The sequence below is a fragment of the Enterococcus sp. C74 genome (genome assembly GCF_040887125.1).
Classification (GTDB): Bacteria; Bacillota; Bacilli; order Lactobacillales; family Enterococcaceae; genus Enterococcus_B; species Enterococcus_B hirae.
Genome location: NZ_JBFOFA010000002.1, coordinates 288,356 through 346,026 on the forward strand (window position 1 = coordinate 288,356; position 57,671 = coordinate 346,026).

Consider the following 57,671-nt stretch of genomic DNA (forward strand, 5'->3'; position numbering starts at 1 on the left):
TTTTTCAAAATAAGCAACTGCGATCACGCCTAATGCGTTTAATATATTATGTTTGCCAAAAGCAGGAACAGTGAAATGTCCCACAAATTCATCTTTGTGGTAAACATCGAAAGCTGACCCCGTCGTTGTGCGTTCGATATTCCGAGCTTGGATATCATCGTCTTCAGAAACACCATAATAATAGATCGGAACATCTGCTTCTAATTTTCTTAAGTAAGCATCATCTCCATAGGCAAAGATCGCTTTTTTCACTTGATTTGCCATTGATTGAAATGCGGTAAACACATCATCAATACTTGTATAATAATCTGGATGATCAAAATCAATATTTGTCATGATAACATAATCAGGCGAATATGCTAAGAAATGGCGACGATATTCACAAGCTTCAAATGCAAAAAATTCTGCTTCGGGATCGCCATGTCCTGTGCCATCACCAATTAAATAACTTGTTGGACGAATGCCAGTCAACATATGTGAAAGTAATCCTGTCGTACTCGTTTTACCATGTGAACCAGTCACTGCAATACTCGTGTAGTTTTGGATAAAGTCGCCGATAAAGTCATGATAACGAACAACTTCTAATCCCAACTCTTTCGCTCTTTGAATCTCCTCATGCGTATCTGGGAAAGCATTACCAGCAATGATCGTCATTCCAGGTTGAACATTCTCTGCATCAAAAGGCAAAATTTTGATATTTGCTTTTTCTAAATCCCTTTGTGTAAAGAAATATTTTTCGATATCTGATCCTTGTACTGGTAACCCTTGCTCGTGTAAGACAAGTGCCAATGAGCTCATTCCTGATCCTTTAATACCAACAAAATGGTATAATTTATTTTGATTTTCCATTTGAATCCTCTTCTCTTAAATATCATCCATTATTTTGTTTTCTATTACAACACGTTCCTCATTATCATATAAACCTAAAAAAATTTCAACCAAATATATTTGAAGAGGTTACTTACTTGAAAAATCGTTCAAATTTAAAAACTGGCTAACGCTCTCGTTTGGTCTACTAGGGATGATTTTCTCATGAACGCAAGAAAGTTCCTGAAACAGAAGAACGGATCCGTTGATAGGCTGACCAAACTTTTTGTGGGATGTCCACATGATTCATATAATTTTTCCCATTTGGTCCATAGCCCTGTTCATCATCCTTCAAACGAACCATTTCTCCTAAAACTAACGCATAGAAATAATCTTTCGACCATTGATCGTTCAACTCTGGCTGAGAAAAATGTAACTCTTCCGCTAGTTCAATTAATTGGGGAACAAATGGGACATAGTTACACCATTCTACTCCTGTGCCTTTCCAGACCTTCTCAAAAGTTGCTCTGGTACGTCGCTGTAATGTTGGATCATTCATAAGAAAAATCCGTTCAGGTAGAGCGCCCTTTTTTTGAAGGATCGTCAAGGCATGTTGTGCATTTTCCCCAGAGTTCGTCGAGGTTGTTTCTAAAATGAATCTTTCAGTTGGAATGCGGTATTTTTCTGTTAAGTAACGAAAACACATCTCACTTTCACTGAGTCCATCCTCAAATAAAACCCCTTGCTTTGCAAAATTTTGGCGAAGCACCTTAGTAGCATGTCCGATTCCTCCGACTAGAAAAATTTGCTGCACTTGTCCTTGCAAATACAGTTCAGCTGCCTTATCAGCAAGAATCGGTAAGCCATTGCCTGCTAGAATCACTATTGGTGCCGAATCATTTGTTCTTTGATCACTTGCATCAGCCAAAAAGGATAGCAAACAATTCCAATCTTTCAATTGTTCCCCTTGATTCGTCATGAGCTTTTTTCTCCTTTTTAAGATTTTTTACTTACTGGAAAGCTGTTCATTTGGCACTTTATCCAGTGTTTCCTTCCAAATCAAATGCCCTCGACATTTCCCGCAAACATAGCGTTTTGTATCGATTTTTCGCTTGCGGTAAATATCGGTTGTACAACTAGCACACTGATACCATTCAATTTTAGTCGTTTTCTTAGCAGAAAGAGCAGGAGCGTATCTTAAACCACCCGTTTTTTTTAGTAAAGCCTTAAAATCAGCATCTCGATGACGATAACCTTTATTAGCTAAATGCAAATGATAATGACATAATTCATGTTTAATGATTGCAACTTTTGTCGCTTCATCCACTTCTTGAAACATCTTCCAATTAAAATCTAAATGATGGTCGTTTAAGTGATAACGTCCCCCTGTAGATCGCAAACGAGAATTGAATTTTGCTTGATGCTTAAAGGGCAATGAAAAACTATCTAGCGAGATTCTTTCAACGAGTTGCTGCAATTCGATTTCTGTCACTTTATTTCGCCTCATAAGGGGAAAGCATCGTTAAACTGATTCTTCCTTTATTGACATCAACAGCTTCAATCCAAACTGTTACAACATCGCCTACAGAAACGACATCAGTAGGATGTTTAACAAATTTTTTACTTAATTTAGAAAGATGAACTAATCCGTCTTGCTTTACACCGATATCAACAAACGCGCCAAAGTCGATTACATTCCGTACAGTCCCTTTCAACTCCATCCCTGGTTTCAAATCTTCCATACTTAAAACATCTGAACGCAAGAGTGGGGCTGGCATTTCATCCCGCATATCTCTACCAGGTCGGGTTAACCCTTCAAGAATATCAGCTAACGTTGCTTCTCCTACAGATAATGTTTTGGATAAATGAGTGGAAGAAAGTTGAGATAGGGTTTCGATTGCTTCTTTTTTACCTAATGCTTTCTCTGATAACCCGTTGCTTTTTAGAATTTCTTTTGCAATTGGATAGCTTTCTGGGTGAATGCCTGTATTATCAAGAATGTTTTTCCCACCTGGTACACGGATAAACCCGATCGCTTGCTCATAAGCCTTTGGTCCTAAGCGAGGAACTTTTTTCAATTGCGCTCGCGTATCAAACGCACCATTTTCTTCTCGATAAGTCACAATATTTTGAGCAGTTGTTTTATTCAAACCAGAGATGTGTTGCAATAATTGAGGGCTTGCAGTATTAACATCCACACCCACTTGATTGACCACAGTTTCTACTACAAAATCTAATTGTTCCGCTAAACGTTTTTGAGAAACATCATGTTGGTATTGTCCAACTCCTACAGCTTTAGGGTCAATCTTCACTAATTCAGCTAATGGATCTTGCAAACGTCGAGCGATCGACACTGCACTTCGCTCTTCCACTTGGAGGTCAGGAAATTCTTTGCGGGCAATATCACTTGCAGAATAAACAGAAGCTCCCGCCTCATTCACGATCGCATAGTACGCTTTATGATCAGCTGATTTTAATTGTTCAGCAACAAATTGTTCTGATTCACGGCTAGCAGTACCATTTCCTATTGCGACCATATCTACTTGGTATTGGTTGATCAATTGAACAAAAGCAGGTCCTGCAGCTTCACGTTTCGCTTGAGAAGCAGGTTTATGCGGATAGATGACTTCAATTGCCAAAACTTTACCTGTCGCATCTACTACAGCTAACTTACATCCTGTACGATAGGCTGGATCGAATCCTAAAACGACTTTTCCTTTTAAAGGAGGTTGTAACAAGAGATTACGGAGGTTTTCTCCAAAGATCGCAATTGCTTGCTCATCAGCTTTTTCAGTTAATTCATTGCGCACTTCCCGCTCAATCGCAGGTTGAATAAATCGTTTGTAACTATCTTGATAAGCATTCCTAACAAACATAGTTGCGGGAGAAGCTGGGTTATTGATCAATTGCCGCTCCAAATAAGACAAAATAGGTTCCTCTTCCACTTGGAGTCCGACTTTCAAAATGCCTTCTTTTTCACCACGATTCGTCGCTAAAATGCGATGAGAGACGATTTTATGAATGGGTTCGGCATAATCATAATACATTTCATATACCGCTTTTTCATCTAACTCCTTCTTTTTAACGACACTGACATAAGAACCTTTATTGTAGGTATAGGAGCGTACCCACGTTCTGTAAGTTGCATTATCACTGACTTCTTCAGCAATGATTTCGTGAGCGCCTTGCAATACTTCCTCGACCGTATGAACTTCTTTTTCATCATTGAGGTATTTTTTTGCTTCTGCATAGACATCTTCATTGGGCAATTGACGAAGCCACTGGGCAAAAGGCTCTAATCCTTTTTCTTTTGCGATCGTCGCTTTCGTTCTGCGTTTTTGTTTATAAGGACGATACAAGTCTTCTACTTGTTGCATTTTAACTGCTAAAGTAATGTCTTTTTTCAATTCTGGCGTTAGCTTACCTTGTTCATCGATTAAACGAATCACTTCTTGTTTTCGTTTCTCTAAGTTTTCTAAATAAGCATAGCGCTCTTCAATTTCTCGAATTTGTACCTCATCTAAGCTACCGGTCATTTCTTTTCGGTAACGTGCAATAAATGGGACAGTATTTCCTTCGTTCAATAAATTCAATACGGTGGTAAGTTGTTTTGAATGATACATCGTTAGTTCTTTTTGAACTAACTGGACAATTGTTTGATTTAAATTCTCTGCCATCAATATACTCCCTTTTTAAGTTAAAGCCATTTTCATTATTCCCTGTTTCTAAATAAAAATGGTGGATTTTCTCACATACTTATTTATTTTATCATATTTGATAACAGTACTTATAGCAGCTCTCAGCAAAACAAATCAATCACACTAAAAATCCCCTATAATAGTTGAGGAATTTGAGTTTCCTCAATACTTTTATAAGGAATCATGTACTGTTATCCTGATCCATTAATTTCCTTGCCACGGTCCTTCAGTGTTTTGATACTCAATGTCTTGAACGATACCAGTTTCATCAAAAACCACACCATGCATCGATCCACCAAAGACTGCTCCACCGTCAATTCCGATTTTCTTATCGTGAATCCATAAATCTGTCGTTTCCATATCTCCGTGTAGCATAGGGGTAATGGTATGACCAAAAACGATTGTTTTTCCTGTATTATTTTTACCTTCATGGAAAGGTTCGCGGATCCAGATGAAGTCATGAGGGTTTGTATCATGCCAATCTTTTTTAGTTAAGTCAACCCCTGCATGGACAAAGAGATAGTTATGCCATTCATAATAGAGCGGCCGTTCACATAAAAGATCAATCAGTTCGCCATATCGTGAGCGAATCATCAACGCAATCTCTGTGGGCGAATACTCTTCAGTTGACCCAGGGTGTAAAAGACTGTCAAATGTTTCTTTGCCACCATTCCGTAAATAGGGCTCATACCAGTCTTCAGGACTTTGGAGGAACTGCAAAAAGTACTCTTCGTGGTTTCCTCGAAGATAAATCGCGTTATTTTCTTTGACTAGTTGCATACCTAGTAAAAAACATTCTTTCGTATTAGGGCCTCTATCATTCAAATCGCCCATCAATACTAATTGATGATTTAATGGATCAAATTCGTTGACCAATTTTTTAAAGAGATCGTATTTTCCATGAACATCGCCAATCGCATACACCCACTTTTTCATGATGAAACTCTCCCTTTCTATTGTAGTATAACGTATCTTTCGAATAGATTTACACTTATCAAAAAGGTTTTTCCCTTTCCTATACTGATTTTCTCAATAAAAAGAAAAAAAGACAAGCCAAAAATAAAGATAGCAAAGGAATTCCCTTATTCACTCAGGGCTCAACTAGAGCTAGGTGATTGGAGAACAGCTTCTCCCGCTATGTTTATTTTTCAGCTTGTCACTAAATGCTAGTTAAAAAAAGCAGCTAATTTTTCTTCTACTTCTTTTTCAGACAGTTGATGCTCTTTGATGTAGCGGTTTTGTGGATGTTTTGCGCATTCGATCGAACAAGAACCTAAATGTTTTTCTTCATTTTCAACAGAAGTCAACATCTGACGATTGCATTCAGGATTGCCACAATTGATGTAGCGTTCGCAAGGCGTACCGTCGAACCAATCTTTGCCTACGATTCGTTTATCCACTTGATTGATATCAACTGCAATACGTTCATCAAACACATACATCTTACCGTCCCACAATTCTCCTTGAACTTCAGGGTCTTTTCCATAAGTTGCGATCCCGCCGTGTAGTTGACCAACATCTTTGAAGCCTTCACGGACTAACCAACCAGAAAATTTTTCGCAACGAATCCCACCAGTACAATAAGTAACCACTCGTTTTTCCATAAATTCTTCTTTATGATCACGGATCCATTTAGGGAGTTCCCTAAAGCTTCTAATATCAGGACGAACAGCCCCACGAAAATGTCCTAGATCATACTCATAATCATTTCTGGCATCAATAACAACAGTATCTTCATCTAAAATTGCCTCTTTGAATTCTTTTGGTGAGAGATAATCTCCTGTCAATTCGTGAGGATCGATATCGTCTTCTAATTTCAAAGAAACAAGTTCTGGTCGTGCACGAACAAACATTTTCTTAAATGCGTGGCCTTCACTTGGATCAATTTTAAAAAATGTATCAGCAAAACGCTCGTCTTGATGCATCATCGCCATATATTTTTCAGTTTCTTCGATCGTTCCAGACAATGTGCCGTTGATTCCCTCTTTGGCAACTAAGATTCTTCCTTTTAAATTCAACGATTTACAAAAGGCTAAATGTTCCTTCGCAAATTGCTCTGGGTCTTCAATGGTTGTGTAGTTGTAATAAAGTAATACTTGGTAATCCATGTTTTCTTTCCTTCCTTCTCTTCTCTCCAGAATAGTATAAAAAAAGTAAGGTTCGTTTGACGATATTTATGCTTGTGTATTTATGTTCAAACTCTTCAGTTAACATAATATAATTATCGTTTTTTAATTTAGGCAAACTTTACTACATAAAAGATGGAATAAGATGACCTCAACGATGGAATGACCATTTACAGAAACTAGGTTCTACCAAGTGAAAAACACCCACTCTACTAGTCGCTAAACATTACCTGTTTAACTACTAGTAGAATGAGTGTCTGAAGACTACCTTCAAATCATTTCTTTATTTCCCTGTTACTGCAAAATAATTACCATCAGGATCGGCAAAATTAAATACGTATTCTTCACCTAACTGGACTAATTCGCCTAATACCGTACCTTGTGCTTGCATTTTCTTATATAAATCAAAAATATCATCGCTATAAAACATCAAGGATGGGGAACTTCCAGCAACTTCTGGGGAATGTTGTTCAATGAATTCCCGATCGTATAAGACAAGTGAAGTAGTTGCTTTCTCTGATTGGGCGATTTCTACAACCAGTGTGCCATCCATTTCTTGACGATCTAATTCTTTGAATCCAACCGCAGTCCAAAAATCAACGTTTTTTTTCACATCATCAACATATAACATGATTTTCATTTCATTGGTAAACATGTAAATCCTCCTACATTTCTTCGTTTTAGAAGTCATAAGCTTAACTATTTTAGCATACGGAGATCGGAAAAGCTATCTTCACTCCATCTTTATACTCTTATACTTGCCCTTATTGTCATAGTTTTTGGAGTGGATGGAATCTCGTTTTCACTTTTCGGAATAAAATAGATTCTCTGTATCAATCGCTTATAAAAAAAAACAGATCCCGTCTCAAAGACGAAATCTGTTTTTGGCTTATAACTAAGCATTGACATCAATGACTTTTGAATCATCTTTGATTGCTTCACGATCCAAGTCCTTAATTCTAGCACTTGTGACAATCCCGGCAACCATACTGCCACTGACGTTCGTTGCTGTTCGAGCCATATCAATCAATGGTTCTACTGAGATAACTAAGCCAACGATGGCAACTGGCAAATTCATCGCCCCTAAGACGATCAATGAAGCAAACGTTGCGCCACCACCAACACCGGCTACACCAAATGAGCTGATCGTGACGATTGCAACTAACATCAAGATAAAGCCAATACTAAAAACATCAATTCCAGCAGCTGGAGCAACGATCGTGGCTAGCATCGCTGGATACACACCTGCACAGCCGTTTTGCCCAATTGATAAACCAAAGCTGGCTGAAAAATTCGCTGTTGCTTCATCCACACCTAACGCTTTGGTCTGTGTTTCGATATTCAATGGCAATGCCCCTGCACTTGAACGTGAAGTAAAAGCAAAGCTCAATACTGGAAAAGCTTTTTTAAAGTAGTCAAACGGATTGACTTTCACTGAAAGCAAAATCAATGAATGAACAATCAAGACTGCTAGTAAAGCAACATACGAAGCAAGTACGAATTTTCCTAAATTGATAATGGCAACAAAATCACTAGTAGCCATCACATTCGTCATCAACGCAAAGACGCCATATGGAGTCAAACGTAAAACTAAGGTAACGATACGCATAACGATTTTATATAAACTATCAATCAAATTGGCAAAAAATTCTGCTTCTTTCGGTGCTTTTCTTTTGACTCCTAGATAAGCAATCCCGACAAATGCAGCAAAAATCACAACACCGATCGTACTTGTTGCACGTGTACCAGCTAGATCAGCAAAAACATTTTTAGGGATGAATGATAATATTTGTTGCGGAATCGTTAATCCTTGGATACTCTCTTGGCGAGTGGCTAATTCCGAGATTCGAGCTGTTTCTGCTGCGCCCTCGGTAAACTTTGCTCCTTGAAGACCAAATAATATGGTAGTACCGATTCCAATCAATGCAGCAATTGCTGTTGTTGCAAGCAGTGAGGTTAATACTGTTGCACTGATTTTACCTAATTTTTCAGAAACTTTCATTTTTGTAAATGCGCCAACGATCGAGACGAATACTAATGGCATAATCAGCATTTGTAAGAAGCCGACATAGCCTTCACCTACGATATTGATCCATTCCATTGATTGACTGATGACTTGGTTATCTACTCCAAAAATCAATTGTAATAAGCCACCAAATACGATTCCGATAGCTAGAGCTGTATAAACCCTTGTTGAAAATTTTGCATGGCGCTTTTGCATGCGATAGAAAACATATAATAATACCGCAAAAACTAGAACCACTAAAACTGTGATGAGTGTTGTCATTTTACTCCTCCTCTAATTTTTAATGACAAGTCCATCTAAGGAAGTAAAGGTTCCCGAAAATGATTCTTCAATCATTTTCCTGAAAATATTTTTTTCAGCGACTCGTTCATTCTAGACTATTTATGTAAAAAATACATTCGTTTTGCTTACAATTAGTAATAGAAAAAAACCAGTAGTGATAGCCTTTGACTATCACTACTGGTTTTAAGCACGTTTTATGCTTCATTTTCTTCTTTTTCAGATTGAAAATTTAGTTTCACGCCTGGTTGATCCAATGCAATCTCAGTTATTTCATAGGCCATTCGTTTGACGATATCAAATAATGGCGCAACTAGCTCATCCACTTCTTCTTGTGTGACATCATTTTGTCCTTCAATCTTTCGATTAAGGATATGGTTAATTTGACTCACGCTTCCTGATAAAACATATGTATCAAAGACTAAGCGAAATTCTAAACGTGCCCCTACGATACTGTGTTCTTTCGGATAGTTCTCAATCGTCTCTTTCAGAGGAGAAAATCCTACTTTTAAATCTGTTTCAACTTCTTGATCAGGCCTTTTAAAATCATAGTGAAATGCCTCTACTACTTCTTTTTGTCTTTTGATTTCCATTTGATCACTCCTTATTCAAATTATAACATACCTCACTTTGAAAGAGGATACTATTTTATTGCTTTCTCCTTGATATCAAGGATTTTTAAGAGTTCATCTACAACATAATCGGCAGGAATATCTTGTAAAAAATGATCAATATCATACAAACAAGTCAAGACTCCTGCATTCTTACCAGCTTCTATATCTAAACGACGATCACCAATCATGATCGTTTCCGACTTTTTCAATTGATGTCTTTGGATCAAATGATTTAATGAGTCGGGCGCTGGCTTACGAGGAAAATTCCGATCAATCCCAATGACATCTTCAATTAAATCAGTTAGATCAAACTGTTCAAGTAATCCCCAAGTTGAGGATGAGAGTCGATGGGTCAAAATAAAATGCTTTGCACCTTGGCTTTTCAATGATCGTAACACTTCTTGGGTGCCTGCAAAAGGCTTGGAAATTTTCTGACTCGCTGCTTCATAACGATGAAACAAGGGTGTAAATTGTTCTTCTGGTAATTGGTATTCTTTGATTAGTTGACGGGTAGAAAATTTCTTCATAATCGGATAAATCGTTTCTTGATCCGCTAAGATACCTAACGCAGCCATTGCTTGAAGCGCTCCATCGACCATGGCTGGATAAGTATCAAATAATGTTCCATCAAAATCCCAAACATAATTTTTTATCATCGTAACTTCTTTCCTTTAAATCTATTCATATTCCCACAAAACATGTCCCTCTTATAACAATTCTTTTCCGAGGATTTCTAACTCTTTATTTAAAGTGTATTGAATCGGTTGCGCATTCGGGATATCAATCGTATCCAACTGATTTTCTGGTACATCTTCTAAGTATTTAGTTAACGCACGTAAGCTATTCCCATGTCCAACCACTAAGACATTTTTACCAGCTAATAAGTGTGGTGCAAGTTCATCTTGCCATAAAGGAACCACGCGCTCAACTGTCATCTCTAAGCTTTCACCATGGGAGAGCAAACGTGGATCTAAAGAATCATAGCGTCGATCAAAATGGTTTTCTGATACGAGTGGCGGAACTTCTCGATAGCCACGACGCCATTTTTTGACTTGTTCTTCGCCATATTCTTTTTTCATCTCCGTTTTATTTTTACCAACTAATGCCCCATAATGTCGTTCATTTAACCGCCAAGTTTTTTGGACGGGAAGATACAATTGATTCATTTCTTCTAAAGCTAACTGTGACGTTTTGATTGCTCTTTTTAGTACAGATGTATAAACGATATCAAAAACCAGTCCTTGCTCATTCATTTTTCGTCCAGCTTCCGTTGCTTGTTGCATCCCCTTTTCAGTTAGCGCAACATCTAACCAGCCAGTCCAATAATTTTGAAAATTGGCTTCACTTTCACCATGTCGTAATAAGACTAACTTCATCCTCTTCACCTAGACTTTCGTTTCAAATTGGGTACCGCATTTTTGACAAGTCACTCGAATTCGTCCTTTACCTCGTGGCGCTCTTTGCTTTTGGTGACAAGTAGGACAAGAAAAAAACGTGTACTCCATCACTTTCTTTGAATTTTTTGGCTTTCTCAACTGAGAAAACCATAATTTTATTTGATTCGATTTTTCGATGAATTTACGATTTTCATTTATTCTTACATAGATTTTCTTCGATAACAATCGAAATACGATCAGACCGAGTAATCCCCAAAATAAGAAATAACCGATTGAAAAAGGAAGTAAAAATTGAAACAGACGAAAGAATAGTGCCAGAATCAACAATACTCGGTTCAACGAATCAAATGTTGCATAACGTCCTTGCATCACTTGGTTGTATTTTCTTTTGTATTCAATCAAGCGTCTTAACCAAATTTGTGCCATCGTAACTCCTCCTGTTGCTCTTATTATGGCAAAAAAAAGCAAAAAGAAAAAGCTTTAATTCGCTTTTTCCATTGTTAATTGATGAAGTGCATTCCGATTCTTCATAAAGTCAATCACGATGACTTTCTTTTCCTGCGCTCTTTGGACGACACGAAATGTATCCGCTAACGGTAACGTGAGCTTTCTAGAAGGCACTTCCTTCAAGCGAACAAATCGGCGAATCAGCGTTAAGAATTGTGTTAATTGAATCGATGTATGAACTAAATCAGGATATTTTTTTAATAATTGAGTTGTCTTTAATAAATGGCGTTTTTTACCAATTTCACTTAAAAAACTTTTTAAGATTTTTTGTTGCCGTTGAAAAATTGAAAACGAATCTTTCTCATCAATTTTATAACGCATTTGTCTTTGAAGTTCACTGACCGTTAACTGTATCAACTGGCCGTTCTCCTTGATTATCAAGCCATTTGGAAATAGCTCTGTTACTGCCTGATCCCAACTTGTCAATGAAAGCTCAAGGTAATCTTTCACAGGTAAATCAAGTTCTCTATTAAAAAAGAGCAAAAGTGCAGTTAACCCTTCTGATTGATAGATTTCTCCTAGTGTTTGACCTTCTAAATGAAACTCTGGCGAAAAATGCAACAAAGTTTTCCCCTTGTTTAACTGAACATAAAGAAAGGTCGAACGGTTGATGACTTGATCCTTTAGCACCACTAAAAAATTCATTTTTCTCCCCCTTTATCATTTTTAACATAGCATATTTTTAAAAAGTTGTCTGGTAAAAGAGGAGGGTTTCATAAAAATTTAGTAATTCATCAAATTCTCCTTAAAACAATGAAACCACCTGAGCGATTGCAGATTCACTCCTCTTTTTCCATCAATTCTTTCATCTCGATCACTTCCCGATATTGGTGGATTTTAGTGATCCCAATGACTTTATCGACATCAATACTAAAACAGATACCATTTCCTGGAACATCAATGTTGATTCCCTGACCAATCGTCTCCATGACTTGATTGGTTAAACTATCAGGTACGAGGGTTAACACAATATCTTTTTCAGGTGAGATTTCCAGACCTAAAAAATTACTAGAATCATGAATCCCTGATCCACGCCCATGGAGTATCGTACCTCCAGCTGCTCCGGCGGTTTTTGAAAACTTAATCACTTCGTACCCCATTCCCCCATCAACAATCGTGACGATCATATTCAGATTCAACGCTACAGGATCTTTCATTTTTTTCCCTCCAACTGTTGTAATTTGTGTTTGGCTTGTTTATCTTTTTCATCTTTCCTTTTGTAGATATAGCCTAGAACCAATGTCGATAATATGGGCGTCAATGCAATCATAGCCACTACTCCAAATCCATCAATAATCGGATCTCTTCCTTCAATTTGCGTGGCGATTGCCACACACATCGATAAAATGAACGTGGAACACATGGGGCCAGTCGCTACCCCTCCATTATCAAATGCCATAGCAAGAAAAATTTTATCAACCTTGCGCCCTAAAATGAAAGCTAAGCCATATCCTGGAATCAAAAAATAGTAGAGAGAAAACCCAACTAATAAACGCCACATAGATAACCCAACTGCTAAGCCAATCCCAATAGAGATGACTGCTAACATGATTTTTGCTTTGATTCTTCCCTCACTCAATTCTTCCACTTGTTTAACCATGACATGGATCGCTGGTTCTGCGAAACCAACTAAAAACCCCATCAAGAACCCTAAAGGTATCAAAAGCTGATTATGTTCTAAACTAGCAAGTACACTACCTAGATGTTGTCCAACAGGAACGTAAGCCAGATCGACACCATGCAGGAATAAGATCAATCCGACAGTAGTGATCAAAAAGCCCTTGATAATAGCCCAGAAACGTTCTTTACTCATCTGAAAGCTCAGGAAGTTCATGACTAAGAATAATAGTATGATCGGCGATATGGCGATTAACACCTCATAGGAAATGATTTCTATTCCCGAAAATAATTCTTGGACTATCTTCATTGAAAAATCACCCCTAAAATCATTACTGCCAGAATTGGACCTAAAGATGCAATCCCAACCATCCCAAAGCTATCATTGGCACTTGTTTCTTGACGAATCATACTAGTCAGTCCGCCAGCTAATGCTAGAATAAAAGGAACAGTAATCGGTCCAGTCGTAACGCCTCCAGAATCAAAAGCAATCGGCATAAATTCATTACTTGTAAAAAATGAAGCGACTAATACACCAACATAACCAATCGCCATCAATTGATAATAAGATAATTTGAAGACAACCCGTAACAGAGCAAACGCTAAAAAGACACCTGTGCCAACGCTTACAATTCCAATTAACAAAACTCGGCCAATCTTTCCTTCAGAAATCTGATTGACTTGTTGTCCCAACACTTGAACGGAAGGTTCTGCGATCGTGATTACAATTCCAATCATAAATCCTAAAGCAATGAGGATTGTGAGACTTTTCTTTTTGATCATATATTTTCCCACTAATCGCCCGACTTCCATCATCGAATAATCGGCGCCAAATAAAAATAGTGTCATGCCAATCATCATAATCCCTGCCCCAAACAAAAAAGAAATCATTTCATCTGAGTCAAGCGGTGAAAAAATAAAAGTTAAAATAACAATTAAAAGTGTCATTGGTAAAATGGCGATAACAACTTCTTTTAAATTTTTTAGCATATATCCTCCTCCTTTACTCTATTTTACCTGATTCCTTCACAAGTTACGAGCAGAACAGGTAAACGCTGTTATTTTTTTCAATAAAAAAATACTCAAATATGACATTACCGTAAAAAGAAGCCAAATTGAGCGAAAATCAAACTTGGTTTCGGCTCCTTTGGCTTCTCTTTATGTTATAAGCAACCCTGCTACTTCAAAATCAAGAATGAAAAACCATACGAGCCTTTCAATTTTTGGGGCTTGATTCTGAAAAGGAAGGTCTGCTGTTTAGCAAGGTACTCAAAAAACATCTGGAGCTTAGCGTCCCTTTTGTTTCACTCTGAAAAAGCAATCACAAAATAAGTACTCAGCTCTAAGACAAGGAAGCAATCAATTGTTTTCGAAATGCTTCGTATTCGTCTGCCTGTTGATTAAACAAACGCTGGTTGCTTGTGTGGCTATCTTGCATCCATTCTTTTGGTTCGCTGCTGCCTAGAAATGCATCTAACAATTGTTGTGTGACAATCGGATTCTTTTTCACTGCTTCTTTGACCAGGTAAAAATCTTCAATTCCTCTTTGCAATTGTTTGTAACGTAAAGACAACAATAACTGTCCAGAATAGCTAGGATAAATGAGACAAGTATCACCGATCGGTAACGAACTAGTATTATAGCGGATATCTTCTCGCACATTTTCTGGCCAGCAATTATATGCCCAACGCAGCATACCATCTGTTTTGAAGCAATGCGCTAAAATTCCTTGGATACGAGTCTCTAATAATGAGCTGTGTAAAAAGGTATTCGGACGATCAGGATAATTACAAATATAATATTGTGTCTTTCCTGGATGGCTTTGTGTTAACTGCTGATAATGGTTGCACGTACAATAAAAAGAAGTGACCGGAAAATCGACATCTGGCAGCAATTGTTCCAAGACGTTTTCTTTATCAAAAGCGACTTTTATCTGAACACTAGTATCCACTGACTTTAATTCTGCTAATGAAGCTTTAAAGGTGTCTATTTCGTGAATCTTCGGCTCATCAGAGATAATCCTGACTTTGTCCCATACCCCAATCTCTTTGAAATGCTCAAATAATTGGTTGAAATAGGACTTCAATTCATTTTTGTTTTCGATGAATCCGATCTTTTGCAAGGCTTCATCAAAATAGCGAACCACAATTTTTTCAGGGTAATCTAACTGTTGGATCAATGGGAAGAATGGTACTTGCCACACACCTAACAAACCAAAGACGTTGATTTCTTGATCGATACCTGCTTCTGCCATTGTTTGAAGATAGCGATCTAAAATGGTGAAATCACACGTCAATTCTCCTTTGAGATCCTTTTTGACTTTAATCATCGAGTACTCATAAAGATTCGCTGGATAGTCTTTGACGATATAATTAAACCAACCTTTCCAAGGGATCTCGCCTGCGATCACCGTTACCGCTTTTTGCCCAATAGCTGCTAAACTGGAAGCCATTTCGCGAATCAATCGGAAATGAGTCTCACTCCAAAGTGGGACTTGAAAACTTCTCGCTAAATTAGACGGTTGTTGCCAGATGTCCAAATTAAATTTCTGAGTCACGTTATCTGGAAAACAATAATCTGAAACGTCAATCATTAATTTTTTCGTCACTACTTCTTCGTCACCGGCTGTCAAATATGAACGGTAAACTGTTATTTCTAGTGAATAGCTGCCAGACTTGATTTCAGTATCCAAAGGAAATTCCAGATAAATTGGCGCATAACGATCGCCTGAATAAGTTTTCACTGTTTGTTCTAACAACTTATCCGCATACAATATATCTTCGTTGCCTAAATAATAGTCAATAAATTGAGCTTTTACTGGTAACGAGGATTCGATAGCGATACGATAAATCGGTATCTCAATAGCATCTGGTATCGAAAATTCATCCGATAGTACGAAATGGTTTTTTCGCCCGTCATGAAGTAGTAACTGACAAGCATTTTTACTGTTCTTATAAAAAGTTAACTCCGTAAGTTCCTGAGGCTGTTCAGCCGTCAGACGATTGGTCGCTTTATAACTTTCATGGACAAGGTAAGCTTGCATTCAATGCTCCTCCTTTGGTCGATTCAATCCATCGATCAATTGTTCAAATCGTTCATTCGTCATTTGATCTGGAATCATTCGCCGCAATTGCTTTAAATTAAGTCTTTTTACTAATTTGAAACGACTAGGATCTTGCCAGCTAGGGAAAAATCGTTGGAGAACTTGCTGATTTTCTGCCTCTTTTACGAGTTGAAAAATCGGTATGTCGATGATCTCTCTGGTCGATAATTCGTTGCCTTTTTCTTGTTCTTCCCACTGTGATTCCATCCATTCCATCGCAAATGGAAACCAGCGAGCAAAACGTTCGTCTGTCACTTCATCAGATGTGCGGTACCACTTAGTTGCCAAAGAAAGTCCATGAGGTCCTTTTTGAAAAATATGTGATTCAAAAGGAACATCATTTTCTTCTAACGCACGTAAATATAGTAAGGAATTTTCGATAGGAACGATCGAATCTTCAAATGTGGAAAATAAAAACGTCGGCGGCGTATCACTCGTCACGCATTCTTCCAAAGAAGGAGCCGAAATACCCATGACCTCTGAAAAAGAAGAGAGGATAGCTGGATAACCTAATAAACATAGAGCGGGTTTAGTCGCTAACATTGTCGACATGGCTGCTGCTAAATGCCCACCTGCTGAAAAGCCAATGACCGCAATCTTATGACGATCAATCTGCCATTCTTCCGCACATTCTTGAAGTAATTCCATTGCTTTTTGTCCATCAGACAATGCTTTTTGAAAATGACGATGTTCTCCTACATGATAATGTAAAACACCTGCATGATAGCCCTTTGACAGAAAGCTTAATGCGATCGGTTCCCCTTCTCTTTCACTACAAAAAGAATACCCACCCCCAGGAATCACTAAAATAAACGGACGTTTTTCGATTGGCTGCGATTCAAACAATTCTTCTTGTAAGTAAAGCTTGAGACCGGTATTTGCCTTGCGATCAAAAATAATTTCTTTTGTTCTCATTGCTTCATTCTCCTAAGCCATTTTCCTCAATCACTTGTTGATACCAATAAAAGCTATCCTTTTTATACCGTGCTAAATCGAGTAACTCCTCATCGGTCCGATTGACATAGATAAATCCGTACCTTTTATTGATTCCTTCATGGGTACTGATCAAATCAATCGCACTCCATGGGCAATAACCGATCACCTCAACGCCATCTTCAATCGCTAAAGCCATTTGCTGGATGTGTTGATGTAAATAATCAATCCGATAATCATCATGGATTTTCCCGTCAATGAGTTGTTCTGATGCACCGATCCCATTTTCTGTCACCAAGAGTGGTAAGCGATAGCGAGAATAAATTTCATTTAAAGTAAAACGAAACCCTTCTGGATCAATAGGCCAGCCAAATTCCGTCATTGGTAAATGTGGATTTTCGACTGTTTGAAAGAATCCTGGAATCCCAAAACCTGATTGCTGATCTATTTTTTGTTCTTTGGCAAAATAACTGGAGACGGTCATTGTATTATAGTAGTTAAAAGCAATGTAGTCTCCTGTTCCTTCTGCTAAAATCGTTTGATCTTCTGCAGTAATCACTGGTGCCGCACCAATCTTCTCTAATAAATGCCAAGCATTATGATTGTACTTCCCAAAAACAGCAACATCTAAAAAGAGCCAATTTCTAAGCGCACTCATATATAAAGCGGCCATCTGATCCTCTGGTTTATCTGAAGCAGGATACACACTAGCGATGTTAGGTGCTGGTCCAATTTTGCCGTTATAATTTCCTTTGTGGTAATTACTGGTCACGAGGGCTTGTGCGACTAACATATGATGGTTTTCATGGAATTTTTCTTTCATACTTTTATTACTTGTCCCAATTACAGAACCAGCCAATGCCATGACATTTTGTTCATTGATTGTTTGCCAAAGTGGAACATCTTGCCCAAAATGGTCAAATAATACCTGACAATAATCCGCAAAAGCTTGAATCGTTTCTCTATTTTCCCAACCACCTTTTTCGGCAATGGACGCAGGCAAATCAAAATGGAAAACAGTTGCGATTGGTTGGATATCATTTTCTTTCAATAACTCAATCAAACGTTTGTAAAAAGCAATACCAGCTGGATTCACTTTTCCATTAGGCATTACACGACTCCATGAAATCGAAAAACGATAAGCTTTTAGTCCTAACTCTTTAAATAAACGGACATCTTCTTCCAATCGATGGTAGTGGTCAGAGGCAACTTTAAAATCAGTCGTTCCTTCTGGGATAGACTTGATATCCTGAACAGATGGTTCTTTCCCCTCTTCATTCCAAGCGCCTTCTACTTGATAAGCACTGGTAGAAGCTCCCCATAAAAAATCTGTTGGAAATTTATTTTTCATCTTCATTCTCCTTTATGGCCGCACCAATTAAATTGGCATCTGCTTGAAATTTTGCTGCTTCAATCGTCAATGGTTGTAATGTTTTTTTGATGATTGGTGCTACTGTAAACAGCTCTTGATAAGCTTGTTGAATCGTCTGGATCAAATATTCTTGTTGACTGATTCCTCCACCAATGACGATCTTTTCAACATCTAGCAGCGTTTGAACATTGAAACAAAGAAAAGCAACCTGTTTACAATAATCATGAAATAAAGCTTTGGCTGACTCATTCTCACTGTCTTTTAAGGCAGCAAAGACCTGTTCGCCCTCGTTGTCTACTTTTAATAATTCAGCTAATTGTTTGATCAACCAAACAGCCGACAGTCCCATACCTACAAACGAGTCTTGACCAGTAATCTGACGATCACGGATCATAAAGCTAATTTCACCGGCTTGCATGTGCGTTCCTTTATAAAGCTGTCCATTGATACAAATGCCCATGCCAACTCCAGTTCCCAAAATAATTGCTGCGGCTTGTTGGATCCCTTTTAAATTGCCATATTTCATTTCACAGGAAGTAGCAGCTTTGGCATCATTTTCAACGAACACTTCGAAATTCTCCAACTCTAAAAACGATTGCAATTGGAGTTGATCCAGATAAGGAACAGCACCGCCGAAGCGAACTGTCCCAGACTGATCAACCGATCCAGGTACTGAAAAAGCAATTTTATGGAATGATTGGATTTCTTGATAGTCACGAATCATTTGTGATAATAATCGTTGAAATTGCTCTTTGTCTGAAGGTGTTGGAAAACGCTTTTTAAAAGAAACTTCATTCTGAGAAATCAGAGCGGTCTTGATCATCGTCCCTCCAATATCAATCCCTAAAACGACCATTTGCTCTCCTCCATTATGCTTGAACTTCTTCTGCAATCACACCAGCCATCTTTTCTTTTGCTTCCTTAGCTTTGGCTTCTGCTTTTAATTCTAATTCATACTCTTTTTTGTCAGCAATCTTGATAAATGGATACCACATCAAGATCCCGATACCCATGCAAATAACCATCAAGATTGTATAATTTATCCCACCAGAAAGTGGCATCTTAACAAAAGTTGGTGTCGTCCAAGGCAATAAACTTATCATTGGGTTCAATGAAATCGGTAAAATGGTTGTGGTTAATCCCCACGTCACAAAGCCTGCGATCAACTGTGTAAAGACTTGTGGAATGAAAAACAATGGGTTTAAAATAATCGGCATACCAAACATCAAGGGTTCCGTAATGTTGAAAATGGCAGGAATCACGGATAATTTCCCAAGTTGTTTCATTTTGGCAGATTTACTACGAATCATAAAGAACGTCACAAATCCCATGAAGCCTGCAGCGTACATTCCCATGTAGATCACAGAAGGAATCAAGTAAGGCAAAGCTTCATTTTTTTGGAAAGCTGCGATATTTGAGACAACCATCGTCATACTGATTGCTCCTAATGGTCCTTGTAAAACTGCGTTGTGAATCCCAAAGAACCAAAGGACAGCTAATACTTCCATGATAATAATAATTGATAATGGACTAGCAACCAACGCGTTAAGCGGTGCATTGATCACATCGATAAAGAATTGGAAAATCGAGCCAGATTTTGTCAAACCAAATAAGATACGCAGAATAAATACAAAGACAAAGATGATTGTTACAACAAAGACCGGTGCCAATGATTGCGTAACCATCGGAGGTACGCTATCTGGTAATTTAAGCACAATATTTTTTTTCGATAGATAAGCATAAAGTTGAGTAACCACTAACGCAACGATCATTCCAATAAACAAGCCTTGTCCGCCTAAGAAATCTAAGCGTAATGCTGCAATCGTAGAGTCTACAGCCTCTCCATTTTGCATAGCCATTGTTGCGACAGTTTGAGGCATCAACATCACAAAACTAGCTAAAGAAATAATTGCTGCGTTTCGCTCATTCGTCCCCAGTTGTTTTGCATAAGAAAAAGCCAGACTATAAACGACATACAATGAAAATACCCCAGTTGCACCATTTGTAATAGCTTCTACATGTGGGTAAATACCTAATGAAGTCAAATAATCGATCCAACCAGGAATTGGGAAGTTCCCTACGATCGTAATCAGCGCAATCCCCAAAGTGATTGGACTCGTACGAATAAACCCTTCCATCAAAGCAGCTAACACTTTATTTTGTTGTAATTTTTGCGATAATGGTAATAACTTACTTCCTAAAAACGCTTCTAATTTTTCCATCGTAATCCCCCTATTGTTTATATTCCCATGTGGTAACACTTTCTAACCCGTCGACATTTAAATAAAAATGGTAGACACCTTCTTCTATCCAACTATTTCCATTATTATCAAAGATAGCTAAGTCAGAAATTGGAATATTGATTCTTGCTTGCTTTTCTTGATTTGCTTCTAAATAGATTCGCTGACTGCTGACCAATCGTTTTTCCGGTTGGACAATCGAAGCATATTCTTGATGAAGATAAAGATGTGTCACAGTTTCTGCTGAAACATCCGATCGATTTTTCACTAAATAATTGATCTCAATAAATTGGTCTTTTTGCTCACTTCTCAGTAATTGACTTTCGAATGAGGCGTAACTCATTCCCGCTCCAAATTTGAATAGCGGATCATTGGATTCATCGATATATTTTGAGACAAAACGCTCAGAATGATTGCTTGTTGATATTGGTCTGCCTGTGGAGGTCTGAGCATAATAAATCGGTAGTTGTCCTTCACTTCTAGGAAACGTCATCGATAGACGAGCAGAAGGACTGACTTTACCAGCAAGTAAATTAGCGATTCCGATCCCACCCATCGTTCCAGGAAACCAGACAAGTAATAAACTATCGAAATATTTTTCTACATCCGTTAAGACTAGCGGCCGACCGGTGTATAGTACGCCTACAATTGGTTTATTTAATTCATGTAATTTTTTGATCAGACGTTGTTGTTTTTGTGAAATCTGTAAGTGAGCTTTAGAAGCTCCTTCACCACTTTCGAGAAATTGTTCGCCAAATGTTAATACAATCACATCAGCTTTTTGAGAAATCTGGTAAGCTTCTTCCATTAATGATTCCTCTTCTGCAATTGGCCCATTCAATAATTCCATTCCTTTTTTCAGAGGTCCAAACCCATCATAAGAATCGAATAAATTGTATCCTTTAGCAAAAATTAAGTGATCTGTCGCAAAATGGCGACTCAATCCTTCCTTCAAAGTAACCGTATCTTGTGGCTTTCCGCTGACTGAAGCCCAAAAACCTAAAGTGAGAGGACTTTCGCCGTATGGACCGATCACAGCAATTTTTTGATTTGGTACTAATGGAAGTGCGCCATTATTTTTTAAAAGAACACAACTTTTTTCAACCAACTCGACTGCTGCTTCTTTAGCTTTTTCGGTTAAGATTTCTCCAGTATTCACTTCTTCCAAGCCACGATAAGGATTTTCAAATAAGCCCAATTTATTTTTTAGCATTAAAATACGCCAGACCGCTTCATCGAGAAGTTGCATAAATCGTGGCTCTTGTACTAATTCAGACAGGTGATTGGCATAAATCGAAGTCATCATGTCTAAATCAACACCTGCAATGAGTGCCTTTTTGGCTGCATCTATTTCGTCTTTGGCATACCCGTGAGGAATCAGTTCTTTGATTGCTGCATAGTCTGAAACTAATACGCCATCAAAACCAAAGCGAGAACGTAAAATCTCTCGATTCAACCATTCATTTCCAGTTGCAGGAACCCCATTCAACAAATTAAAAGCAGTCATTACTAATTCACATTTTGCTTCAATTGCTGCTTGATAAGGCTGTAGATATTCATTGAAAAGCCGTTGATGGGACATATCTACCGCTTGATATTCACGTCCTGCTTCCGGTGCTCCATAAGCTGCAAAGTGCTTCAGACATGCAGCTACATGTTTTTCTGGAATTTTTGTCTCACTATCTCCCTGATAACCATTGACGATACTTTTTGCAAACTCTTTCGCCGTATAAACATCTTCGCCTGGAGATTCCATAACCCTCCCCCAACGTGGATCACGCGCTAAATCTAACATTGGTGAAAACAAGACATGTAAGCCATTTAAATAACTTTCTTCTGCTGTTAACTTAGCTGCTTGTTGGATTAGCTCAAAATCGTAAGAACCAGCTTGAGCTAGAGGTATGGGGAAAATTGTCCGAAACCCATAAATGACATCTGACATAAACAACATGGGTATCTTGTGTTTACTTTTTGCTAAAACTTTTGTTTGTAGTTCTTTTAATTTTTGATGATCGTTGATATTATAAATAGAGCCAATCTCAAATACGTCTAACTCTTGAGGTAATCCTAATTCTTCTATTGGCCCAGTATTCATCACATCATTTTCTGATAGAATACTTCCATTCAGTTGGATCATTTGTGCGATTTTTTCCTGAACAGATAATCGATCAAACAAAGCTTGTAACTGTTCTGCTTCCATCGGCGCCTCCTTTGTAACCGCTTTATAGAACAGATTATAAAGAATAAAAAACGATTTTTATATAAAAAAATTAGCGTTTATACCAAAATATTCGCGCTATACAAAATTTATTCGTGTAAAATAAAAAGAAAGAATTCGTCACAAGGAGTATTTACATTATGACTACCGATACGATTAAAATAACTATGGATTTATTGTACCGAAAATATCTGATTCCGATGCTATTATTTGATGAAAACGGATATCTCATCCATCCAAAAAATTTAGAAGACTTACCAATCACGATCAGTACCTATTTTCCATTTAGAAAAACAGAGCAGATCCAGCTTTACCATACAACATCCTATTTATACGGCTATTTTTGTTTTAAATCTGATCAAAAGGAATATCAGATGATCATTGGCCCTTGCGGTATTATCGGTTCAAAAGAAACCTCTTGTTTTTTTATGGGACATGAGTACCATTATAATATTCACTATTCCAAAGAAGACAAGTATTCATTTGAAGAATATATCCAACTATTACACACGATTCTGACTCAGCGGCCAACCAAAAAGGAAGAATTTATTTGGTACTTTCAACAAGATAAAAATAAAAAAAATCTATCCACTGATTACAGCCTGGAAAATAATCTTTATGATCGACGGATCCACAAAGAAACCTTCGATTCGTATCATTTTGAATTACGGTATCTAGATTACATCAAACGAAACGAACCTGAAAAAGTCATTTGGGTCTTCAATAAAATGAAAGAAACCTATAAAGTCTCTTTATCCCCCTTTGAATTGGAAGGGTTGAAACTTAAATTTGCCTCGTTCGTAGCCATCGTCACCAGAATGAGTATTGAAGAAGGCGTACCGATCAATCAAGCCTTTGGTCTGTCCGACTCTTTGATTCAGGGACTGATTTATATCCACTCAGTCAAAGAATGTCTGCAATATATGAAAGAAGCAACCTTCCGTTTTATGGAACTTCTTCATAATTTTCCTTTAGCTCAAAAATCTATGTTAGTAAAAACGATTGTCAACCACATTGATAATCATTTATACGAACGCATCACCGTCGACGAGTTAGCTGCCATCACTGAAAAACATAAGGCACATATTTGCAGCCACTTCAAAAAAGAAATGGGGATTACCATTCACGGATACATTCAAGAAAAAAAGATAACCGAAGCAAAACATTTGTTATTGTTTACAGATCATTCTTACGATGAAATCAGTCACTTGCTTGCTTATTCTAGTCAAAGTCATTTTATTCAAGTGTTCAAAAAGGTCGCCGGCTGTACCCCAAAAGAATACAAAAGTATCCACTATGCCCATTCATTGGTCTGAAGATGTCTTTAACTACTAAGTCGTTCTCCATTGATCTTGATCGTGATCAGATAGGTTCAATACTTTCATGTATGTATTTGTAACTGCTTGTGGTTTGAGTAAATGTAGTAAAAACAAGCCGAAGAACACTAAAATCAAGGAAATGATTTTAGATTCTTCGGCTTATTTCATCAACCTAATTATGCGTGGCGCTACTCTCTCGATCGTGTCAAACTTCGTCCCATTCCTCAGAAAGATCAATCATTTTTTCTTAATGTCTTTGACTTCCAAAAAGATAATTTAGAAAATTAGTGACATATGTTTGATACGCTACGGGATCAACGGATTGGGCTTCCCCATGTCCAGCTCCTGCTACAATCAACTTGACTTTATAGCCCCCGGAAAGATCATAGAGTTCATCCGCATTTTCATGAGGAACTACTTGATCAGCATCTCCGTGAATGATCAATTTGGGGATCGTTGTGGCCATACCAATTTCAGGTAGATTTTCATTCACATTCATTTTTAATTCTTGGTCAAAGTAATACTCTTTCAACAATCCCATATATAGATCTTCATGTTCTTCGTCTGCTACAATGTCAAATTCTTCCCCAAATATTGAACCTAATAAAGGCGCTACGGTATTTTTGTAGGTGTATCTAAGTTGTTCATCAATTGATTTAAATCCGCAATTCTCGATGATTCCTTTTACGTTTGCTGGGATATCCTTAGCTAATGTTGACATCATAGTTGCAGCCCCCATTGAGCCACCATAAAGTAAAATCTTTTGTGTCGGCTTAGTTCCTACTTCTCGATTGATCCAATAGAGCACATCATCTGACTCATATTGTCCATAAGTGACATAATCGCCCCCACTGTTTCCAGTGGCACGAGGGTCTACAAATAATAAATTATAGCCCGCATTGTAAAAGATATTATACTCATCCGTTACTGTCCCTAAATTCCAATTTCCTCGAAAACCACCATGAATCATCACCGTTACATCTGATTTTTGATCCACATAATAAGATTTCAACGTCATTAATTTTCCATCTTGCTTATTTACGGTCGTTCCTTCTAATTGAGTGGTATTAGGATAAAAACCTGTAGGCTCAGCAGGTGCCGTTCCATCATTCGCTGCACCAAGCAAGTTCATAAAACAACTGTCTTTTGCAAAAGCAATGTCATACATCGCACTGATTGTAATCAAACGTTTGATTACTTCTGGACTAACATCAAAGCGTTCTTTTACATTCACTTCTGAAATTTGGTCTGATATCAACGAAGAGAATTCACTTAGAAGTTTAAAAATATTTCCATTATATTCTTTGAAAACTTCAGTTATTTTATCTCGGATATAATTTAAATAAAGTTTTCCCTTGAAATTCTTGCCTTTACCGATTGCTTGAATGATCGCTTGCCCATCGTCAGATAATCCAAGTGTTGTTGTTTTTACTTGCCCCTCGTTTCCTTTGTTGAGAGATTGAGAAACAGATGCAAGGCTTGTTCTTGCCAATAGTCCCTCTTGTTCCTTTCCGTAAACGACACTTGGTGTAGCACATCCTAACAATAAAATAGAAGCCAAAGTAATCATGCAACATTTATTTTTCATTCTACTCACTCCTTTATTTGATATTTCTATTCTAATGAAAGCGTAACCATTTTTATATCAAAAAAGAAGTGTTTGTTATATAAAAGAAGTTCTTTTGAAAAATTCTTGAGTAAATCTTAGGATTATTCAAGTCATTTATACTAGCATAGCCATTTAGCTAATATTTTATACTGGTCTTATTTGTATTACATCACTAAAACCAAACGCTTGTGATAAAACAAAAGAAGATACTGAGACAACTTTTTTGTCCCAGTATCTTCTATTATATCTAAAATGAATAAACGGTGTTTAAAGAGCTCTTGTTCACGACGAGATAAAAGCAGCATTTTCGAAAGATAAGCCGAAATTAATCAAAAATTGGAGAAGCACCAAGTAGATAACAATCGACAGAAAAAACTAGCGTTTGTGTTTCTTGGCAATTTTCGGTATTTTTTTTGGTACTTGATAGTTAACACTTTCGTCTCAACCTCTAAGGTGCTAAGTTTTTTTGCTAAAGACGATCAATTCGATAATTTTGACTGCTCATCTTGCCTGCTCATCATATGCTATTTAAACAAAACATAATATTGGGACATATAATGTTCTGTATCTTTTGGAGATAGAGATTGTATGGCTGTCCATAATTGTTTTTTAGCCATTGATCTTTCCCACGCCATCGGTTTAATACCCTCAGCTTTTACTAATGAATTCCCTAATTTTTCAATTTTTTTCATAAGATCTTTTTCTGGATTATTGTTTAATCCAAGGTGTTTTAACCCATGTTCCGTAACTAGCCAGTGGTTAGTATTTTGTCCACGATCAATAAGATTTTCTGGACCTTTCAAACGATTTCTTGCTTCTGCATGGTAGATTTCTATGCTATCTCCTATCTCAAGCAACAAATGGTCATCGGTGAATCGTTCAGGTATGTCTCCATTAATCGATTTTTCATACCTAATTTTGCCATCCTGAGATTTGATAGTCACTTTTACATAAAGTTCATCTTTAAATAAATAATGAGGTTTTGGCATATTTAAGGTAAGTGTTGCTTCTCTTGAATTCAAATTCGTTCTTAATGAACCTGACCATTGATCATTAAAGCCATAAAAGATAAGATCTTCATCGGCTAACTTACTGATATCAGCTTTGATTAATGAAAGAGAAGCATGGTTTTGGGTTTCCTTTACATAAACATAATTTTCGCTTGGTAAATAATACTTCATTTGTTCACCAGAAAATTCTAAATGATAGACCCCATTAGGAATATTTTTGAATGTCATTTTTTGTTGTACTGGTTGACTCGCTATAATAGTTGCTCCATCTTTTAATTCAACTGTGAGCCCTTCAAAGTTACTCAAATCACTAGGAAGAATTTCAATGGTCAAATCACCAACCAACCCTAGAGAGGCGATTTCCTCGTTAGTAACCAATTCAAAATTAGAATTGATCAAATAGTTTGGGTCAATCAATTGACGTGCACGCACCAACTCATTTTCAGAGACAATATCTGCCAATGAAGCCACAGCTGGATAACCTGCCACACGATTTTTTTCTGCTTGAAATTCATCAAGATACAACCCACGTTTTTTTAAGGCAGCAGAAAAATCCTGCTTACTATTTTCACTGTAGATACGATTCATTAAATTGGGTAATGTATATTCCCAATCTTTGAAATCACTCTGATTAGCCATTTTACGGTATTCCTGATATATCTTAGTGAAGGAGTCATTTCCAGCTTTTTGTTTGAACATCGTTAATAAAATCAGTTGTTCACGCACATCGACATCATGGTAAGTGTCTCCATCACGGATCAACTTATCATATAGCTTGTTTTCGACTTCTTCTTTTTTACCTAAATTAAACAACCAACCGATGTCATCTGCTTTTTTTCCATATTTTTCATACTGATATTGGACCCCAAATAAATTATTTGACACTTCGCCAGTATACATATCTTGCCCATCAAAACCAGCTTGATAACCGTGAGCAATTTCATGTAATGTTGCCCAACTTAGTTCTTTCAACCACATATCTGTCGTAGGTTCACTATTAGCTGTCCAATCACCCCCATAATAAGCAGCACCTGCGCCAGAATCATCTGCCTTTAAAAAGTAACGATTCGAGCCGTTCTGATTTTCTGGTGCGGAACCATCAAAACCAGCGATACCGTTAAATAAAGCAAAAATACCGTGATGATACTCAATCAACGCATCAATTGATGGAAAATCTTTTAAGTTTCTCACTAGTTCTTTGTCCAATTTGGGTACGAGTAATTGGAAATCTACTCCTTGAATTAGCGCATACTCTGCATCCTCCGTATCCCACATTGAAAAAAACATGGTCTCATTCCCATGATATCCATAAACAGGTAACGCTTTCATTTCTTTGGAAGTCACCACTTCGTATTCGATCTGTGCTGATCCTTCTCCGTACGGTGTATCAATAAATGGAACCAAGGGCTCATCTGCACGGATACTTACCCAATTTGATCCAACTTCGATACTTTTTTCATTCTTTTTATCGTTTCCTAGTAGTCGCAATTTTAACTTATTCTTGAAATGAGCATTTGTCTGTCTCATTCTCAATTCGGTATTTTCGCTTAAGATAAAACCTAGATCCTGACGATCATGGTTTTTCCCTTTACTCATCCCTGAGTTGAAGATCCACGTCGGCTCCGGAATACTAAAAATCTCTTTTGACGTGACTTCTTGCGCCCCAACATTGGCTGAAAGTACAAAGATACCAAACACAAACAACAACAGACTAACCGCATATTTTTTCATTTACCTCACTCCTTAAAATTATTTTATGAACAAAAAATAATTATTCATCCATTACAAAAACGTTATTTTTTGTACAATTTAATTATAAATAACAACTAAACAAATAGCAACAATATAATATTTATAAATTTTTATCCTTACAACCTATAATAATTACAGTTATTTAAATATTTAAACATAAATATATTTTTAATATAAAACGTTATTTAAAAAGAAAAAAGCTCTCCCTTAGTGGGACAGCTTTTCCTATACATTTAAAGTTTATACCAAACTAATAGTATCATCGAGTCGCGTTTACTTGACAGAACCGATCATTCCTTGAACAAATTGTTTTTGTAAAACAAAGAACACGATAGCTGTTGGCAATGTTGCAATCACAAGCCCGGCCATAATCATTCCGTAATCTGGTGTATAAGAGGCTCCCATGGCAGATAAAACTAATGGGACCGTACGCTTATCTGGTGATTGTAATGCAACTAGAGGCCAAAGATAGTTATTCCAGCTACTCATAAAAGTAATGATTGCAGCGGCTGCATACGTATTTTTAGCAGTGGGTAGGTAGACACGGAAAAATATACTTAATTCTTTTAATCCATCTAAACGTGCAGCTTCTACTAAATCTTTAGGAAACGCTTTAACGTTTTGTCGAAAGAAGAAGATCAAAAAAGCTGTACTTACTGAAGGCAAAATGACGACTAAGAAGCTGTTAATCCCTAAGATCGTTCCGTTTAAGTTAGAAAACATGCGGTACAAAGGAATCATCAACGCAGCAAAAGGAACCATCATCGATAAAAGCAAAATCGTAAATAATCGTTCTTTTTTTCGACTTTTATAGATCTCAAACCCATAACCAGCCATAGATGAAATCAACAAAGCTAAGACCGTTGTTACAATAGCGATCAAAGCTGAATTCCACAATGAACGTGCAAAGTTTAAGTCATTGGAAAAAAGATTCTGGAAGTTGACAACTAAATGGCTACCGATCTTTAATTTTCCGGCAGTAATATCGATAGGTGTATTCGTCATTCCTAAGATCATCCAAACAAAAGGAAAAATCGAAATAAATGAAATCACGCTCAAAGAGGCATATTTAAAAACAGCTAACCAATCGAATGTTTTAGTCGCTTTTTTTTCATTCTCTTTAAGAAGTACTTTGTTTTCTGCTTGATCTATCACGCTTTTTCACCTCCGACTTTCGTTTGAATGATTGATAACAGTACAATAAAGACTACGATCACAAATGAAACCGCCGCAGCATAACCAAAATTCGGTGTAAATTTATAACTTAAATTGTAAATATACTGAGATAGCGTAGTTGTTGCATTTGCTGGTCCACCACCCGTAATATTTTGTACTTCATCAAAGAGTTGCAACGTACCGATCGTTGATGTGATTGACGTAAACAAAATAATTGGTTTTAAGTTAGGAATCGTGACTTTGATCAATTGTTGCCACTTAGATGCGCCATCGATTTCTGCTGCTTCATAAATTGCCGGATCAATATTTTGCATTCCTGATAAAAAGAAAATCATGTTATAACCTGTCCAACGCCATGTAATCGAAATGATGATTAATACTTTCGCCCAAACTGGATGAGTCAGCCAGCCAATTGGCATATCGATCAAGCCGATCGTCATCAAAAAATTATTCACTAATCCCGATTGAGAAAACAAGCTTTTCATAATAAGCGAATAGCTAACCATGGATGTGATACAAGGTAAAAAAATCGCTGTCCGGAAGAATCCTTTCATTTTAAGCTTTTTATCATTTAATAAATTAGAGACAAATAAAGCTAAAAACAACATAATCGGTACTTGTACCAATAAATATAAAAAGGTGTTAAAAAAAGCCTTTTTGAAGGTCGCATCATTCAACATGCGTTGATAATTCCCCAAACCATTAAAACTCATATTAACTGGGGGACCACTTTGAAATGAAGTGATCAGCGCTAAAATCATTGGGATAAATACCATGATCGAGATCATCAGAACTGGTAAAACAAGAAACGCATTTCCGTTCTTGAAAAAATCTTTTTGTTTCATCTGCTTTGCTCACTTTCGTTACGTTCATCTTCGTTTTATCTGTCATTTAAGGATCGTCTCACAAATCCTCCCTCTTAACTAATTGTCTGAGTAAATGACAGCGTCCTCACGAAAATTCTACGGTATTGATTGAAACTATTTTTAATAGATAGCAAATTTGTGTGACTGATGACCGTTCAAAAATCACCAGCCAACACAAATTTGATACTCTAAATCAATTCATTTCACTCTGCTTAATTGGCTAACTGTGCTTCTACTTGTTTTTGCGTATCTGCCAAGACTTTATCAGTATCTTCTCCATTGATGATTCGGTGTAATGACTCTGCTACAACTGCTTCGATTGCATAGGTTTCTTGTCCATAATTAACTTGTGGAATTTCCGCTGTCCATTTAGAAAAGTCTTCAAACACCTTTTGACCACTATAGAATTCAGAAGACTCTTGATAAGCTGGTTGATCTTTTGCACTTAACATGGTAGAAACTAACCCGATTTCTTTCGCTAAGGTTCCCATCAAGTCTTCGTTAGTCGCAAAGGTCTTCTTCAAGAAGTCTTTCGCATTTTCTTCGCCTGAAACACCTTTGATCACATACCACCCAGCTCCGCCTAAATTAGAAGCTTGTGCTTTTTGCATATTGGCAGGTAATGAAGGTGTCGGTGCAATTGCCCATTTCCCTGATTGATCTTCAGCACCTTGGATCGTTGAGGAATACCAAGCACCAATTGGACTTGATGCAACAGCCCCTGATTGAATGGCCGTGACACCTGCATTCCAATCTGAAGTTTGTTCCACTAGATCTTCTTTAAGTAGTGTAGCAAATAAATTTAATCCATATTTCAATGATTGGTTATCTTTGATCGTAACCGTCTTTCCATCTTCCGAAGTGTACCATTCACCAGCTTCTTGCATGATCATACGGACACGTCCAAGATCTGAGGGATTCACTTCAGTAATTTTTTTACCCGTTTTTGCTTTAACATCTCGAGCAACTTGTAAATAGTCATCCCAACTTAAATTCTGCATATCTGCTTGACTGTAACCGGCTTCTTCTAATACATCTGTTCGATAAAAATTAGCCGTAACACCTGAATCAAATGGGACGCCATAAATTTGATCATCGATCTTATTAACCGCAAATTTATACGAAGCAAAATTGGATTCATCTACGATATCGGTTAACTCAGAAAATGCGTCCGGATAAGAATTCAAATAACCTTGAATACGATAATCCTCAATCAACACGATATTCGGTAATCCATCCGTATTTCCACTGGCTAATGCTGTGTTTAACTTTTGTACGATATCATCTTGTGACATCGTAACGACATCCACTTCGACATCTTTATTGTCATAGACTTTTTTTGCTTCATTGACTGCTTTGATATTAAACGTTTCATCCCATGCCCAAACACTGATTTTATTTTCATCTTTCGTTGCTGAATTTGAGGAACTCCCACATCCCGCAAACAAAACTGCTGCTGAAGCTAAAAGCGTCGCACTTGCTACTAATTTTTTGAATTTCATATCCAACCCGCCTTTTTCATTTTTATTCTTTACATGTGAATCATACCAAAAAAATGTAATCGTTTTCTTAGTTTCTAAAAGAGTTCCAAAAAATATCCCAAAATAAGAAAAAATTACAAATTTAGATTTCAAATTTTTTTATTTTGAGTAATTCATCTTGCTTTTCTGTCAATAAAACCGTATTTTAAAAAGAGAAACTGTTTAAAAGGGGGAACAAGCTTGATTAATTTATTATTGATCGACGATGAAAAAACAATCTTACATGGCATAGCCAATTTAGTTGATTGGTCAAACCACGGATTCCAAATTAAAGGCGCTTTTTCAAACCCATTGGAAGCGCTTGATTTTTTCTCTATTCATTCTAATGATATTGATATTGTCATTACTGATCTTATCATGCCTGAACTGGATGGGATTGAACTTGCTCGCCTCTTAAAAAAAAGCAAACCTGATATTCAAATATTAGTGTTATCAAGCCATGATGAGTTTCAACTAGTGAAAGACTCTTTTAAAGAAGGCGTATCCGATTATTTACTTAAACCAAAATTGAATCCAGAAAACCTGCTTTCTGCTTTGAACCATTTGGTTAAAAAAGGCCCAAAAAATCTAGACTCTAAATTCTCTCTAGATAGTGCTTTAACACAATATTTCTCTGGACAAAAAACAACGATATCTAACGATCCTTTTCGTTTCCCGTTATTTTACATCGTCTATAGCGAAATCGATGATTTAGCTCCACTAGCTTCTCTAAAAAGTAACGAAGAACGAGCTGAACCCTGGATTGATTGTCAGCCTTTTACCACTCTCGACTATGAATATGGTTGCTTACTAAATGTTTCTTCCATGGATTGTTTCGAACAAATTCAGACTTCTTTGCGTGAATATGCGCAAAAATCTGATGCATTATTGATTATTTCCCCTTGTTTAGAGCTAAGTGAGCTGTTCGATTGTTTTCAAAGATTAAAAAAATTAGGCAAAGGACAACGTTTTTATCAGAAAAGTGCTGGTGTTGTATCGGAAGAACAATTAGTCCCTTTGATTCCACACTTTGATCAGAGCACGAAAAGCTACTTAACAAAGATTGTCAACAAAGATTATGTATCCGCTATCAGAGAAATGAAATCAGCGATTGAGACTCTGATCGCTTTAAAAATTGACCCTTTATTTTTAAAACACGAAACAATCAATCGTCTCTACGCACTCATCAATGCTTTAGAAGATGGTCAAGGGACGAAAGAATTGACGACATTAAAAATTACGTTACCAACACTTATAACGAACGTCGCCACCATCGAAGATTTTTCCATTACGTTTACTAAAATCATCACTCAATTGATGCGTTGGAGCACGCCGGAAAAGAATGAAAACTCAGAAATTCTGACAGCGATCTATGATTATGTTCAAGAAAATTATCATCAAGATATTTCCTTGCAAATCATCTCCGAAAAATTCCATTTTTCCTATAGTTATTTATCTACCATGTTTACCGAGAAATATGGGATTAGCTTCACTAAATATCTAAAAAAAGTCCGGATACAACATGCGAAACGGCTTTTGCTTGAGACAACCGAGCCACTTTCACAAATCTCTTACCAAGTAGGATTTGCTGAACTTGGTTACTTCTCAAGAGTATTCAAGGAAGAAACTGGGCTAAATCCTTCTCAATATCGAAAAGGAAGTTTGAAACATGAAGAAAAAATTCAAAGAGTATGAACTGGTCACAAAACTACTGGTTGTCCTAGTCATTGCGCTTCTTACTCAAGCGATTATTCTGTCCTTCTTCATTTATGATCGATCCAAAAACGCTTATATCCATCTATTTGATAAATCGAATGAACTAACGCTTGGCAAAATACAACGTGATTTTGAACGATTGAATGATAATATCGAAAATACCTTAACGATGGTCGCTAACAACCCTGCAGTCGAAAATTATTTCTCTAACGATCAGCACTCTTCGTTAGATAACTACGCAAATGTAAAAACGATCCAACAAATGAACCGAAGCTTTACTTCGATCTCTCCTTCCATCAATTACGATCTGATGATCTATGGTGAAAGTGGACATACCTTCGTTGGAAACGAGATGCTTGCCAGTATGGATGCTGCGGCATTCATGAGATCTGATGTCGCACAAAAAGCAAAGGCACATAAAGCATCGACCCAAATGTTCTTTGTCGACTTTGGTTTGACTACTCGTGACCAAACAAAAAGCAGCATCCTATTCATTAAGAAATTGACTTCCTCGTTGAATCATATTTATGGGTATGCTGTCATTGCGATAACTGCAGATGAGCTAGCGAATTTATTCAATGAAACGATCCATTCGGAGGTCTCCAAAATCTATCTCATCAATGAAGCAAATCAAATCATTACCTCCAATGAAACTGGCATGATTGGTGCCAAAACCAACTTGTTAAATGATTTAAATACCAATGAAACAAAAACAGTTGATTATAATCGTTTAACACGTGTTCCATTATATCGACAAAACTTAGCTTTGATTAGTAAAGTAAATATTCGTTCACTAGTCAATCAAATGGGACTGATTGTTCCGATCGTCCTTTTTAATTTGATGACTTTAATGGTAGTTGGTGCTATTGTCTTTCGCTATATGAACCGTCAGACAAAGTCGATTTATGCCTTGATTCAGTCCTTAAAACATATCAAAAAAATTCCTAATAATACCCAAGTAGACGTTCAAGGGACCTACGAAACAAAGACTTTAGGCACTACAATCAATCAACTATTAACAACGATCGATGAGAACTATTTTACTTCAATTGAAAACGAAAAGAAAAAACGCCAATTAGAGATTCAAACGATGCAAGCCCAAATCCAGCCTCACTTTATCTACAATACGTTAACTAGTCTAAAATTTTTGATCTGGCAAAAAGAAAATCAAAAAGCAATTCATGGAATCGATCATTTTATTGATTTGTTGAGAAGTACCATTGGGAAAAAAGCAGAAACAATCACTGTCGAAGAAGAATTAAAAAGTGTGCAAAGCTATATCCATATTCTTTCATTGAGATATGGTGATGATATCGCCACTCGGATCATGGTACCCGATGAACTATACCCTTTTAAAGTGCCCAATATGATGATCCAGCCAATTATTGAAAATGCTTTTTTACATGCTTTTCAAACAAAAAAAAGTGGGTTTATTACTTTATTCGGAAAAATTCATGAAACACAATTGATCTTTGAAATCGTAGATAACGGTGATGGATTTGATACAAATCAAAAGAAAAAAAACAAGGACTATTTTTCTGGAATCGGAGTCAAGAATGTGAACGAACGAATCAAATTGCTTTACGGCAAAGAGTATGGATTGCAGATCCAATCGATTATGGGTGTTGGAACAACGGTAAAAATCACATTGCCATTAATCAGTTAATTCAAAAATAAACAATTCAGTTAGTTGATACTTATAAGCAATAGACGCTGCCCTTCTAAGATAGATGATCCTAGAAATGCAACGTCTATTTGTCTATGGTTTTATATTTTTTGTGTCTGCTAATAATATGAAAAGCTATTGTTCTTTACCGATACTTAGCTATCAATCCTTCCTTTCTCTAGATAGACAGCATTCAAGTATCAGCTCCTTGAAATAAGCCTAAATTTTTTTTAACATGAAAAGGTGTTTTAAAAAATTGCCTCTTATTTGCTCGGAGCTGACCGCTTCTTTCACGACCTTTACTTCACGATAAAACTAAATTCATGGTCTTCTTCCGCTGAAATATGATACGCTTCTTCAACATCTGCTCCCCAGCTGTTGATTCCTCCTACACCACGTACCTTCCCTTGAATCACTAAGACGGTTCTTCTAGCTGGTGGTAACTCTTCAAGATGTGTGGCATTTTCTAATTCTTCGGCTTTATAGGGGAGAGCTGAAAATGCAAAATCGCCGTTCACTTGTTCAAAGCGTAATGAAAATTCCTCCTTTCCTTGATCCGCATTATTCATCGTAGAATCTCTAGTGATTTCTAGCCATTTCGTCTTCATATGGACACCACAATCTTGTGGCACGAGATAGGGAGTCACTGGTAAACCAGTTACTTTATAAGTACCCTCGATTTCTCCTGCCATTCGATCTGGATACGTTTCTCCTGATAGTCCTTCATATTCAAAATATTTCGCTTTGGTTGGCATAATAAAGCGAAAACCTAATAAAGGTAATTCAGGCAGGCCTTGCTGTCCATGATAAAAGACAGAAATTTTCATTTCGCCATCAGATTGTACTTCATAGTTGACTACGACTTCTGTTTTGGGCACCGTATTGATTTCTAACGTGAATTTGATCGCTGCTGATTGCGCATATTCATGATTGGAATAGCGATTATTGATCGGAGCAATTGGCTGTTCGATTGGTTTTTGATCAATGGAAACTTGAACATTTTTTACTTTCGGGTACATCCCAGCCCCTAGCCACATGGACGAACGATAGCCAAACCCATTCCCCCGATCATTATCCGTCAAAGCCCGCCAAAACGTCGGCAGCGTTTCTCGATACAACCATTCTTTCCCATTTTTATTTAAGGATTCCAACCCACCTCTTGTATAGGAAAAGATATAATGAAATCCTTCACCTTTTAAAGCAAATGTACAATCTCCATAAATAATCTTCATTTTAATCGCTGTATTTTCCATAATAATACCTTACCTCCTGTAATGCCGGTTTTTCTTGACCATCAGAAAAGACGATCCCGTTACCTGAAAATTCATAATCACTTGGACGATCATCAAAGTCCCCACCGTATCTCATTACTTTTTGTTTCGTCAATGGATCGATCACTTGAATCGCTTGATCTTTAAAGTCCCAAATATAGCCACCTTGATACATTGGGTATCGATCTAATAATTCCATGTAAGAATTCAATCCTCCCAACGAATTCCCCATGTCATGCATGTATTCACATAAAATGAAAGGCTTTTCCCCATCATTTTCAAGGTAATCACAGATATCTGTTGGCGTAGCATACATGCAACTCTTGACATCAGAAATCGAATCTTCGAATGCAGGATTAGGGAAATTTCCTTCATAGTGAACAAGGCGATCGGGATCTTTTTCTTTAAAGTAATCATTCATCAAACGAATATTCTCTTCTGCGTAAGATTCATTTCCTAAAGACCAGAATAAAATACTCGTATGGTTCTTGAATGTCTCAAAATTTGTCTGTGCTCTGTCAAGAACGATCTCCCGCCATTGAGGAACGTTCCCCGGTACATTGTAAGACGGCTCAAACGCCCCCATCTTTTGCCAAGAACCATGAGATTCCAGATTGGTCTCTGCCATCAAGTGAATCCCCGCCTGATCACAAAGATAATACCAAGGGATTTGATTTGGATAATGTGAGGTTCTAACCCCATTGATATTCGCATGTTTAATGATTTCTAGATCTTTCTTCATATCCATCAAATCGATAGCTCTTCCTTTTTCAGGATGCCATTCATGTCGATTGACACCGTTGATGATCAAACGTCGGTCATTCAAATAAATGATCCGCTCTTTGATCTCGATCTTTCTAAAACCAAATGGATAGTAACTATACTCCGTCACCCCAGTATCATCAAACGTTTCAAATTCGGCGGTGTATAAATTGGGTTGAAAATGATCCCATAAAGTAATTTTATCTACTGGAATATGCAACGAGATTTGTTCTTCGATTCCCACTTCTTCTTGATGGATCTCTTCTCCTTTGCAATTGAGGAGTCGGACACGTAGCTTTCCGTTTGAAGCAAGATTTTCAATAGTCAAGTCGATATCTACCCAACCGCTTTGAAAAGAGGGATCAACTTGAGGTTTGATCCACATATCCTCTATATGATTTTTCCCTCTGGCGATCAATGAAACATCTCTAAAAATCCCAAAGAAACGGAAAAAATCTTGGTCTTCGAGAAAAGCGGCACTACTTCTTTTATGGACTTCTACCGCTAAACGATTCTCTTCTTCCAGATAAGGAGTTAAATCAAATTCAGAAGGCGTGAAAGAATCTTCTGCATAACCGACAAAGTGCCCATTTAACCAGACATACATTGCCTGTTCGACACCTTCAAATCGAATGGTGATCGCCTTTTCTTTCATTTCTTCATTTAAAGTAAAGTTCGTCACATATGAGCCAACTGGGTTATACTCGGCTTGAGAAAACATCCCCTCGGCTTCTTCCTTACCAGCGGTTGTATAAGCCGGACGTCTAAACTCATGCCCTTCCCATGGATACATCGTATTGATGTAGTGGATCTTGTCGTATCCTGCTAGTTCGATATGCCCAGGAACATCAATCTGATCGAAGCTGCTGTTATCAAATTCCTTTTCAAAAAAATTCACTGGACGTTCTAAAGCATTACGGGAATAGCAAAATTGCCACTTCCCATTCAGTGATTGGATTCTAGTGTTTCCTGTTTCCACTTCTTCTTTAGCACCATAAATAACATGATCACTATGGGCTTTCCTTTGATTTACTCGATACACTTGCGGATCATCTAACCATTCAATCAATGCGTTCATTTTTCTATTCTCCTTCGTCTATACTCATAAAATGAATCAATTCTGTTTGAAAATCGCCATAAAAATCTGGGAAATAAAGACCTATTGTCATTAATTCCGATCCTGAATATACTTTGCCATCTATCTGGTTCTGGTATAGTTTTTCTTCGCTTAGTCCAACAAGGCGTACCTCATGAAATTCGGGCTGTGCATTTGCCAACCGACGATTTATAAATAAGAGGACTTCCTGTTGGTTTTTTGAAACAAATTCCCAGGAAGCAATATTTTGCTCAAAGGGATTTTGTAAACGATAGAAATCACCATATTGGACTGTCTGTCTGATTTTTTTATAAAATTCTACCTGTGCGGCTACTTCCTGCTTTTCCTCACTAGATAATTTTGTTAGATCGAGTTCATATCCAAACACCCCGCCCATGGCCACATCTCCACGTGTTTTTAAACTGGTGACTCGACCCGTTTGATGATTAGGAACAGCTGATACATGGGCAGTCATAGCTGAAATAGGATAAGCTAAGCTCGTCCCATATTGGATATTGATGCGTTCAACCGCATCTGTATTGTCACTAGTCCAAGACTGTGGCATATAATAAAGCAGCCCTGCATCGAACCGTCCACCACCACCAGAACATCCTTCCCAAAGGATATGAGGATAGTCGTTTGTTAAGTTTTCCATCATCTCATATAATCCTAATAGATAACGATGCAAAACTTCCCCTTGGTTTTGTTTGCCCAATGACACCGAATAGACATCAGATAGCGATCGATTCATATCCCATTTGATATAGTCGATCTCCACACTGTCTAACAAATGCCGTAACTGTGTTTCAATCGTCTGCCGGACTTCTTTTCGGGTAAAATCAAGGACGTGTTGAGATCTAGAAGCTGATGGTTGACGACCTGGTTCTTTCATCATAAATTCGGGATGATCCCGATTTAATTGAGAGTCGCTGGAAACCATTTCAGGCTCAACCCACAAGCCAAACTTTAGTCCTTTTTGGTGAACATAGTCAGCGATCCCTTTTAAGCCATTTTTCAATTTCCCTTGATATTCAAACCAGTCTCCTAGAGAAGATTGGTCCGAATCTCTTTTCCCAAACCAGCCGTCATCTAAAACAAACATCTCTATCGCTAATTCGTTTGCTTCATCAACGATCGCTTCGATCTTTTTGCTCGTAAAGTCAAAATAAGTCGCTTCCCAATTGTTGACTAGGATCGGACGTTCTTGGTATTGGAATCGCCCTCTTGCTACTCGTTCCCGTAATAAATGATGGGTCACTTGACTCATCCCATTCAACCCTTGATCAGAATAAGTTAAGAGTATTTCCGGTGTTTGGAAGCTTTCATATGGTTGTAACTCCCAAGAAAAATTATAGGGATTGATCCCACCGATCACTCTAAATTGTTGAATGGCATCTTTTTCAATCTCAAAGGAATGATTTCCCGAATAAACAAGATGGATCCCAATCGCTTCCCCTGTGAATTCAGTTGTTGCATGATTTGTCAAGGCAATGAATGAATTCATCTGATGACTGCTTGAACCACGACGGCTTTCAAATGATTTGATGCCATCTGTTATGCTTTGTCTAGACATCTGCCGTTCTTTGACATGCGCTCCTGGTAAGGCAATCACTTCATCAAACCGGCCTGAATTCGTAAAATCAAGTTGAAAAGAGGCTGCTTTTTCAATCATCACTGGATCATTGGTTTCATTTCTTACCTTCAGCGAACGTGTAATCACTGCTCTTTCTCGATAAATCGTATAGGAAAGATCCACGTAAATCTTTTCTTCACGATCTTTCAACGTCACGATCAACGTTTCTGCCTCTGTATCATTCTTGATATACGCTTGCGGTAATCCAGATAAATTTGGCTTTCCTTCTTGGATCTGAAAACTTTCATAACGTAGATCAAGCAGATTTGATCCATTTTCTCGACGAATCATCAAGGCAGGTAATCGATAATCCATCCCTCCGTGCCCTGAATACTCTTGTGGTAATGTATCTTTTGAATACGTTCGATCTTCATTTAAGGGGACGTTCCCAGAAAAGCCGCGATCTCTGCGAGGATATTTTTTATGATTATGATAATGGGTCGTTCTTTTACCAAAATAAACATGAGCCAGAACTTCACTTTCTTCAATTTGAAGAATATAGGAAATTTCTGAATTGGATAGATGAAATACTTTTTCCTGTTCGTCAAATGTGATTAAAGCTGCTCTTTGATTCTTCATCACTTGTTCCATTGTTTCACCTCTCAAATAAATAGTAACCGTTTACTTTTGTTACATTTCCTGTATACTGTTTACTAAACAAATATGTCAATAAAAATTTTTATTTTTTTGTAAGGGGTGCCATTTTATGGTTGGAATTAGAGATGTCGCAAGAAAAGCCAATGTTTCACCTGCTACGGTCTCAAGAGTTTTGAATGAAGACAAAACGATCAGTGTCTCTGCTGCTACTCGTCAACGGATTTTTACTGCAGCTGCCACATTAAATTATGATATCAACAAGCGAAAATATATTAAAAAACGCCGTCCTTCCATCGGTGTCATTTCAGCAATCAGTAAAGCCAGCGAAGAAAAAGATATTTATTATCGAGAATTACGAGCAGGTCTAGAAGAAGAAGCCAGCCGACTCCATATCGGCATGAATCGAATTTATAATATGTCGGATAACCCGACCGAGTGGAAAGATTTGGATCAATTAGGTGCTATAATCGTAGTCGGTACGATCGATAAAGGTGCAATCGCCGATTTATTGAAACAGAACCGACAATTAGTTGTAGTAGATAATCCAGATATCCAACAAGAAGTGGATATGGTCTATGGGGATCTCGAACGAATGACTAAATCTGTTTTAGAACTTTTTTTAGACAATGGGCACACCAACATCGCTTATATTGGTGGTTATCAAATCGATATTAACGAAGCTGGTCGGAAATCAACAACTGAGAATGAAAAAAGGCTCAGAGCCTACCGCCATTTCATGCAAGATCATCATTTGACCAAACAGATCAATTATTATTTAGGAGAATGGACAGAGGAATCCGGAGAGCAGTTAGCGACCAAACTTCTCGAAAAACAAAAACATGATTTACCGACGGCCATTTTGATCGGTAGCGATCCTTTAGCATTAGGTGTTTATCGAGCATTACAAAAAGACAATCGAAAAATTGGAGAAGAGATCGTTCTAGTTAGCTTCGATAACATCGAGGCGATTGCTGATTTATCTCCTAGTTTAACAAGTGTAGCGATCAATGCAAAAGCCATTGGTCAGTCTGCTGTTCGATTAGCGGTGGAGCGAATCGATGGTTTGAGAGAGGAACCGATCATTGTCACTTATCCTACACGACTAATCATTAGAGAAAGTTTTAACCCTGATAAATCCTAACCAAATAGACGAAGAAGAGCGAGATAACTATCCTTTCCCGCTCCTTCTTCGTCTACTTTTGCTTATCCTCATTTGTTAAGTCAGCTTCTACTTTTTGGCTTTCGATCCATCCTAAATAATATTCATGATAGACTCCTTCTTCCGTTTGCTTCGTTAGCAGATACTGTCCAATCACATTTCCTGTTTGATACCCTCGTTGAGCTAATGTTAATCTTACTTCTTCGATATTGTTCTTTTCGGTATGATTGACTTCCACTTGTAATAAAAATCGATGATAAGTTTTACCAGGCTGATTGTACCAAACAATTTTAGACAGTGGAATTGTGGCTGATGTTTGGTCTGTACAGAAGCCATAAATCATTTCATCGCTCAGCGAAAAATCAAAATACCCACCGAAGCTGGCATAGTTTTCAAGATAGGCTTTCGAATCTAAAATGTCGTCGGAATCCACTATGACGATTGCCGCAAAAGGAATTGTTTCTTTGGTAATGCCTCGATTGTCAATCATAAGTTTTAATTGTTCTTTTCGAGCCAAGATTTCTTCATGTTTTTTTTGCAGACTTATTTTTTCTTGCTTAATCCGCTGCTCTGTTTCTGCAATCGTTGCATAATGTTCTTCGATCGTTTTTCCATATAAATTTTTCATCTGTTTGATTGGAACATCTAATTTTCGATAGAAATTGATGTCATAGATCTGAAAAATATCATCAATATTAAACATCCGATACCCGTTTTCTTCATGGCGTAGAGAATGGATTAACCCTTGCTCATCCCAAAAACGAATCGTTGACTTTGGTACATTTAGTAGTTCCGAGACTTCTCCGATTGTGTAAAGTTTTGGCATTTCCGCTCACCTCTTGTTAATTTTACCGCTTCTTCTATTGACCTTCAAGTAACTTTAAGGTGTAAAATTCATTATTGTCTAGTAAAAGGAGGAAACAAAATGACATTACTTAAACAATTCCTATGGAAGAATAAAAAAATCGTAGGCATGACTTTTTTATTCGTCTGTTTACAAATCATTGGTACACTTGGTGTTCCTAAATTAGTGGCAACATTAATTGATGAAGGGATAGTTACTGGTCAAAACAGTAAAATTTATACCATTGGTCTACAAATGGTATTCATAGCCTTGCTAGGTACTTTTTCAGCGATTGCTTCTAGCTATTTTTCTGCACTAGTGTCTGCAAAATTTGGCTACCAAACAAGGGAAACCTATTTTGATAAGTTCCAACAATTATCGATGAAAGATGCAGATGAATTTGGAAGTGCCTCACTCCTGACTCGAATGACTAATGATGTAGATAATATCCAACAAATGATTGTACTCTTCTGTCAAATGATCTTACCTGCACCAATCATTGCGGTGTTTACAATTGTCATGATGCTTCAATATTCCATGACATTGACATTGATTACATTGATTTCTGTGTTTATTTATGCTGTCGTTATTTACATCTTAATGAAAAAAGGAACCCCTCTATCTCTCAGTATCCAACCAAAAATGGATCGTATCACAGTGACTTTAAGGGAATTTTTTACAGGTGTGAATATGATTCGAGCCTTTAACAATCAAGACTATGAGGAGAAGCGCACCAATCAAACATTTGAGAAGTATGCCACACAGATGATCCGAGTCAATCGCGTATTTGCTTGGGTCACTCCGATTGCTTTTTTATTAATGGGGATCGTATACAGCGCCATTCTTTGGTTTGGTGGTTCGTTGGTCAGTGAAGGTACACTACAGATCGGGACTGTTACTGCCATCGTCGAATATTCGATGCTCACGTTGGCTTATCTAATGACTGCAGCTATGGTGTTAGTCGTCGTTCCAAAATCGATGTCCTCTCTTCGGCGGATCGAAGAAGTGTTGAATCAACCTATTGAGATCATTGATCCGGAAAATCCATCAACAGCTTCGCTGAATATGGATGATGAGCATGTGTTATCTTTTGAACACGTTTCTTTCAGTTATACCAAAGATTCGGAACCTGTATTGGAAGATATCCATTTTAAGGTACCTAAAGGCAAAACAACTGCCATCGTTGGCGGAACTGGTTCTGGTAAAAGTACAATTGCCAAATTGCTTCTTCGTTTGAATGATGTGACCAGTGGACAGATTACATTAGGAGGGCAACCACTTCAACAATTAACACAAGAAATGATTCGCTCAAAAATCAGCTATGTTCCGCAAAAAGCGTTTCTGTTTAGTGGAACAATTTTATCAAACCTGCAAATGGGCAATGAGCATGCAACAGAAGAAGAATTGACCTCAGCTATACGTATTTCACAATTAGAGGAAGTTTTGGATAAATTGCCCAAAAAATTAGCTAGTTTTGTTGCACAAGGCGGAGATAATTATTCTGGCGGACAAAAACAACGGATGTGTATTGCACGAGCGCTCATCAAACCAGCAGATATCTATGTTTTCGACGATAGCTTTTCTGCTTTGGACTACAAGACGGATGCAAAACTAAGAACAGCCCTCCATGAAGAAATGGCTGATAAGACATTGATCATTGTGGCTCAAAGATTGAGTACAATCATGAACGCTGATCACATCATCGTTTTAGACAATGGTCGAATCGTGGGACAAGGAACTCACGAAACACTCCTTGCTACTTGTCTTTCTTATCAGGAATTTGCTAAATCACAAGGGATTTTGAAAGAAGGGAATATATGAAAACAACTGATGTAAAAATGAATAAACATAGTTTGATCCGCTTTTGGAAAATGATCCAATCTGATCACAAAACATTTTATGGCTTACTATTATGTAGTTTAATCGGTAACCTGATGGTCGTTGCAATGCCGATGATCATGGGCGTTGGTATCGATCAGCTTTTAAGTCGAATCCGTACGATCGGGATTGCTGAAATGACATTTCATGATGTCAAGGATGCCCTTTTGTTCCCTGTTTTTTTATTACTCGTTTTTTCTTTTTTAAGTAGTATTACTTCTTTCATTCAAGAATACGCAATGGCTTCATTGAGTGAAAAAATCACACTTAATGTTAGAAAAGAAATGACCAAGAAATTCAAAACATTACCAATGGCCTTCTTTGATCAGCATCAGGTAGGAGATATCATCAGCCGAACAACGACTGGTTTGAATCAACTAGCACAAGTCTTGCTAACAGGGATCAATCAATTTTTCACTTCCATCGTAACGATTTTATTTTCAATTTTGATGCTGTTTTATATTGACAGCAAATTGACGTTACTGATTCTTTTATTGATCGTTGGTAGTTCATGGGTCACTCAACTCTTTGCGAATAAAAACAAAAAGATTTCTGATGACAATCAAACAGAACTAGGTTCATTAAATAATAAAGTGGAAGAATATCTTGCAGGTAACTTGGTCATCAAAACATTCAATCAACAAGATCAAGCGATCGAGTCGATCCGTCAAGTAAATCATTCACAGTACCAAGCATTTAAAAAAGCGCAATTCATGAACTTTGCCATCTATCCAGCGATTCGCTTGATCAATCAATCAGCGTTCATTTTAAGTGCTGTCTTAGGTGGGATCTTAGTAATATCTGGTGGACTCACACTAGGATTGTTACAAGCTTATCTGCAGTACATCAATCAAATCTCTGAGCCGATCTCGACCGCTTCTTATGTCATCAATTCGTTACAATCTGCTATGGCGGCGATTGATCGTATCTTTGAGATTATGGATGAACCAAATGAGCGTTCTGATCACGAAAATACAGCATCACTTGACCAGCCTGCTGGTTCAATCAGGTTCAAAGATGTTCGATTTGGTTATAGTCCAGATAAGATCTTGATGAAAAATGTCAACTTTTCGGCTAAACCAAAACAAACAATTGCAATCGTGGGACCAACTGGGGCAGGAAAAACGACATTAGTCAATTTACTCATGCGATTTTACGAGCTAAACCATGGAAGAATCGAATTCGACGGAATCGATATCACGAAATTCTCTCGTAGTGAGTTACGTAAACACTTTGGGATGGTTTTGCAAAATACGTGGCTCTTTGAAGGCACAGTGGCAGATAATATTGCTTATGGGAAACAGCAAGCTTCCAGAGACGAAATCATTGCGGCTGCCAAAATTGCCCAATGTGATCATTTCATCCGTACGTTACCTGAAGGATATGATACGATTATTTCAAGTGAAAATGGTTCGTTGTCACAAGGACAACAACAGCTATTGACCATTGCTCGGGTATTGCTGGCGAATCCTTCCGTAGTTATTTTAGATGAAGCAACCTCCAGCGTGGATACCCGCACCGAAGCAATGATCCAAAAAGCAATGAATGCTGTCACAGAAAACCGAACCAGCTTTATTATCGCCCATCGGTTATCTACGATTGAAAATGCCGACTTGATTTTAGTGATGGAAAATGGAAATATTATTGAACAAGGAACTCATCAGTCACTATTAAGCAAACCAACACTTTATGCTAGTTTATATAATAGCCAATTTCAAATCACATAAAAGAGGTTGTGAAAAGTGCGCCTTGACCTAAGTAATTTTGAACACTTTTTACCTATTTTAAACCCCATAAAAAAGAGCCTTGGAAAAAAGTCCAGGCTCTTTTTTATGGGTCTATTCTTTCAATCTCTCTTATTCACAAATTCAATCGTTACATAGAGAACTTTCACTTACATAAATTGTCAATGTCTCTCCTTACGCCATTTTCTTTTTGGTGTTGAAATTCATCTAAACTTTTTTAGCGATTCTCTACTTGCGATAATTGTTGTTCGAATTGCCATGTTTCTCCACCATCAGTCGAATAAAAAAGACAAGCAAACATTTTCCCTGTATCGATCGATCCATTTTTTAGGAGGTAAAACTTGGTTTCCAATTTATTGGCACTTACTTGTACCACTTCATTTGGTGACTGGAACAAATCGATCCCTCCCAATTGATACTCACCCGGGATAGCTACCAAGGATTCTTTGAATGTTAGTCCCCCATCATTCGTATAATAGATGTTTTCTCTTGTAGAAAGGAAACCCAATGTCTTCGTCACAAAACTAACATTTTGAATCGGTTGATTTACGATGGTACTGCCGCTTTTTTGCCAGCTTTGCCCTTTATCGTTGGTCGTATAAATTTTTAGACTTTCCGCAGACATTCCTGTAGAGGATGAAAATACCATGACACCTTGATCGTTTGTGAAAAAGTTTGCTTTACGGTAACGAACCTGTCCGCCTTGATCTGTAATCTGACTTTTTTGCCACGTCTTCCCATTATCAGCTGATGATAATAGGTAAACGTTTTTTTGATCAGGTGAATAGATAAACCAAGAAAAAGTAGGAGAAACATCAAATGTTTTGTCCATCCATTCCCCTTTTGCAACAGTACCCGAAGTCAAAGTATAGTCACCAAAACGCAACCAGTCCACAGCAATTGGAACGAAATGCCAGTCTTTTCCTTGATTCGTCGTCAAATACAAGGCTTGTGTTTCTGGGTCTATTTTTACGTCATTCGTTTGCTCAGTGGTCAAATTGACGGATGTTTGAACAGGTTTCAATAAACCGTCCTGATTAGTCGAAGTTGGCATTTTTCTTACTTTTTCTTCGCTTTGCATCATAGAGTGTACATTCGTTGCTACTGGTCCTGCATTAATGAATTGATAAACACCCCCGCCAATCAATAAGAGTGTTCCAACTCCAATTGCTAAATGAGAGTAAAAAGGCTCAATTCTTTTTTTGTTTTTTTGGTCTATCGGTTCATTTACTTGCATAAAAACATAGTATCGATTACTGCCATACCAAGTAAGTTGTTCTCCTAGAAAAAGTGAGACACCCTCCATCGTTTGCAGCAGAAAATAACGCCTCTTTTTCGCAAGTGTAAACTCCTTTTTGTTATGATCACTCAAGTAGAGATAATTTTCGTCCTGAGAGCCAACTGAAATATGTAACATATTCGCCACTTGTTTTTCCAGCCATTGATCATAATGCCTAGAGATGTTCCTCTTTTTGAACCATAGCACAGCAACGAGTAAAAACAAGAATAGTCCTATCACAAAGTCAACATAACTTGAAAAATGGTACAAACTAGTGATTCGCTCCATTTTAAATGAATGTGGATGATTCTGCTTTAAATGATGATAGATGTTTCCCCATCCGACCAAGAACAACAAGTTAGCGATAAAATACATCCCAATTTTCCATGTCATTTTTTTCGTTCGTTGATTGATGATAGACAACATCTTTGCTTTTGCTGACATCAATTCAATAATCAATAATTCTTTATCCATCTTGCCAATCTCCTTTTTTTACATTATGACGTAAAACGAGGAGATTGACTAGTTGATTTACGCTTTATTTAACGTTTATCTTTTTTTTGTAAACAAAGTATAATCCAAGTAAGAAGCAAGCCATGCCAATCATAGAAAGACTTGATTTTTGATAACCTGTAGTAGGTAGTTTTTTGTCTTCTTGTTCGTCTTTTTCATCTTTATCATCTTTTTCATCTTTATCATCTTTTTCATCTTTTTTATTTTTTTCGTTTTTTTCGTCTTTTTTATCTCTCTGATCGTTGTTATTCGTTGTCTCATTTGGCGTTGCTGGCACTGGCTTTTTATCCCCCGATTGGTTCGTATCCGCATCTGGTTTTTCTTTAGTTGGTTCAGCTAGCACATGGATTTCAACAGTTTTCTTTTGATGACCGTTTTGATAGGTCACTGGATAAACGCCAACTTTTGTCGTATCCACCTTACCAGAAACCATTTTCTGGTCAAATGTTAGGGGATTTCCTTCTTTATCATTGGCTGAAATAAAATTGTCTTGTGGATTCCAATTGTCTCCTACATAGAGTGTGGAACCTTTAACTACGAGTGTTTCTTTGTTCTCTTTGACCGTTACTTTGATCGTCTTACTTGCTATTCCGTTGGTATACGTCACAAAATAATCGCCCGTTTTTTGACTATCCACCGAACCTTCCACCATTTTTGGAGTGAACGGTAGAGGCATTCCATCTTCATCAGTAGCTGAAACAAAATTAGCTTGTGGATTCCATTGATCACCCACATAAATAACTGAGTCTTTGGCCTGAATGCTCTCCTGGTTTTCTTTCACTGTTACATGAATGGCTTGAGCAGCGCTACCATTAGTATAAGTAATCGGTGTCACTCCTGCTACTGAGGTATCCACTGTTCCACTGACCATACTCATATCAAATGGAAGGGGATTTCCTTCCTTATCTGTTGCTGAAATAAAATTATCCTGTGGATCCCAGGTTTCACCAAGGTAAAGCGTCGAATCTTTGGCTAAAATTGATTCATAGTTTGGCTCTTTCTGCCAAACATACGTATCTGCCATCGCTCCTGTATAGTTCGCCATCAATTCTTCTGAAGTTAGCACGTATTCCCCTGCAGGGTTCGTAACCGTTCCAGAACCAACGTTTTGCCAATAACCAGTATTTCCATCTTCTACTGGAATAGCAGGAAGATTGGCTGAATCTACAAAACGATAGCCTTTACCAAGAGTCAATTCATTGAGGCTCGTTGTTCCAGCCAGCATTTCTGCCATTTCTACGGGATCCTCAAACTGAAAATAAGAAAGATCTAATTTTTTTACTTTCGAACAATTTAAGAACATATATGTCAGATAATTCACAGACTCTGTATTGAAATTAGACACATCGATCGTCTCTAGTAACTCACAATTAGCAAACATGTATCTCATTGCTTGGACTAGACTGGTGTCAAAATTAGAAACGTCCAAAGAGGTTAAACTATTACAGCCATTGAACATATAATTCATGGATGTTACTTGACTTGTATCAAAACCTTCCACTGCGATCGTTTTCAATTTGCGACATTGATCAAACATGTAATGCAAATGAACAACCTTTGATGTATCAAAATTAGAAACGTCCACACTCTCTAATTCATAATTCAAACGAAACATCACTGAAAGATCAATCGCACTTGATGTATCGAAATTTGAGACATCCACATAGCGCAACTTCTTACATTCAGCGAATAAACGTGACATATAAACCACATTTGATGTATCAAAGTGAGCGATATCTAAGGTAATTAATTCATTACAAGCAAAAAACATTCTGTTCATGTTGACAACATTACTCGTATCAAAACTAGAAAGATCGATTGATTGTACTTTGGTACATCGACTGAACATGCCACTCATATCAACTACATTACTTGTATCGAAACTTGAAAGATCAAGATGAATGAGATTCTCTGTTTGGTCAAATGCTTCAAAAAACATATTAGACATATTCGTGACATTTGACGTATCCCATCCTGACAAATCAACGCCATTTAATACACGACAGTCAGAAAAAAAGGAAGTCATATCCGTTACTTGACTTACGTCTAAATAAGCTAAATTCTCAATGGACAAAAGATTAGTATATCCATAAAATAAGCGATGAGTTTCTTTAGGAGCAATCGTTGGTCCAGTGAATACCATTTTTTTTATTTTAAATCGATAGCTGTTGAACCAAGGAGGAAAAAACGTAACCGGTGTTTCTCCCAATGTGCCTCCTCCAATATATAATGTACCTTCTGCATCGATTCGCCAAGAACAAGTTCCGAAAACACCACTGGCAATATCGGTGGATTCTTCTGTAGGTGTGGCAGTGTTGAGAAGTGTCTCCTCTTGTTCTGTGTTTTCCGTCAATTGATCCTGATCTAAGTCAACAGCTGATTGACTTTCAGTTGGTTGATCAAGGCTCTCTGATTCCTCTACCAGTTCTTCTTGCGGAACTTCTGTCATTGACTCTTCTAACTCTGGCTGATTTTCATCAGGTTCCTGGATCATTGTTTCTAATGGATTTTCGACCAGATCGTTTTTACCTCCTGGTTCGTTTAAACTAGTTGCTGTTTGTACTTGCTCTTCGTCTGGTTTACTCCATTCTTCGGCATAAGAATAAGAAAACGGATGAAGCAGAGATTGTGTCGCCAACCAAATCGCTAACGAACATTTGACTAACTTTTTCTTGTTCATTGATTTTCCCCCTAAATTCACCATGTTTTTAAAATAAAAGCTATTTATATAATCAACGATTACTTGAAGGAAAAGTTTTCTATTTTTTTCTTTCAAAAAAAATATTAGTAAAAAAATTGAGCTCATCGTTTATTCAAGTTAAAATAAAAAAGATTTCACTAAATAAATTACGCGGCTTTTAATTAAAGTCGGGAAGGAATAAGAATGAATAACCTATTTTTCAGATTATTAAATAACAAGCAATTACAGCGGCAGATAAGAATTCTTTACTATTTACATAAATGTGATTCGATTTCTTCAACTGAAAAACTAGTGAAAGAACTTGAAACAACAGCACCGACACTTCGCGCGGATATTGATTCTTTACAACAATTACTTCCCAAGGGAATGACCATCAAATATTATAAAAAGATCGGTTACCGATTGATGGTGTCTACATTCAAAACGATTGATTCCATTGTCATGGAGATCGCTAAAGATACAATTGTTTATAAATTGATTGACGAAATCTACCGAGGTCGTATTCATTCATTCCAAACTGCCACCGAACAGTTTCATCTCTCGCATTCAGTTTTGAGAAAGACCATTCGCCATATTAACAAAGAATTAAAATTTTATCGCCTTACTTTATCGACTAAACAATTAGATTTATTAGGAAATGAAGCAGATATCCGTTACTTTTTATTTGAGTTTTACCATGGTTTTAGACAAACATTTACGACCAATCATTCTTATCAAACAATCAACAATACATACGAAGAACTCCAAGAAGCGACAACGCAAATCGCAACAAATTATTTTCGCATCAACTTATGGATGAATATTTTAAAACAGCGCTTATTAAATAAACAAATGATTCATCTCGAACCGTCCTTATGTAAAGAAATTAAGGCAAGAACAAGTTTCATTCAGTTTAAATCGGTTTTTAAAAAGTATTTTAAAAGTAGATTTGGTATTACCCAAGTAGCCGAGGAGGAAATTGTTTGGTCTTACCTCATACGCTTACATTGTGTTTCTTACTACCCAGCTAACAAAACTTTGAATCTGTGCTATCCAGAAGATATTCCAACCTTAGAACAGTATGAACCATTTTTACGACCATTACAGAATTCTACAACTATCACAAATGTCGACCTGCTAAAGTTAAAAGGATATCTCAGCAACCTGCGTCTGCTGACAAAAATCTCTTCTCATTTTGAGCGAATCACTTTAGAACTTCATACTAGCGTACCTATGAAAGTCAAAAAACTTTTTAAAGAATGGCAGAACTATTTAAAAAAGTATACACATGTATTACCTTTTTCTGTTACCCACTATCAAGATATCGCCTTAACGTTAAGTATTATTCATTATGCCAATTTAACCTCTCCCTCTACCCAAAAAAAACAGACGATTTTATTTTCATTCCAAGGAGAACCCGGATTAGAAGACTATTTGACTCGATTCGTATGCCAATTGCTTCCACAAAATGTGGTTCCTCTTTTTGTCTCTAATAAATTTATTTCACATAAGATGGTTTTAGAAACTGAGGTTGCATTGGTTGTTTGCAATTATGATTTTCTAGATACAACCTGCCCTTGCCCAGTACTCTTACTTTCTTATTTTCCTACAAAAAAGGAATGGCTCGATCTACAACAATACATTTTTAAATTAGCTTATCCAATCAATGATTGATCATTAGCTGAACAAGTAATAAAAAAAAGAATCAACACGATTTTTAGTTTCGTGTTGATTCTTTTTAATTATTTATTATAGATTTTTGGTCCTTTTCGCATATTCCGTCGATCATTTTTAGGCTCAGCCATTTTTTTTGAACGTCCGCCGCCTTGTTTCTTTTTGATCAATTCAAGCATTTTTTCCTTTGTATCCATCTTATACCCCTTTCTTCATGATTGTCAGCTACGTTATCATTTTCTAGTTTTCTGATTCTTTTACATGATTCACTAAGTTTGAATTATCCCTTAGGTGCTAATAGCGCCACTAATTCCACATGATGTGTTTGTGGGAATAAATCGACTGGTTGTACTTTTTTCACTTCGTAGCCTGACTCAGCAAATAACTTTGCATCTCTGGCAAAAGTTGCTGGATTGCAAGAGATATACACTAATTTCGCAGGTTCCATGTCAATGGCTGACGTAATAAAACGTGCATCTAATCCTTTTCTTGGCGGGTCGACAACGATCACAGATGGTTTGATCCCTTTGTCTTGCCATTTCTTCATGACTGTTTCTGCCTTACCCACTTCGTAATGAGCATTTTCAATTTTGTTTGTTAATGCATTGAATTGTGCATCTTCAATCGCTTCCGGAACAAGTTCCATGCCATAGACCTCTTTAACTTTATCAGCTAAAGATAAACCGATCGTTCCAATACCAGAGTAAGCATCAATGACGGTATCTTCTTTTTGTAACGCTGCAAATTCAATGGCTGTTTGATACAATTTTTCCGTTTGTTCAGTATTCACTTGATAGAATGATTTTGAGGAAATACGGTAAGTTTTTCCCAATAGTTGATCCTCAATATAACTTCTACCATAAAGAACCTTCTCTTTATCGCCTAATATCACGTTTGTTTTCTCTTCGTTGATATTTTGAACGACTGAAACGACTTCTGGCAATTCTTCATGAATAATAGAAGCAATTTCCTTTCCTTTAAAGAATTTTTCTTTTCGTGTAACTAAAACGACCATCATTTCATGTGAGTAATGACCTCTTCTGATGATAATATGACGGATTTGTCCTTCATTTTTCGCCTCGTTATAACCACGTACTTGGAAACGTTGCAAAATATCTCTCACACGTTTGATGGCTTCATCGATTGCTGGATCTTGAATATAATAATCCTCGATTTCAACTAGTTCATGGCTATTCTTTTTATAAAAACCAGTTGCTAGACGACCATCTATTCTTCTCACTGGAATCTGCGCTTTGTTACGATAGCCAACAGGATTCTCCATTGGGATGGTAGGTAAAATGTCAACCTCTGTCATCTTTGCGATCTTGCTCATGACATTTTCCACTTGCTTTTGTTTAAAAAGTAATTGCTGCTCATAGTTCAAATGTGCTAAAGGAGCAATTCCTGTCCGTAGAAGGCGATTATCCTTTAATGGTTGACGGTCTGGTGATTCGGTTAGCCATTTTTCTACTTTTCCATAACCAAATTTATTCCCAGCTTTTACTACTAGCACTTCCACTCGTTCACCTGGTAATGCATTTTCAATAAACAAAGGATAGCCATCGATTTTAGCTACGCCCATACCTTCATAACTTAAATCGATAATATCTAATGTGTAACGTTCATTTTTTTTAACTGATAGTTTCTCTTTCATAATAACTCCTCATTTAGGTTTGTAACTGAAGCAATTTTGCTTTTAGTACTACGGTCATATCCAAAAAACGATCATTTGTGTTTTATTGGATAGGGACTTGGTACCGGGTTGCTTCAGGACATTTTTTTTAGGCACATAGAGCCTTTTTTTGGCAAGTCCATTTATTCACTTGATGCCTTCACTTCATTTACGATCCAATTGTCAATCTTTCGTTCGCCTGCTTTAGACTCAACAAAGAAAAATAACATACTGTTACATAATGATCTTCAATGAATAAGAATTAATTTTTATCATACGAAAGGGTGGAACGATCATTTGTCCCACCCTTTACGTCATTTTTCTTTATCTGCAATCTTGCCGTCACCGTCTATGTCTTCATCAGTCAAACGCTCAACTTCTTTGACAAATTCTTTGCTGACCTCTTCTAACTCCTCTTCGGAACCAGTAATTGCTTCATCTGGAATTTGGTCGATGTTTGCATAAAATTCAATATGTTGATGAAGGTTTTGGAAGTGCATAGGTGCATTTCCACCATATTCGCCGTCTAAGTTGATCATGACCGGTCGGTTGATATCGTCTTCTGTTTCGACATACAAACTGCTGGTTTTCGTATAAATCACTCGAGAATCATCTACATGGCGCCCACCATTCAACATCAAGGCTGCGATATGCAAAATTTCAAAAATATTCGCTGTTTTGACAATAATTAATGAAAATTTACCATCGTCTAGCTTGGCATCAGGAGCAATCTTTTCGAACCCGCCGACTGAATTAGTGAGTCCTAAAAAGAACATAGAGGCATTCCCGATGTATTCTCCTTCATCATATTTCAACCGCATTTTGATTGGTTTCACTCGAGGCAGCATCTCTGCTCCTTTAGCTAAATATGCCAAATAGCCGAAAATACTCTTTAGTTCTGAAGGAACTTCATAAGTTAACTCCGTTAAATAACCACCCGCAGCGATGTTGATAAAGTAGCTATCTTCCGTTTGACCGATATCCATCTTAACCGTCTGATTCTTCTTGATAACTTCAGCTGCGGCTTTGATATCATCCCGTGGAATCTTTAACGCACGTGCGTAATCGTTAGTAGTACCTGCTGGGATAATCGCCATTTTAGGACGATGCTCAAGCGGTGCAATACCGTTAACAACCTCATTGATCGTCCCATCGCCTCCCGCAGCTACCACCAGATCAAATCCATTTTCTGCTGCTCTTCTTGCTTCATTTTTGGCAGAATTTTTTTCTGGTGTTGTCGCATACGCACTTGCTTCATAGCCAGAATCCTCCAAGGCTTGGAGGATATCCGCTAGATTTTTTTTCAACAATTCTTTGCCAGAAGTTGGATTATAAATAACACGAGCTTTTTTCATGATCTACTCCTAGCGTTTTGCTAATTCTTCTTGCAACAGTTTATTAACGACACCTGGATTGGCTTGACCTTTAGTTGCTTTCATGATTTGTCCTACTAAGAAACCAACCGCACGATCTTTTCCGTTTTTGAAGTCATCTACTGATTGTTGGTTATTATCTAAGATTTCGTTGATAATTGGTAATAGTTTGCTTGGATCAGACAACTGAACCCAACCATTTTTTTCAACAACATCTTGTGCGTCGCCACCATTTGTGATTAATTCTCGGAATACTTTTTTCGCAATCTTAGAACTAATCGTACCATCTGCAATCAGACGAATCATGCCTGCTAGATTTTCAGGAGTCAAGTTCGTTTGAGCTAATTCTAGTTTCTCACTGTTCAAGTAAGCAGATACTTCACCCATTAACCAGTTAGATGCCTGTTTTGCATCCGCACCATTCTCTAAAGTCGCTTCAAAGAAGTCAGACATTTCTTTTGATAGAGTTAGAACCATTGCATCATACTCTGGTAACCCTAATTCTTGGATATAACGTTGACGACGAGAGGCAGGCATTTCCGGCAAGCTTGCTTTCACTTTTTGGATCCATTCATCGTCAATCATAAATTTAGGAATATCAGGTTCAGGGAAATAACGATAATCGCTAGAACCTTCTTTGACACGCATCAAAATTGTTTTATTAGTTGTTTCGTCAAAACGTCGTGTCTCTTGTTGGATTTCTCCACCAGAAAGTAAGACTTTTGCTTGACGTTTTTCTTCGAAGGCTAGACCTTTTTTAACAAATGAAAGGGAGTTTAAGTTTTTCAACTCTGCTTTTGTTCCAAATTCTTCCTGTCCATAAGGTCTTAAAGAAATATTGGCATCACAGCGCATAGAACCTTCTTCCATTTTCACATCACTAACTTCAGTAAATTGGATGATTGAACGCAATGCTTCTAGATAAGCATAGGCTTCTTCTGGTGAACGCATATCAGCTTCAGAAACGATCTCGATCAATGGTGTCCCTTGACGGTTTAAGTCAACGTAAGAATAGCCACCAATACCATGCATGTTCTTACCAGCATCTTCTTCTAAGTGAACTCGTTCGATCCGTATTTTCTTTTTCTTACCTTCAACTTCGATCTCGATCCAACCGTCATGCCCAATGGGTTGATCAAATTGTGAGATTTGGTAAGCTTTTGGATTATCTGGGTAAAAATAATTTTTACGATCAAAATGTGTGTCTTTAGAAATTTCACAGTTCAAAGCGAGTGCTGCTCGCATACCGAATTCTAATGCTGCTTTATTCATTACTGGTAAAACACCAGGATATCCCCAGTCGATCACATTTGTATTGCTGTTTGGTTCAGCTCCAAAATGTGCAGGAGCTGGAGAGAAAATTTTTGAGTTGGTCTTTAACTCAACGTGGACTTCAAGCCCAATGATTGTTTCAAAGTTCATTCGCCTTTCCCTCCTAAAATTGCTGGTTTTTGATTATGGAATTGTGTTGCTTGCTCAAAAGCATAGGCTGCTTGGTACATTGTTTTTTCATCAAAATAATTACCAATGATTTGTAAACCAACCGGCATATTCTCAGATAATCCCGCAGGAACTGACATTCCAGGTAAACCAGCTAAGTTAACAGGAATTGTTAAGATGTCACTCATGTACATCGTGATTGGATCGTTAATGTTTTCACCGATACCAAATGCCACTGTTGGAGAAGATGGGCCGATGATCAAATCGTAGTCTGCAAAGACTTTTTCAAAATCACGTTTGATCAATGTTCGAACTTGACCCGCTTTTTTAAAGTAAGCATCATAATATCCAGCACTTAATGAGAATGTTCCCAACATGATCCGACGTTTGACTTCTTCGCCAAAACCTTCAGTACGTGAATTCACATATACATCTTCTAAGTTCTTCACATTTTCTGAACGGTAACCGAAACGAATACCATCAA

At 37.3% G+C, this 57,671-nt stretch carries 44 protein-coding genes and 1 pseudogene (2 of these 45 running past the window's edge); 7 read left to right on the forward strand and 38 right to left on the reverse strand.

Going from position 1 to position 57,671, the window contains the following annotated elements; all coding sequences use genetic code 11:
• The 22 genes from murC to AB3H93_RS04245 form a co-directional block, all read right to left on the reverse strand.
• Window positions 1-849, reverse strand: partial view of a UDP-N-acetylmuramate--L-alanine ligase gene (gene murC, locus AB3H93_RS04140; RefSeq protein ID WP_010719032.1) — the 5' portion only. The gene continues 486 nt to the left of window position 1, outside the view; only the first 849 of its 1,335 coding nucleotides appear in the window; its start codon is at window positions 847-849; its stop codon lies off the left edge, out of view.
• Window positions 850-1,030: 181 nt separating this feature from the next.
• Complete coding sequence (locus AB3H93_RS04145; protein ID WP_053766812.1) at window positions 1,031-1,786, reverse strand: YdcF family protein; 756 nt, start codon at window positions 1,784-1,786, stop codon at window positions 1,031-1,033.
• Between the two features lie 27 nt (window positions 1,787-1,813).
• Window positions 1,814-2,299, reverse strand: coding sequence for a SprT family protein (locus tag AB3H93_RS04150; RefSeq protein WP_368020189.1), 486 nt, complete (start codon window positions 2,297-2,299; stop codon window positions 1,814-1,816).
• Window position 2,300: 1 nt separating this feature from the next.
• Window positions 2,301-4,484, reverse strand: a complete 2,184-nt coding sequence (locus AB3H93_RS04155; RefSeq protein ID WP_368020190.1) for a Tex family protein — start codon at window positions 4,482-4,484, stop codon at window positions 2,301-2,303.
• A 225-nt stretch (window positions 4,485-4,709) separates the two neighbouring features.
• Complete coding sequence (locus AB3H93_RS04160; protein WP_161440092.1) at window positions 4,710-5,441, reverse strand: metallophosphoesterase family protein; 732 nt, start codon at window positions 5,439-5,441, stop codon at window positions 4,710-4,712.
• 230 nt (window positions 5,442-5,671) lie between these two features.
• Window positions 5,672-6,613, reverse strand: a complete 942-nt coding sequence (locus AB3H93_RS04165; RefSeq protein ID WP_010719027.1) for a rhodanese-related sulfurtransferase — start codon at window positions 6,611-6,613, stop codon at window positions 5,672-5,674.
• 301 nt (window positions 6,614-6,914) lie between these two features.
• Window positions 6,915-7,286 (reverse strand): VOC family protein, encoded by a 372-nt coding sequence (locus AB3H93_RS04170; RefSeq protein WP_010719026.1) that lies wholly within the window; start codon window positions 7,284-7,286, stop codon window positions 6,915-6,917.
• Window positions 7,287-7,526: 240 nt separating this feature from the next.
• Window positions 7,527-8,918 carry an L-cystine transporter gene (locus tag AB3H93_RS04175; protein WP_010719025.1) on the reverse strand — a complete coding sequence of 464 codons (1,392 nt, stop codon included), beginning with the start codon at window positions 8,916-8,918 and terminating at the stop codon, window positions 7,527-7,529.
• A gap of 215 nt (window positions 8,919-9,133) precedes the next feature.
• The gene (locus tag AB3H93_RS04180; RefSeq protein ID WP_010719024.1) at window positions 9,134-9,529 is read right to left on the reverse strand and encodes a DUF1149 family protein; all 396 of its coding nucleotides are present in this window, start codon (window positions 9,527-9,529) and stop codon (window positions 9,134-9,136) included.
• Window positions 9,530-9,579: 50 nt separating this feature from the next.
• On the reverse strand, window positions 9,580-10,203 hold the full coding sequence (locus tag AB3H93_RS04185) for an HAD-IA family hydrolase (protein ID WP_368020216.1): 624 nt from the start codon (window positions 10,201-10,203) through the stop codon (window positions 9,580-9,582).
• A gap of 54 nt (window positions 10,204-10,257) precedes the next feature.
• Window positions 10,258-10,926, reverse strand: coding sequence for a 2,3-diphosphoglycerate-dependent phosphoglycerate mutase (locus AB3H93_RS04190; protein ID WP_010719022.1), 669 nt, complete (start codon window positions 10,924-10,926; stop codon window positions 10,258-10,260).
• 9 nt (window positions 10,927-10,935) lie between these two features.
• On the reverse strand, window positions 10,936-11,373 hold the full coding sequence (locus tag AB3H93_RS04195) for a hypothetical protein (RefSeq protein ID WP_034698189.1): 438 nt from the start codon (window positions 11,371-11,373) through the stop codon (window positions 10,936-10,938).
• 54 nt (window positions 11,374-11,427) lie between these two features.
• On the reverse strand, window positions 11,428-12,099 hold the full coding sequence (locus tag AB3H93_RS04200; protein ID WP_010737691.1) for a hypothetical protein: 672 nt from the start codon (window positions 12,097-12,099) through the stop codon (window positions 11,428-11,430).
• Window positions 12,100-12,233: 134 nt separating this feature from the next.
• Window positions 12,234-12,611, reverse strand: a complete 378-nt coding sequence (locus tag AB3H93_RS04205; protein WP_010719019.1) for a P-II family nitrogen regulator — start codon at window positions 12,609-12,611, stop codon at window positions 12,234-12,236.
• On the reverse strand, window positions 12,608-13,381 hold the full coding sequence (locus AB3H93_RS04210; protein ID WP_010719018.1) for a DUF1538 domain-containing protein: 774 nt from the start codon (window positions 13,379-13,381) through the stop codon (window positions 12,608-12,610). The genes AB3H93_RS04205 and AB3H93_RS04210 overlap by 4 nt, the downstream gene beginning before the upstream one ends.
• Complete coding sequence (locus AB3H93_RS04215; RefSeq protein WP_368020191.1) at window positions 13,378-14,061, reverse strand: DUF1538 domain-containing protein; 684 nt, start codon at window positions 14,059-14,061, stop codon at window positions 13,378-13,380. Before AB3H93_RS04215 ends, AB3H93_RS04210 begins: the two co-directional genes overlap by 4 nt.
• A gap of 352 nt (window positions 14,062-14,413) precedes the next feature.
• A complete protein-coding gene (locus AB3H93_RS04220) occupies window positions 14,414-16,114 on the reverse strand; it encodes a DUF4091 domain-containing protein (protein ID WP_368020192.1) in 1,701 nt (566 codons plus the stop codon).
• Window positions 16,115-17,089 carry an alpha/beta hydrolase gene (locus AB3H93_RS04225; RefSeq protein ID WP_063627196.1) on the reverse strand — a complete coding sequence of 325 codons (975 nt, stop codon included), beginning with the start codon at window positions 17,087-17,089 and terminating at the stop codon, window positions 16,115-16,117.
• A gap of 4 nt (window positions 17,090-17,093) precedes the next feature.
• Window positions 17,094-18,458 (reverse strand): glycoside hydrolase family 1 protein, encoded by a 1,365-nt coding sequence (locus tag AB3H93_RS04230; protein WP_368020193.1) that lies wholly within the window; start codon window positions 18,456-18,458, stop codon window positions 17,094-17,096.
• Entirely contained in the window at window positions 18,448-19,335 is an 888-nt protein-coding gene (locus AB3H93_RS04235) for an ROK family protein (protein WP_368020194.1), read from the reverse strand. Before AB3H93_RS04235 ends, AB3H93_RS04230 begins: the two co-directional genes overlap by 11 nt.
• Window positions 19,336-19,348: 13 nt before the next feature.
• Window positions 19,349-20,701, reverse strand: a complete 1,353-nt coding sequence (locus AB3H93_RS04240; RefSeq protein WP_368020195.1) for a PTS sugar transporter subunit IIC — start codon at window positions 20,699-20,701, stop codon at window positions 19,349-19,351.
• 10 nt (window positions 20,702-20,711) lie between these two features.
• Window positions 20,712-22,919, reverse strand: coding sequence for a glycoside hydrolase family 3 N-terminal domain-containing protein (locus AB3H93_RS04245; protein ID WP_368020196.1), 2,208 nt, complete (start codon window positions 22,917-22,919; stop codon window positions 20,712-20,714).
• A gap of 158 nt (window positions 22,920-23,077) precedes the next feature.
• Here AB3H93_RS04245 and AB3H93_RS04250 point away from each other — a divergent pair, with 158 nt between their 5' ends.
• The gene (locus AB3H93_RS04250) at window positions 23,078-24,253 is read left to right on the forward strand and encodes a helix-turn-helix transcriptional regulator (RefSeq protein ID WP_010737701.1); all 1,176 of its coding nucleotides are present in this window, start codon (window positions 23,078-23,080) and stop codon (window positions 24,251-24,253) included.
• Window positions 24,254-24,521: 268 nt separating this feature from the next.
• Here AB3H93_RS04250 and AB3H93_RS04255 read toward each other — a convergent pair.
• From AB3H93_RS04255 to AB3H93_RS04275, 5 genes and pseudogenes are all read right to left on the reverse strand, one after another.
• Window positions 24,522-25,634, reverse strand: a pseudogene (locus tag AB3H93_RS04255) (alpha/beta hydrolase); the annotation flags it as partial.
• A gap of 755 nt (window positions 25,635-26,389) precedes the next feature.
• Window positions 26,390-28,606, reverse strand: a complete 2,217-nt coding sequence (locus AB3H93_RS04260) for a putative mucin/carbohydrate-binding domain-containing protein (RefSeq protein ID WP_368020197.1) — start codon at window positions 28,604-28,606, stop codon at window positions 26,390-26,392.
• A 294-nt stretch (window positions 28,607-28,900) separates the two neighbouring features.
• Entirely contained in the window at window positions 28,901-29,782 is an 882-nt protein-coding gene (locus tag AB3H93_RS04265) for a carbohydrate ABC transporter permease (protein WP_010719006.1), read from the reverse strand.
• Window positions 29,779-30,648 (reverse strand): carbohydrate ABC transporter permease, encoded by an 870-nt coding sequence (locus tag AB3H93_RS04270; protein ID WP_010719005.1) that lies wholly within the window; start codon window positions 30,646-30,648, stop codon window positions 29,779-29,781. Before AB3H93_RS04270 ends, AB3H93_RS04265 begins: the two co-directional genes overlap by 4 nt.
• Before the next feature lie 233 nt (window positions 30,649-30,881).
• Window positions 30,882-32,171 carry an ABC transporter substrate-binding protein gene (locus AB3H93_RS04275; RefSeq protein WP_096709043.1) on the reverse strand — a complete coding sequence of 430 codons (1,290 nt, stop codon included), beginning with the start codon at window positions 32,169-32,171 and terminating at the stop codon, window positions 30,882-30,884.
• Window positions 32,172-32,390: 219 nt separating this feature from the next.
• On the opposite strand from AB3H93_RS04275, the gene AB3H93_RS04280 reads away from it, so the two are divergent.
• Together AB3H93_RS04280 and AB3H93_RS04285 are read left to right on the forward strand one after the other, a co-directional pair.
• On the forward strand, window positions 32,391-33,884 hold the full coding sequence (locus AB3H93_RS04280; protein ID WP_096709042.1) for a helix-turn-helix domain-containing protein: 1,494 nt from the start codon (window positions 32,391-32,393) through the stop codon (window positions 33,882-33,884).
• Window positions 33,859-35,571, forward strand: a complete 1,713-nt coding sequence (locus tag AB3H93_RS04285; RefSeq protein WP_113820743.1) for a sensor histidine kinase — start codon at window positions 33,859-33,861, stop codon at window positions 35,569-35,571. Before AB3H93_RS04280 ends, AB3H93_RS04285 begins: the two co-directional genes overlap by 26 nt.
• 299 nt (window positions 35,572-35,870) lie before the next feature.
• On the opposite strand, the gene AB3H93_RS04290 is transcribed toward AB3H93_RS04285, so the two are convergent.
• Genes AB3H93_RS04290 through AB3H93_RS04300 form a run of 3 tightly spaced genes read right to left on the reverse strand, consistent with a single transcriptional unit; the run spans window position 35,871 to window position 40,924 of the window.
• Window positions 35,871-36,824 (reverse strand): beta-galactosidase small subunit, encoded by a 954-nt coding sequence (locus AB3H93_RS04290; protein ID WP_368020198.1) that lies wholly within the window; start codon window positions 36,822-36,824, stop codon window positions 35,871-35,873.
• Complete coding sequence (locus AB3H93_RS04295; RefSeq protein ID WP_368020199.1) at window positions 36,805-38,682, reverse strand: glycoside hydrolase family 2 protein; 1,878 nt, start codon at window positions 38,680-38,682, stop codon at window positions 36,805-36,807. Before AB3H93_RS04295 ends, AB3H93_RS04290 begins: the two co-directional genes overlap by 20 nt.
• Before the next feature lie 4 nt (window positions 38,683-38,686).
• Complete coding sequence (locus AB3H93_RS04300) at window positions 38,687-40,924, reverse strand: alpha-galactosidase (RefSeq protein ID WP_176581826.1); 2,238 nt, start codon at window positions 40,922-40,924, stop codon at window positions 38,687-38,689.
• Between the two features lie 115 nt (window positions 40,925-41,039).
• Here AB3H93_RS04300 and AB3H93_RS04305 point away from each other — a divergent pair, with 115 nt between their 5' ends.
• Complete coding sequence (locus AB3H93_RS04305) at window positions 41,040-42,071, forward strand: LacI family DNA-binding transcriptional regulator (RefSeq protein ID WP_010718997.1); 1,032 nt, start codon at window positions 41,040-41,042, stop codon at window positions 42,069-42,071.
• A gap of 52 nt (window positions 42,072-42,123) precedes the next feature.
• Here AB3H93_RS04305 and AB3H93_RS04310 read toward each other — a convergent pair whose 3' ends face one another.
• Window positions 42,124-42,915, reverse strand: a complete 792-nt coding sequence (locus tag AB3H93_RS04310) for a MerR family transcriptional regulator (protein ID WP_010718996.1) — start codon at window positions 42,913-42,915, stop codon at window positions 42,124-42,126.
• Window positions 42,916-43,014: 99 nt separating this feature from the next.
• Between AB3H93_RS04310 and AB3H93_RS04315 the strand changes: the two genes are divergently transcribed.
• Both AB3H93_RS04315 and AB3H93_RS04320 read left to right on the forward strand, forming a co-directional pair.
• Window positions 43,015-44,754 carry an ABC transporter ATP-binding protein gene (locus AB3H93_RS04315; RefSeq protein WP_368020200.1) on the forward strand — a complete coding sequence of 580 codons (1,740 nt, stop codon included), beginning with the start codon at window positions 43,015-43,017 and terminating at the stop codon, window positions 44,752-44,754.
• A complete protein-coding gene (locus AB3H93_RS04320; RefSeq protein ID WP_368020201.1) occupies window positions 44,751-46,538 on the forward strand; it encodes an ABC transporter ATP-binding protein in 1,788 nt (595 codons plus the stop codon). The genes AB3H93_RS04315 and AB3H93_RS04320 overlap by 4 nt, the downstream gene beginning before the upstream one ends.
• A gap of 235 nt (window positions 46,539-46,773) precedes the next feature.
• On the opposite strand, the gene AB3H93_RS04325 is transcribed toward AB3H93_RS04320, so the two are convergent.
• Both AB3H93_RS04325 and AB3H93_RS04330 read right to left on the reverse strand, forming a co-directional pair.
• Window positions 46,774-48,309: a WD40/YVTN/BNR-like repeat-containing protein gene (locus AB3H93_RS04325; RefSeq protein WP_368020202.1), complete on the reverse strand. Its 1,536-nt coding sequence runs from the start codon at window positions 48,307-48,309 to the stop codon at window positions 46,774-46,776.
• A 64-nt stretch (window positions 48,310-48,373) separates the two neighbouring features.
• Window positions 48,374-51,028, reverse strand: coding sequence for a BspA family leucine-rich repeat surface protein (locus tag AB3H93_RS04330; RefSeq protein ID WP_368020203.1), 2,655 nt, complete (start codon window positions 51,026-51,028; stop codon window positions 48,374-48,376).
• 204 nt (window positions 51,029-51,232) lie between these two features.
• On the opposite strand from AB3H93_RS04330, the gene AB3H93_RS04335 reads away from it, so the two are divergent.
• Window positions 51,233-52,702, forward strand: a complete 1,470-nt coding sequence (locus AB3H93_RS04335; RefSeq protein ID WP_368020204.1) for a helix-turn-helix domain-containing protein — start codon at window positions 51,233-51,235, stop codon at window positions 52,700-52,702.
• Between the two features lie 68 nt (window positions 52,703-52,770).
• Here the strand turns inward: AB3H93_RS04335 and AB3H93_RS04340 are convergent, their stop codons facing one another.
• The 5 genes from AB3H93_RS04340 to gatA form a co-directional block, all read right to left on the reverse strand.
• Window positions 52,771-52,899 carry a hypothetical protein gene (locus tag AB3H93_RS04340; RefSeq protein ID WP_010718988.1) on the reverse strand — a complete coding sequence of 43 codons (129 nt, stop codon included), beginning with the start codon at window positions 52,897-52,899 and terminating at the stop codon, window positions 52,771-52,773.
• An 83-nt stretch (window positions 52,900-52,982) separates the two neighbouring features.
• Window positions 52,983-54,356, reverse strand: a complete 1,374-nt coding sequence (gene rlmD / locus AB3H93_RS04345) for a 23S rRNA (uracil(1939)-C(5))-methyltransferase RlmD (protein ID WP_368020205.1) — start codon at window positions 54,354-54,356, stop codon at window positions 52,983-52,985.
• A 332-nt stretch (window positions 54,357-54,688) separates the two neighbouring features.
• Window positions 54,689-55,729 (reverse strand): diacylglycerol kinase, encoded by a 1,041-nt coding sequence (locus AB3H93_RS04350; RefSeq protein WP_010718986.1) that lies wholly within the window; start codon window positions 55,727-55,729, stop codon window positions 54,689-54,691.
• A gap of 9 nt (window positions 55,730-55,738) precedes the next feature.
• Window positions 55,739-57,169 (reverse strand): Asp-tRNA(Asn)/Glu-tRNA(Gln) amidotransferase subunit GatB, encoded by a 1,431-nt coding sequence (gene gatB / locus AB3H93_RS04355; RefSeq protein WP_010737716.1) that lies wholly within the window; start codon window positions 57,167-57,169, stop codon window positions 55,739-55,741.
• Window positions 57,166-57,671, reverse strand: the 3' portion of a protein-coding gene (gene gatA, locus AB3H93_RS04360) for an Asp-tRNA(Asn)/Glu-tRNA(Gln) amidotransferase subunit GatA (RefSeq protein ID WP_010718984.1). 967 nt of this gene lie beyond the right edge of the window; only the last 506 of its 1,473 coding nucleotides appear in the window; the start codon falls outside the window, past its right edge; the stop codon is at window positions 57,166-57,168. Before gatA ends, gatB begins: the two co-directional genes overlap by 4 nt.

Coding starts and splice junctions, on each gene's coding strand:
- AB3H93_RS04330 (WP_368020203.1), bottom strand. CDS start 51,028: ATGAACAAGAAAAAGTTAGTCAAATGTTCGTTAGCGATTTGGTTGGCG.
- AB3H93_RS04215 (WP_368020191.1), bottom strand. CDS start 14,061: ATGCTAAAAAATTTAAAAGAAGTTGTTATCGCCATTTTACCAATGACA.
- AB3H93_RS04260 (WP_368020197.1), bottom strand. CDS start 28,606: ATGAAAAAATATGCGGTTAGTCTGTTGTTGTTTGTGTTTGGTATCTTT.
- AB3H93_RS04240 (WP_368020195.1), bottom strand. CDS start 20,701: ATGGAAAAATTAGAAGCGTTTTTAGGAAGTAAGTTATTACCATTATCG.
- AB3H93_RS04210 (WP_010719018.1), bottom strand. CDS start 13,381: ATGAAGATAGTCCAAGAATTATTTTCGGGAATAGAAATCATTTCCTAT.
- rlmD (WP_368020205.1), bottom strand. CDS start 54,356: ATGAAAGAGAAACTATCAGTTAAAAAAAATGAACGTTACACATTAGAT.
- AB3H93_RS04250 (WP_010737701.1), top strand. CDS start 23,078: ATGACTACCGATACGATTAAAATAACTATGGATTTATTGTACCGAAAA.
- AB3H93_RS04245 (WP_368020196.1), bottom strand. CDS start 22,919: ATGGAAGCAGAACAGTTACAAGCTTTGTTTGATCGATTATCTGTTCAG.
- AB3H93_RS04220 (WP_368020192.1), bottom strand. CDS start 16,114: ATGCAAGCTTACCTTGTCCATGAAAGTTATAAAGCGACCAATCGTCTG.
- AB3H93_RS04295 (WP_368020199.1), bottom strand. CDS start 38,682: ATGAACGCATTGATTGAATGGTTAGATGATCCGCAAGTGTATCGAGTA.
- AB3H93_RS04290 (WP_368020198.1), bottom strand. CDS start 36,824: ATGGAAAATACAGCGATTAAAATGAAGATTATTTATGGAGATTGTACA.
- AB3H93_RS04300 (WP_176581826.1), bottom strand. CDS start 40,924: ATGGAACAAGTGATGAAGAATCAAAGAGCAGCTTTAATCACATTTGAC.
- AB3H93_RS04270 (WP_010719005.1), bottom strand. CDS start 30,648: ATGAAACAAAAAGATTTTTTCAAGAACGGAAATGCGTTTCTTGTTTTA.
- AB3H93_RS04335 (WP_368020204.1), top strand. CDS start 51,233: ATGAATAACCTATTTTTCAGATTATTAAATAACAAGCAATTACAGCGG.
- AB3H93_RS04225 (WP_063627196.1), bottom strand. CDS start 17,089: ATGAGAACAAAAGAAATTATTTTTGATCGCAAGGCAAATACCGGTCTC.
- AB3H93_RS04205 (WP_010719019.1), bottom strand. CDS start 12,611: ATGAAAGATCCTGTAGCGTTGAATCTGAATATGATCGTCACGATTGTT.
- gatB (WP_010737716.1), bottom strand. CDS start 57,169: ATGAACTTTGAAACAATCATTGGGCTTGAAGTCCACGTTGAGTTAAAG.
- AB3H93_RS04170 (WP_010719026.1), bottom strand. CDS start 7,286: ATGTTTACCAATGAAATGAAAATCATGTTATATGTTGATGATGTGAAA.
- AB3H93_RS04175 (WP_010719025.1), bottom strand. CDS start 8,918: ATGACAACACTCATCACAGTTTTAGTGGTTCTAGTTTTTGCGGTATTA.
- AB3H93_RS04230 (WP_368020193.1), bottom strand. CDS start 18,458: ATGAAAAATAAATTTCCAACAGATTTTTTATGGGGAGCTTCTACCAGT.
- AB3H93_RS04320 (WP_368020201.1), top strand. CDS start 44,751: ATGAAAACAACTGATGTAAAAATGAATAAACATAGTTTGATCCGCTTT.
- AB3H93_RS04195 (WP_034698189.1), bottom strand. CDS start 11,373: ATGGCACAAATTTGGTTAAGACGCTTGATTGAATACAAAAGAAAATAC.
- AB3H93_RS04180 (WP_010719024.1), bottom strand. CDS start 9,529: ATGGAAATCAAAAGACAAAAAGAAGTAGTAGAGGCATTTCACTATGAT.
- AB3H93_RS04155 (WP_368020190.1), bottom strand. CDS start 4,484: ATGGCAGAGAATTTAAATCAAACAATTGTCCAGTTAGTTCAAAAAGAA.
- AB3H93_RS04190 (WP_010719022.1), bottom strand. CDS start 10,926: ATGAAGTTAGTCTTATTACGACATGGTGAAAGTGAAGCCAATTTTCAA.
- AB3H93_RS04275 (WP_096709043.1), bottom strand. CDS start 32,171: ATGAAATTCAAAAAATTAGTAGCAAGTGCGACGCTTTTAGCTTCAGCA.
- AB3H93_RS04325 (WP_368020202.1), bottom strand. CDS start 48,309: ATGGATAAAGAATTATTGATTATTGAATTGATGTCAGCAAAAGCAAAG.
- AB3H93_RS04305 (WP_010718997.1), top strand. CDS start 41,040: ATGGTTGGAATTAGAGATGTCGCAAGAAAAGCCAATGTTTCACCTGCT.
- AB3H93_RS04200 (WP_010737691.1), bottom strand. CDS start 12,099: ATGAATTTTTTAGTGGTGCTAAAGGATCAAGTCATCAACCGTTCGACC.
- AB3H93_RS04165 (WP_010719027.1), bottom strand. CDS start 6,613: ATGGATTACCAAGTATTACTTTATTACAACTACACAACCATTGAAGAC.
- AB3H93_RS04160 (WP_161440092.1), bottom strand. CDS start 5,441: ATGAAAAAGTGGGTGTATGCGATTGGCGATGTTCATGGAAAATACGAT.
- AB3H93_RS04310 (WP_010718996.1), bottom strand. CDS start 42,915: ATGCCAAAACTTTACACAATCGGAGAAGTCTCGGAACTACTAAATGTA.
- AB3H93_RS04340 (WP_010718988.1), bottom strand. CDS start 52,899: ATGGATACAAAGGAAAAAATGCTTGAATTGATCAAAAAGAAACAAGGC.
- AB3H93_RS04350 (WP_010718986.1), bottom strand. CDS start 55,729: ATGAAAAAAGCTCGTGTTATTTATAATCCAACTTCTGGCAAAGAATTG.
- AB3H93_RS04235 (WP_368020194.1), bottom strand. CDS start 19,335: ATGGTCGTTTTAGGGATTGATATTGGAGGGACGATGATCAAGACCGCT.
- AB3H93_RS04285 (WP_113820743.1), top strand. CDS start 33,859: ATGAAGAAAAAATTCAAAGAGTATGAACTGGTCACAAAACTACTGGTT.
- AB3H93_RS04145 (WP_053766812.1), bottom strand. CDS start 1,786: ATGACGAATCAAGGGGAACAATTGAAAGATTGGAATTGTTTGCTATCC.
- AB3H93_RS04315 (WP_368020200.1), top strand. CDS start 43,015: ATGACATTACTTAAACAATTCCTATGGAAGAATAAAAAAATCGTAGGC.